Raw genomic sequence first — 55,681 nt, 5'->3', positions numbered from 1 at the left:
ATCGAGATAATCGAGGTGGCCGTGCGCCATCCTCATCGCATCGCGAAGCCGTTTGCTGTCGGGCGGCTGTCGCAGGATCAGCCGCTTTTTCATCCGCTCAGAGAGCAGTGGCTCGGTAACGTCTGCGAAAAAGTTTTCATCGAACAACGCCGTCAATCGCCGGATTTCGGCGCGCTGGGCGGCGGTACCCATAATCATGGGCGCGCGCTCAACCGTCTCTTCAAAGTATTCGCCAATCGCGCGGCTATCCGCGATCACAATGCTCTTTTCTTCATTGGCGAGCACCGGCGTGCGCCCGGCCGGATTGAGATTGAAAAACATATCGGATGCTGCCCACGGATCCTCGCGCACAAGATCATAGGCGATGCCCTTTTCGCCCATTTGCAGCCTGATTTTGCGACTGAAAGGGCATAGGGGAAATTGATAGAGGAGCCACATTGCGCCTTCGCTTTTGCCTTATCAGATGGGCAAAATCCAGCGGTCAAATCGCTCTCATCGCCCGCTTTGTCGAATGCGGGGGATAAGCTTTATGTTATGGTCAAAACGCGTCGGTTTCGCGCGCCAAATCCGCCTCTTCAAACGCATCCTTCATCCTGTCGGCCATGGCTTGGAGCGCAGGCAGCATATCGGCCATCCCGCTGCTCATCGCGCTCATGGCGTTCATCGCTTTGGGAAGGTTGTCGGCGACCTTGTCTGGCAACTCTTCCGCCTCGGGCGCGATGTCGCGAATACGCGCATCGGGATCTATTTCAGGGCCTTCTCCGCCGGTCGCTTCATCAACAGCGGCGGCGAATTGGCCGATTTCCAGTTCGAGCAGGGACGATATGAAGATGCTGGCAACGGCTGACATCTGATCTTGAAAGACAGGATCGGAAAGCTGCTCTGACAATTCGGAAATTGCAGCCTCGCTGTCATCTACAGCGGCAGCTTGGGCAAAAGCGGCAGAAGGCGCTGCGAGCGCAAACGTGGCGGCAGCGGCGAGCAAAGAAGCGCGCATAGTGAGTCCCCTTTTCGTTAGAGTTGCCGCCGCTTTAGTTCAGGTTCAATTGCATGAAGCTGAATGCAGTTGTTAAATCTTGGATCCTTCGAGCATCAATAGACAGGACGGCATAATCGCCTCGACCTGCCCTTCATCCCACAAGGTTTGCGCTTCTGCGCTCACCAATTGCGAGATGCCATCCCGATCCAGCCCGGTATCATCCATCAATTGCGCCAGCGATCGGACGAAAAATTCGCGCCCTCGCGTTTTCAGATCAGGCCATTTGAGCGCCGCTTCATTACCGTTTTCCTGCCCGTGCGCGACCATTGCAAAGGCAGCGGAACACCGAAGCAGAGCCTTGCTCTCGGTTGAAAGTGGCTTGTCCAAAACGGGCGGAGGTGCCGCCGGTGATTGCAGCGACATCAAGACGGCAGCAAGAGAAAGTGTGATCATGGCAACGCGCATATAGCCGCGCGCATGAACCTCATGCTACCGCTTTTGCGCGAATCCAAACTTGAGAGGAGATTCCCCCAAAATGCTCAATCATGTGATGATCGGCTCAAACGATATCGAGCGGTCGAAATCATTCTATAACGCGGTGCTTGGCGTGCTGGGTGCGGGCGAGCCCATGGCGCATGTCAATGACACGGGTCAAACGCGCCTGTTCTACATCCACGATGGCAGCACGTTCTCCGTCAGCGAGCCGATCAACGGCAAACCTGCCGAACCATCCAACGGTTCAACCATTGGCCTTGTCTGCAATTCGCCTGAGCAAATTCAGGAACTCCACGATGTAGCTGTCGCCAATGGCGGCACGTCCATCGAAGACCCTCCAGGCCTTCGCGAAGGCACAATGGGGCCGATGTATCTGTGCTATTTCACCGATCCCGACGGCCACAAAATCTGCGGCATCCACCGGCCCGGCTAAATACTTTCATCAATACATTCTAGGTTTCACCCTTGGCGCGCGCTTTCGACGAAGGCGGGTGCCGAGTGGTGATGTTTTGGAGGACTGAATTCATGATGATCCAATCGAAAAGCAGATTTCTAATCGCGGCACCGCTTTGCGTCGCTCTCGCTGCATGTGGTGGCGAAGCTGACACAGGCGCAGAAGGCGCTGCTGCAAACATGCCCGGCGCGAATGGCAGTGCAGGTTCGTCTTTGACACTCGCAGACAATGGGCCCGATCTTTGTTTCAAAGCTGCAGCCGAAAAGCTCGGTGCAGATGCAAAAGTTTCCAAACTGTCCGCTTCATTCGGCGTCGGTGAAAACCTGGAACAATATGTCGTTGTCTCAACGCCGCCCGGCGAGCTGAAATCGTGCAGCGTTACGTATCAAGACCCTGAAGATCCGCGCAAATTGCGCGAAATGGGCATGGACGTCGCGACCGGTGAATTCAAAGAATCGCAGCCTGTTGAAATCTCGGTTTTCGGCGATGCCGCAAGCTTCAGTCTTGATGACTATTTGGTACCACTGTCTTCAATCAATACATCTGCGATCAATGATGCAGTGGTCGCACAGCAAGACAAGCTTGGCGCTGCATACAGTGAACATGCCTTGTCGAGAGTGACGCTCGATGATCCGGGCCCGGGAAGAGCCAAGCACATTGTGTCCTTGAGTTTCGCCGGACGAGTAAAATCGAATGATGTGCTCGATAACAGCGGTCTTGGTCTCAATCTGGATGGCAGCGAGGAATACAACAACATAGGCAAGTAAGGGCTTGCGTTTGTATTAGGTTCAGTCCTGCCGCTTGCTAAGCTCGAAAACCGCAAATTCAGCGCGCCAGTTTGCTCCCAAGGGGCTGATGGCGCGCTCGTTGGCGAAGAACCAGGCGCGGCTTATCTCCGCGCCTTTTTCTTTTGCCAACTGCTTGAAATCGGCAATCGTCACGTGGTGGATGTTTTCGGTCGCGTACCAGCTGATCGGCAGCGCGCGTGTGACGGGCATCCTCCCGCCGAACATCAAGGCGGTGCGAGTCTTCCAGTGCGCGAAATTGGGGAAGCTGACAAAAACCGTGGTCCCCACACGCAGCATCTCTTCGAGCAGCATATCGGGCCGCTGCGATGTTTGCAGCGTTAGGCTCATCACCGCGTAATCGAACGCCTTGTTGGGATAGTTGGCCAGATCGCGATCGGCATCGCCCTGGACCACCGAAAGCCCCCGCGCGACGCAGCGCTCCACTTTGGCAGGGTCCAGCTCCATCCCGCGCGCATCGACTTGCTTTGCCTGTTCCAGCTCCGCCATCAGAGCGCCATCCCCGCACCCGATATCGAGCAGACGGGTGCCGGCCCCAATCTGATCAGCGATCACGGCGAGATCAGGTCTTAGGGTTTGTGACGCGCTCATTCGATGAAGCCTTGCACCACGCGATCAAGCTGGTCGTGTTCAAGCAAGAAGCTGTCATGCCCTGCATTTGCGCTGAGTTCTACAAAGCTGACTTTGGCTCCTGCTGCATTGAGAGCATGAACGATGTGGCGGCTTTCAGCGGTGGGGTAGAGCCAGTCGGTGTCGAAACTGATGAGGCAAAATCGCGCTGATGTTCCAATGAAAGCATCGGCCAGCCGCCCGCCATGCTCCTCAGCCAAGTCGAAATAATCCATCGCCCGGGTGATGTAGAGGTAGCTGTTCGCATCAAAGCGCTGGGTGAAGCCGCTGCCCTGATATCGCAGATAGCTTTCGACCTGAAAATCAGCCTCAAAACCGAAGCTTTTCTCATCGCGATCCTGCAAGCGCCGGCCGAATTTCTCGGTCAGCCCTTCTTCGGAAAGGTAAGTGATGTGCGCGGCCATACGCGCCACGGCGAGGCCATTATCAGGTTTGGCATCCCCGCCATAATAATCGCCACCCGCCCACGCTGGATCGGCCATAATGGCCTGGCGGCCCAATTCGTGAAAAGCGATGTTCTGCGCTGAATGCCGCGCAGTAGAGGCAATAACGAGCACGCGTTCGGCCCGATCGGGCCAATTGGCAGCAAGGCTTAAAGCCTGCATCCCGCCCATCGATCCGCCAACCACGGCGTGCAGCCGCTCAATCCCAAGCCCATCGAGCAACGCGATAATCCCGCGCACCATATCGCGAATAGTGATGACCGGAAAACCCATCGCATACGGCTGGCCATCCGCTCCTGAAGATGCCGGGCCAGTTGAGCCCATGCAGCTGCCGATCACATTGGCGCAGATCACAAAATGGCGGCTCGTATCAATCGGCTTGCCCGGGCCGACCATTCTGTCCCACCATCCCGGCTTGCCTGTTACCGGATGCGTGCTTGCAACATATTGATCACCCGTCAGCGCATGGCAGATGAGGACCGCATTCGATTTGTCTGCGGCCAATTCGCCATAGGTCTCATAAGCGATTTCAGCGCCACTAAGCTCCTGCCCGCTGTCGAGCGGGAGGGTATCGGTGAGCGCATACACTTTCGAGGCGGTTGCATTGGGCATCGGCTGCGCGGATTGGGCGAGGTACGCGCCCAAGTCAATCAACGCGTCAATTACACTGTTCTTGCCCTCGCCAAACCGCTATCGACCCGCCCGCAATGACTGATCGCCCTTCACCCAAACAGTACATTCTCGGCATTCACGCGTATAAGCCCGGAAAATCATCCTCCGATGATGGCCGCGCCTTGGTGAAGTTATCAGCGAACGAGAACTCGCTAGGCACCAGTGCTGCCGCCCTGGAAGCACTCGAAAGCGCGCGGGTCGAAGCCGCGACTTATCCTGATCCGGGCTCTACCGCCCTGCGCGAAGCTATTGGCGAATTGCACGGGCTGGATCCTGAACGGATTGTCTGCGGCACGGGCTCGGATGAATTGCTCAATCTTGCTGCTCAAGGGTATGCTGGGGCAGGGGACGAGGTCCTGTTCAGCCAATTTTCCTTTGCCGTTTATGATATCGCCGCGCGCCGGTGCGGGGCGAATCCGGTTGAAGCGCCAGCCACCGATTACACCGCTGATGTCGATGCACTGCTTGCGGCAGTAAACGAACGAACTCGCGTCGTATTTCTAGCTAATCCAAACAACCCCACCGGCACTGCGATCCCGGCGGATGAGGTTGTGCGCCTCCATGCCGGATTGCCTTCCAGCGTGCTCCTGGTGCTCGATGAAGCCTATGGCGAATATGTCGATCCAGCCTTGCAGCGCGTCGGCTTTGATCTCGCCGCTGCGCATTCAAACGTGCTGGTAACGCGCACCTTCTCGAAGATTTACGGTCTTGCCGCAGAACGCATTGGCTGGGCGACCGGTTCGCCAGAACTGATCGACACATTGAACCGCATTCGCGGGCCATTCAACGTGACCGTCTCGGGCCAAAGAGCAGCTGAAGCGGCATTGAAAGATCAGGATTTCGTGAAACTCAGCCGGGATCACAACACGAAAGAGCGCACCCGGTTCGAAGCGGAAATGGCGCAGCTCGGCAATCATGGCCTTACCGCCGTTCCTTCAGCGGCAAATTTCTCCCTCGTCCTGTTCGAAGGCGACCTAACCGCTGAAACCGCTTTGGGCGCGCTTGCTGAGGTGGGGTACGCCGTGAGGCATCTTCCCGGTCAAGGTCTCCCGAATGCCTTGCGCATTACCATCGGCAAGACAGAGGATATGGATCAGGTCATCGCCGCTCTGCGCGGGCTGTGCGGAGAGGCGGCATGAGAATTGAGAAAGTCGCTATTGTCGGGCTTGGTCTGCTCGGCGGCTCAATCGGCCTCGCGGTCAAGGAACGCGCGCCGGGGACGACGACAACAGGCTTCGATACGGATGCGGATGTGCGCGCCAAAGCGGCAGAGCGCGGTCTTGTTGGCACGGTTTGCAGCAGCATTGGCGAGGCGGTTTCAGACGCTGATCTCGTCATTCTTTGCGTGCCGATGGGAGCGATGGAAGAAGCAGCCCGCGCAATGGCATCCTCCCTGCCGCTCAACGCAATCGTCAGCGATGTAGGATCTTCCAAATCAGGGCTAGAGAAAACCTTGTCCTCAGCTTTGCCGGGGCGACACATTATCCCGGCACACCCCGTTGCAGGGACCGAACAAAGCGGGCCAGAAGCAGGGTTCGCCTCGCTCTTCACCAACAGGTGGTGCATCCTCACTCCGCCAGAAAACGCTGATAGCCGAGCGGTCGATGCGCTGAGCGAATTCTGGAAGGATCTTGGCGCGCGTATCGAGATTATGGATGCTGAGCATCATGATCTCGTTCTCGCCGTGACCAGCCATATCCCGCACCTCATCGCCTTCACGATCGTCGGCACGGCAAGCGATCTGGAGGATGTCACGCAATCGGAAGTCATCAAATATTCCGCGGGCGGTTTTCGCGACTTCACCCGGATTGCAGCCTCCGATCCGGTGATGTGGCGCGATGTGTTTTTGTCGAACAAGTCAGCCGTTCTCGAAATGCTCGGCCGATTTACCGAGGATCTGACGGCCCTCCAGCGAGCGATCCGATCAGGCGATGGCGAGACATTGCATGATCTGTTCAGCCGCACCCGTGCAATTCGCAAACAGGTTATCGAGCAGGGTCAAGACGATGATCGCCCCGACTTTGGTCGCGAGGATCACGTGTGATATTGGGTTGCTCTGGCTCGCGCGTGACCCATCACTTTCTATAGACTAGTTCAACGCATTGATTGCGGCGTGCACCCGGGTTTCCAGTTCTCCACGCGGCAGGCCAGCGGGGATAGTTTCGCCGACGCGGTATGTGATTGTTCCCGGACGCTTCACCCAGCCGTGATAAAGCGGCCCGCTGTTCACTGCGACCGGCACGACTGGCAGAGCAAGAAGCTTGTATAGCCCGGCAAAGCCTGATTGCAGCGATGGGCCTTTGCCATGATCGACGCGGGTCCCCTCGGGGAAAATCACCAGCGGTCGACCCTCGGCGACACGCAGCTTGGCCGTTGCGATCATTTCGCGCAGGGCTTTGGCCCCCTTGTCTCGTGCAACCGGGATCAGGCCATAAATCTTTGCCGAATACCCCCAGCCGGGGATGAGAAAGAGCTCCCGCTTTGCAAACACTGCAGGGAAGGAAAACAGGATCGGCATGTCGATCGCTTCGAAAAAGCTCTCATGCTTGACGGCAATCAGGTACGCACCTTCGGGCACTTCGCCATCGACAATGATCTCGATGCCAAGCAGGCTGGTCACACACCAGCGATGCCAGCGCCCCCACAGATTTACGACACTCGCAATCGCATCGCGGCCACTTATGCTGGCTAAGACCGAAGCGATCACCAGCATCGCGCTGAACCCATAAAACAGCGGGTAGAAAAGCAAGCTTCGAAGTGCGGCCACTAGCGTGCTCAAAGGTTGACGATGCCGGCTGCAGAGCTGGCGATCAGTTTGTTATATTCGAGAAACAGCGTCCAGACGCTCGGCTCTGATATCACCGCATCGCGCACCACTGTGACATCGTCAGGCAGCATCCGATCGAGCTCTCCTGCTGCGCGGCGCATATGCCAATCGCTCGTCACGAGGCGCAGTGACGATATGTCGTTCGCCGAAACCCAGTTCGCGCTTTCGGTGGCATTGGTGCGTGTGTCTGTCGCCGAGAATCCCAGCGTAACGCAGCATTCCATGCGCGCTTCATCGACGTCGAATTCAGCTGCGAACTCGCCCACTCTCACGTCACGATCAACCCCGCTTACCAGCATTTTTTCTGCCAGCCCTTCATCGAGCACCGATAGGCCCTGCGCGATCCTGCCAGCCGCGCCCGTGGGGACAATCACCGCATCGGTTGCCTTGTCACCTGCAGGCCCAGGCAAGCTTACAGAAAACCACAGGAAACCAAGAGCCCAGATCAGGAAAAGGCCGGAGAGGATGCGACGTAACATAAGGGGAAATTGTCAAAACATGGATCGCAGCGCGAATGCAATGGTCATCCGACCAGTGACAAACGCCAGTAGGACACCAACAACGGGAATGAACAACAAAATGGCCCAGTCAACCCAGCCGAAACCACCGCCACTAACCAGTCCGCTGTCCAGAGCGGCAAACTGCTGGCCGAGCAACCACACGGCCAGGGAGCCGAGCGATAACCCGACAATCCCGCCGAACGCAGCATCGCGCACCGCCGCGCGTTGGAAAACTCGCAATATCTGCGCGTCCGTCCCGCCCAGAAGATGCACAATCTCGACCGTTTCGCGGTGCGTTGCAAAAGCGCTGCGAGCCGCAAGCCACACAGCCGCAGCAGTGGCAAGTGCCAAAAGCGCAATCAATCCCAGCGCGAGGTATTGAAGAGCTGCGAGCGCCCCATAGACAGGCGCGAGCCAGGCAGATTGGGCATCGACGCGCGCATTGGGCACAGCTGCGCTCAACGCATCCTGCAATCGCGCGATCTCTTCCGGCGAAGCGGGCCGCGAAAGTTCGACGTCGATCAGTGCGGGGATGGGGATATCCTCGCTAGCAGCGCCTGCGCCGAGCCACGGTTCGAGCAATTGCGAAAGCTCATCTTCGGGCACCACGCGAAGGGTTCTCACAAGCTCATCTCGTTCGAGGACTGCAACAATGCTCTCTACACGCTCACCGCGCAGTTCGGGATTGGGCTCAAGCACCTGAATGGCCACTGCATTCGAGATATCTGCCCGCGCCGTCTCAGCCAAATTGCGCAGCGCCAAACCGCCTGCAGCAGCAATCACGACTAGCGCGATTAGGATGGCGATCACCCACGGGATCGGCCCGCCAAACCGCGCCTTGGGCAGCAGATCAGCCGCCGCAACCTTACGCGGTTTGGGAAGGGGCGACCCCTTCATCGCAGGCGGTGCATCAGGAATTGGAACCTCGTTCATGCAGGAGACCGCTCGCTGCCAGCCGATGACGAACCACCCGGCCGCGGCGGAAAGCGCAAGGCACCTGTAGGATCAGACAAACGCCCCTTGTTGAGGCGCATGATGAGCGAATCCGGTACTTTCTTGAGCAGGTGCACATCGTGCGTCGCCACCACGACGGTTGTGCCAACGCGGTTGTTCAACGCTTCGAACAAGCGCAGCAATTTGAGTGCCATTTCGGGATCAACGTTACCTGTCGGCTCATCCGCAATGAGCATGCGCGGGCGAGCGATGACAGCACGCGCAATCGCGACCCGCTGCTGCTCTCCGCCTGACATAGTGGCTGGCTTTGCCTCCGCACGGTGCGACAGGCCCACCCATTCGAGCATGTCGGATACCGCTTTAACCACCTTGCCCTCATCCGTTCCCGACAAACGCAGGGGCAGCGCGACGTTATCAAATGCCGACAGATGATCGACGAGGCGGAAATCCTGAAAGACAACGCCCAGTCTGCGCCTGTAATCGGGCAGTCGTTCGCGCGGGAGTGTGATCATATCCTTGCCGAACAAGCGGATCGCGCCGCGCGATGGTTTTTGCGCCAGATAAAGCAGCTTCAAGAGGCTCGTTTTGCCCGCGCCGCTTGCCCCTGTCAGAAAGTAAAAGCTGCCTGGAAAAAGGGTAAAGCTCAAATCGCGCAGGATTTCAGGATCGGTGCCGTAACGCAGCCCGACATTGTCAAACTTCACAATCTCGTCAGCGCGGTTGGTCATATGCGCGGCCCTTATCAGGGGGTGAGAAACGGGGAAAGCCCCCTGATAAACGACGCTCTGAGATAGCGTCGATTACCGAAGTGTAACGCGCTCGATGTGGAAAAAAGGCCGGATTCGGCCATCCTCGAACGTTAACCACTTGTGCCTGCGACATGGCGGCGTATTGCAAAAGAGACCATGATTTTGACCTGCCCTGCCTGCGCCACACGCTATGTCGTGCCGGATTCTGCAATCGGCGGCGAAGGGCGGACTGTGCGCTGTGCCAAGTGCAAGCATAGCTGGTTTCAGGAACCCAACCTGCCTGAACTCAGTAAGGAAGACGCAGCTGCAGCAGAGGCACGAGCTAAAGCAGCGGCAGAAAGCGAAGCGGCAAAACCAGCGCCGCCACCAGAAACTGAGCCGGAACCCGAAGCACCTTCCGAGCAAGTCGCGGAAGCCAACCCTGAAACCAGCCCCGAACCAAGCAATCCTGACGCTGCTCCGTCGGTCAATCATTGGCGCACGTCTGATGCCCCTGCCGAAACAAATGACGCAGCACCCGATGATCGCGGAGCAGCAGCCTTTGCCGAACAGCCTTCGGATGAAAGTGCAGCGGCGAGCTCCTCAATTGCCGCACGCGCGCTGCGCAACAGCATGGCTCGCCGCGATGAGGCGGCCGAAGCGGATCAAGAATCCGCCGAGATTAAGTCCTCCTCGATTTTTGACCGCTCTTTCATGCGCAAACGCGAGGAAGAGACCGACGATACCGCTGTAGAGGAAGCGGTGGAGGACGAGGGTACGGCCTCACCTGAAGCGTTTGACGACGATGCAGATGCCGTATTCGATCCGGATAGCGACCCTCTGGCCGGGCACAGCTATGATGACGACGCGTATCCGGATGACAGCGAAGACGATTACGACAGCGGCGTATCGCAATTCGAATACAGCCCGCCTTTCACCGCGCGGCGCAATCCCCTCAAGATGTGGACGGCGGCAGCCGTGGCGTTTGCCGTACTGGCGAGCGCAACCGTTTTTGCAGTCAGCTATTACGGTCTTCCGGACTGGTTCCCCATCAATCAACCGACATTCGGCGTAGAAAAGCCTGAGCTTGAGCTTGATTTCCCGCGCGCGGAGCAGCGCACCGAAACCCTGCCCACAGGCGAGGAGATTTTCCGGGTGCGCGGAACGATTTCGAACACGGGCGCAGGAACTGTTGCCGTGCCCAGCATGCTCGTGGTGTTCCTCGATGAAAGAGGCCGCGAAGTGGGCAAATGGCCTGTCACGCCATCCAAAAACGAGCTCGCGCCCGGTGAAACACTCAATGTGACAGAGGCGATTTCGGATATTCCGGCGGCAGCGACCGAGGCGGAATTGGGCTGGGCTCCGAACTGAGCGGCTAATCGCATTTCAAAGTTTGTCTCGCGGGCAGTGCAAAGCTCTTGCGCCTGATCATGCAGGTTGCTAGTGGCGCGCTCCTACCACGGAGCAAGCCTTGCGCTGCTCCGGTCTATGAGTGCGGTCGTGGCGGAACTGGTAGACGCGCAACGTTGAGGTCGTTGTGGGCTAACGCCCGTGGAAGTTCGAGTCTTCTCGACCGCACCATTTCCTCCGTTTCTTCGATCCCGATCGCTAAGCCACAGGCGCTTGAGCGCGATTGCGCATTTAGACTCGGGGCGCGTTTCTGGGAAAGGTGATCAGCCTACCCAGACGTCGAGCATGTAGCGTTCCTGTTCGATCATCTCGTCCATCCACGCCGCTGCATCGTTTTCACTCAGGCCGCGCTTTTCTGCGCACATCGAAACGAGAGCCGCGCGCACATCTGGCTCCATCTTAGCGCCATCGCCGCAGACATAGATCCTCGCGCCTTGCTCGATCAGCGCCCAGACCCTTTCAGCTTCGCGATTGATGAGGTGCTGGACATAGGCTTTGCCGGGTTCAACGCGCGAATAGGCGGAATGCAGGTCGACGATTCCAGCCGCGTGATAGCTTTCCAGTTCATCGCGATAAAGATAATCGGCTTCATCGCGGCAGCCGAAAAAGAGCATCGCATCGCCCAACTCCTTACCCTGCTCCTTCAGCGCAGCACGACGTTGCAGGAAACCTCTGAATGGCGCGACGCCCGTGCCTGGGCCCACCATGATGATAGGCATTTTGGGATCATCGGGCAGTCTGAAATTTGCGCTCGGTTCGCGCACGACTGCCTTGAACCGATCACCGGGCTGCAATTCAGCAAGATAGTTGGAGCATGTCCCTTTGAATTCGCCTTTACCCGACAGCGCCGGACCTTTGACCACGCCCACCGTGATTGAACACTTTTCTGGGGCCGCATCGGGCGATGACGAGATCGAATAATAACGCGGCGAAAGAAACGGGATCAGCTCCAGAAACACCGCAAGCGGCAAATCGCAGGCCGGATAATTCTCCAGAATGTCGAGCACCGATTTACGCTTTGCCAGCACCTCTTCTGCGTACTTATCGACGCCATCATCTTGCCGAGGCGCAGCCAGCGCTTCGAGTTTGCCCCGCGTGTCCGGGCATTCTGCATAATGCGCCATCATCGCGATATCCTTGCGCGTGGCGACGGCCTGCAATTCGCCCGCAGTCTTCGCAAGGTTGAGAACCGAAAACGTGCTGCCGCTTGGAAACGGGCCGCGCATATCGCTGCGCGATTCAATCTGGATGTGGGTGTTGCGATCAAGCCCGAAGCGCTTGAGCAGCCGATCAACCACTGCATCATCATTGACCGGCACCACGCACAAATGATCGCCGGGCTCGTAAGAGACGCCCTCTCCCAATTCGACTTCGATGTGGCGAGTGGATCGTCCGCCTGACTTTGCGCTTTCTTTGAGTTCACGATTGACCAGCAGCGTCACATCATCGGCACCAACGCGGTTGGCGACAGTGTTGGCGGTGACGCTCTCGGTGATCTCGACCGTGTAGAGCGGCGGGGTGATGGCGTCCTTGTCGCCTGACAGGTCAATGCCGAATTCCTCACCCAATTGCGGGATCAGCGCATCAAGCCAATCGTGGAATTGCGTGTCCACATCGCCGCGCGCATCAAGCTCTTCGGTGTCAACGATCCGCTTTGCCCCCAGCGCGGCCAAGCGCGCGTCGATCAGACGGGGCACTTCCTGAAAAGTGGCTGCCCAATCGCTGTTCCCGCACCCTAACATGAGATAGGAAACATCGCTCAAATCAGCGGATGTCTGGTCGAGCCATTCGACGAATTTTGCCGCGTTATCAGGCGGCTTCCCGTTGTAAGACGCACAGGCGATCGCGACCGCGCCGTTGCTTGGCAGATCATCGACATGCGCATCGAGCGGCGCCAGCGTCACGTCAAACCCGTTGAATTCGCCCCTCTGCGCAACTTCATGAGCAAACCCTTCGCTTGATCCAAGGTTCGACCCGTAGAGCACCAAAAGCGGCGTCCCGTGTTTTGGCACTTTGCTCGCGACGGGCTCTTGCGGTCCTCCTTGTTCGTCTTCTGCCGCCTTTCCGCCGCGCTCCACATCATCGCGCAACCGCGCCTTGATCGTGAATTCGTCAGGCTTGATCGAAAGCGTTTCCTTGATGTCGAGTGTGTAGTCCGAGTGATCGAACAGATCGAAGCGCTGGAGCAGCATGGACAGCACCAGGATCGATTCCTGGATTGCAAACTGGCGGCCAATGCACGCGCGCTTGCCATTACCGAATGGCTTGTAGGCGGCAGGGCTTCGCGCGGCTTCCGCTTCGGGAGTGAAGTGATCGGGATTGAACTTCTCAGGCTCATCGCCCCAGATCGCCGGATCGCGGTGAAGCGAGGGGATCAAAACCGTGGTGAAGGTGCCTTTGGGTATCGCATACCTGCCGCCAAGAACTTCATCCTTGTATGGCGCAAGGCCCAATGCGGGCGCGGTCGGCCACAGGCGCAATGCTTCAAACAGAATGGCGCGGATATAGGGCATTTGCCCCAGCTGTTTTAACGTTGGTGGCTGGTCGATATTGCGGCCGAGCACAGCATCCACCTCGGCATAGGCGCGCTTCAAAAGGTCACGGTTCTTCAGCAGGTAATAGAGCGAGAACGACAAAAGCCCCGACGTTGTCTCATGCCCTGCAATCAGGAACGTGTTGATCTGATAGCGGATGTTTTCATCCGACAATCGCTCACCTGTTACCGCATCGCGGCCCGACAGCATGAAATCGAGCAGGTCCTCGCTGCCCGTATTGCCGCTTCTTTGGCGCTCGCGGATGATCTCATCGACGAGGTTGTTCATGTATTTCGCGTCGCGATGAAGCTGTTCGACAGCCTTTCGCTTCATCAGTTTTTCACCCGGAAGCCCGCGCATTTTCTGCGTGGTGTCGAGGGTGCGATTAAGCGCCTGAATGAAGGGATGAAAGTCCTCACGATAGAAAGAATTAAAGCGGTAGCCAAATCCGCACACGCCAATCGTATCGAGCGTCAGACGGATCATATCCTTGGGCACATCGATCACGTCATCAGAATTCATCCGCTCCCATTTCAGCATCAATTGCTGAGCGATGTCGATCATCATCGGGAGATAGCTGCCCATGCTTTTCTGGCTGAAAGACGGCAGCAGGATATTGTGCGCCTTTGACCAGTTGGGATCATCGCTATCGCCAGTAAAAAGGCCATCGCCAGCAATCAGGCGCAGGCGCTTGAGCGGGCCACGCACCGTCTTGTCGAACCGCTTTTCGTCGCAAACCTGCGCCACCAGCTCTTCACTCGAGACGAAAACAAGGGGCGTGCCCATGATTTCGAGCTGGAAAATGGGGCCGTATTCCTCGGCCAATTCCATCAGCGACTGGATCATCCGGGATGCATCGACAGTCAGAGCATTGCCAACGAGCGGAGAGCCGGGTGGCTGCGGGATCGGAGCGAACGCGGTTTTGGATGCCATGGGGACACCAATGCCAGAGGATGCCGTGCAAGAAAAGGGAGAGGCAATGCCGATCCGACCTGGCTTGCGGATGGCGACTAAAACCGTTTTGGAGCCAACTTGTATGCGCAATTCCAGAAAACATGGGATTACACATGCACTGCTGCTAAGAGTGGGCGCTTGGGGGGCACTCAGCGCTGATGCTCTTGAGAGATTAGCGTTTTTTAAGCGCAGGCCGCTTGGGAAAAGGGTGTACCCGGCAAGGAGGAAAAGGACGCTCAATCACGCTGGTCGTGCCCGTAACAACGGCGCACAAGAATTGATCGGACAGATTTTGGGTCCAGGAAAAGGCTATCTTGGTGACACCAACGCAAACCATTGAAACAGACGCCGCTTCAAATGAAGCGATCCACGAGCCGGAATCGCACGCCCAGCTAGATTTTCCGGTGGTTGGCATAGGCGCATCGGCCGGCGGGCTTGAGGCGGTCACCGCGATGTTCAAGGACATTGAAAGCGGAACCGGGATGGCTTTCGTCCTTGTGATGCACCTTGATCCCGATCACGAAAGCCTGATGGCAGAATTGCTATCGAGCAAGACACAGATTTCAGTTCGCCAGATTGCCGATAACGATCACCTCGAAGTGGATTGCCTGCATGTCATTCCGCCGGGCTCCAGCCTAAGTATCGAGAATGGAAAATTCCGGCTCGACAAATTCAGCGAACCGCGCGGGCTGAGGCGCCCGATCGATAGCTTCTTCACCTCGCTTGCCCACGTACAGAGCGAAAAGGCTGCCTGTGTGGTGCTTTCAGGCACGGGCGGCGATGGCACAGCTGGACTTCGCGTCATCAAGGAAGCCGGCGGCATTAGCGCAGTCCAATCCCCTGAAGAGGCGCGCTATGACGGCATGCCGTTTTCGGCAATTGGCACCAAATTGGTAGATTTCACGCTGAACGCGGCGGACATCATCCCGCGCATCAAGGCGTTCTTCGAGGGGGCTGACAAATCCCCCTTCCCTCTGAACGATTATGCGACCGGCAAGGTGATGCGTGAGATTTTCACCATCATCAACCACCAGCTCGGCATGGATTTTTCGGGTTACAAGCGCTCGACATTACTGAGGCGGTTGAACCGCCGCCTCCAAGTGCTCGAAATCGACAACGGTGAAGAATACATCGCAGAATTGTCGCGGAGCGAAACTGAGCAACTCGCCCTGGCGCGCGATTTTCTGATCAATGTCACATCGTTCTTTCGCGACCGTGAGAACTTCGAATTGCTGCGGCAAACGGTTATCGTCCCACTGATCGAGGAGGCGGAGGCCTCGGACGAGGTGCGCATCTGGGTTCCTGGATGTTCCAGCGGGCAGGAGGCCTATTCGATCGCGATGATGGTCGATCAGACCTGCGTCGAATTGCAGCGCCGTCCGCTGATCCAGATTTTCGCGACCGACATTGACGAGGCGATGATCGAACAGGCTCGCCGTGCGAGCTATCCTGTGTCGACGCTAACCGATCTGCCTGAAAAGTATCAGGAGCTCTACACGGTTGGATCGGAGGAACGGTTTGAGATCGTATCGCGCATTCGCGAAATGGTGCGGTTTTCGGTTCACAATATCATTCAGGATCCGCCTTTTTCCAAAATCGACCTGATCTCGTGCCGCAATATGCTGATCTATCTCGGTGAGGAACTGCAAGAAGGTGTCTTGCCGCTGATGCATTTCAGCCTGCGTCAGGGTGGCCATCTATTCCTTGGCACTTCGGAGAGTGTGACCAAACGCAGCGATTTGTTCACCGCTGTCGATCAACGTGCCCGCATCTTCCGGCGCAACGAAGTCGCGCGGCGCTCTGCGATCAATCTGCCGCTGACCATTGGCAACAAAGAGCTACGCCCGCGGCGCGAAATGCAGAAAATGTCGGAGGAACGGGACTTTCCGAGGCATTCCAGCCTCAACACCTCCAATGCGACGATTTACGAAAACTATGCTCCGCCATTTGTGCGGGTGGCAAAGGATGGCCGCATCATCGACAGTTCGGGCGATCTCAGCCTGTTCCTGATGTCGCGCCCTGGTGATGAGCGCAGCCTTGATACACTCGCGCGTGAAGGCGTGCATGAAGTCGTCACGCCCATGGTTCGCGACGCGATGGAAAGCGGTGAGCGTCAGGCGATGAAGGATGTGCAAGTATCCTCACCCTTTGGCCTTCAAAAGACGGACATCGTCGCGCACCCGATGCGCGATGACACGGTCGCTGTTATCTTTCTGGTCAAGGATCAGCTTGAACCGATCGTCGATCGCTTCGCTGTAAGGCCGGTCACACGCGATCGCCAAATCGCCATCCTTCAGGACGAATTGCAGAAAACGCGGCTGCAATTGAAAGCAAAGGTCGAGGAAGTCGAAACCGCTAACGAGGAGCTCAAAAGCTCCAATGAAGAAATGATGTCGATGAACGAAGAGCTTCAGTCGGCAAACGAAGAGCTGACGACAGCCAATGAGGAACTCAAGAACAAGATTGATGAGCTGACACTGGCCAATGCCGATTTGGACAATTTCCTGCAATCGGCAGATCTTGGCATGATTGTCTTGGATCGCAGTCTGAAAATCCGCCACGTCACAGATGCCGCGCGCCGCATGGTGCCGATCCTTCGCTCCGACGAGGGGCGCTCGCTCAACGAATTCAATATTCCGCTCGGCACTCTCGATGTCGCGGCCGAGATTCGCAAAGTCATTGAGACCGGCCAGTCCTTCTCAGTGACGACCGCGCCTAATGATCACAACCAGTCCTTCTTCCTACGCATCACTCCCTATTTCTTTAATGATGGAGCTGTGGAAGGTGCATCACTCACCCTCGTGAACATCACGCAAGAGGTGCTGCTGCGACAGGATCTTACTCTGCAAAGCGAAAAGCTGCACCTCGCGATGCAGGCGGCGAAGATGGGATCGTGGGACACTGATCTGGAGACAGATGAGATGGAAGTGGATGCCATTGCTGCGGAGATTGGCGGGCTGGACGGGCCCGGCAAATATTCGCGCGACGAATTCTACAAAAATGTCTGCCCCGAGGACCTGAAGGCCATGGACGCGGCCCGCAAAAAGGCGATCAAAGCAGGGCAAAGCTTCTCTCACACAGTGCGAATTGATCTCCCCGATGACGAAACGCGTTGGGCACAGGTCCACGCTCAATCGTACATGACAGCTTCGGGCAAGAAGCGGAAAGCGGGCCTCTGGATTGATGTCACCGAAACATATCAATTGCAGCGCAACATCGAAATTGAATCGACCAGGCGCGAACTTGCAATGCGGGCAGGCCGCATGGGCCTTGCAGAACTCGATGTTGAGGCAAGCGAGGTTATTGCCGATAAGATGTTGGCCGAACAATTGGGCCTAGCGGGCGAGGGGGCGGTGCCGCTCGAAGAGCTGACGGCCAATTTCGTCAAGGAAGACGTACCTTTGATGGAGGAAAACCTTAATCGCGCGATCGAGAAAGGCGAAGAATACGAGTTTGATTTCCGCATCGACGTTCCCGGCCAGGATCTGCGCTGGGTGCGGACCAGAGGCATGCCATACACTGCCATTGATGGCCGCAAAAAGGTGGTCGGCCCAACACTCGATGTGACCGCGCAGCATAAACAGGAATTGCTGCTCGACGAGATGAGCCACCGGATCAAGAACCTGTTTGCTGTTATCAGCGGGCTCATTCAGGCATCGCCGATGGAGCATCCTGAAACCAAGCAAATGGCAGGCGATCTGGTTGAGCGGATCATTTCGCTCGGCAAGGTGTACGACCTCACGCGCAAGGATTTGGCAAGCCAGGGCGTTGGTCTTGATGAATTGCTGACCTCGGTCGTTAGCTTGCACAAAACCAATCAGAAACTCACCGTCAAAGGGCCAGATGTGTTCGTGGGCGCCGAAGTGGTGAACACCCTCACTCTGATCGTTCACGAACTGACAACGAACAGCGCCAAATATGGCGCTCTCAATCAGCCCGAGGGCGAACTCTCGATCAATTGGGACTGCGACGCCGATGGCATGGTTCATGTCAGCTGGATTGAGCAGGTGCCCGGTTTTGAAGAGCCGGAACCGCATGATGGGTTCGGCAGTTTTCTAATTCAGTCTGGGATCCGACAGTTACAGGGCGAGTTTGATCGCTCTTTTACCGACAAGGGGGCTGAAATTCGTTTCACCGCGAAGATCACGCATAATCCAGACAACGAATGAGGAACTCTATGACGCCGTCCCTAAAGGACCTTGCTATTCTGATTGTTGAGAATGAATTTTTGCTCGCCATCAATCTTGAAACGACCATGCGTGATGCTGGCGCTGCAAAGGTCGAAATGGCTGCATCGCTCGCCGATGCGCAAAAACTGGTCGATCAGAAGAGCTTTGATGCCGCCATTCTCGATATTCGGCTGATGGACGGGGATTCGCTCCCCCTCGCTCAGCAATTGATCAGACAGGGCGTGCCAGTGGTGATCCATTCAGGCCATGCCAATCAGGCGCATACCTCTCTTGTTCCCGAAGCGGTCTTCCTGCCAAAACCTTCAACGCCAACCGAGATCGTGCGATCAGTGCTGAAGGCGCGCGGTGTTGCAGGTGCTTTTGATTTACCTGAAGTGGAAATCAAAACCGGAGAGACTGCGGGCGTTTCAGACTGAGACCAGATAAGGCCAGAGACGAAGAAGCCATCTTGACCCCACCAGTTATGCCATCAAACCAGGGCTGCCGGGAATGATAGCGGTGGCGAGAAAAACAGCCGAAACGCTGAGTGAAAAGACTGCTGCGAAAACGTTCTTTGCGGTGTCGTTGTTAAACATGATTTCTGCTCCATTGTTCGTTTAGTGCATCCTAAGGAACGGGTCCCTTAGGGATGCTAAGAACAATGCAGAAGCCGTGCCAAAATCCCATAATATTGAAATTGTAGGATTTTTTATGAGGGCTTGATCGCCTTCTCATTCATCATTGCGCAAGATTGGTAAAATATCCCAAACTTTGGGAACAGGCCTAAACGTCGCCAATCTCGCGAAAAGCACTGCCGAAAAATAGCAAGGGTCGTCCTGCCACTCCGCCGGGAAATTCGTGACGATAAAGGCCCGTCACTTCGCCAAGGATCATTGTGTGATCGCCCGCTTCAACCAGTTTCCACGGGCGGCATTCCAGATAGCCTAGTGCATCCGCGATATGCGGCATTCCACTTTCGCCCAGCGCAAAGTCTCCGTCGCTCTCACCCTTTATCTCGCGCGTCGCATAGCGGGCCGCGATGGCCTGCTGATCTTCGGCAAGAATGCTGATCGAATAAGATCGCGCTTTGCTCCAAACATCAAACAGGCTGGCCGAATTGTGGAGGCTCCAGCACACAAGCATCGGCTCCAAAGAAACAGACACGAACGAATTGATCGTGATGCCCATCGGCTTTCCACCATCCCCCTCAGTCGCAACCACGCACACGCCGGTTGCGAACTGCCCCATCAGCGAACGGAACGCGCCCTGTTCAACCGGCAAGGCCAGGTCGTGTGAGGCAGCATCAGGCAAAAGGATCTCCGACAAAATGGGGTGATGAGAGGAATTGAAAAACGACTGGACAACGCGTTTCCCGATGCGCGGCTGAATGTCAATCAAACCATCCAGCCCCGACAAACCTGCCAAATGGGGGCATACTCGCCACAATTCCAGCGCTTAGGTACGATTCTCGGGCACTCTTGCACTCTTTGCACGTTCCATCACTGCAACTATCGACGGTAGGGTAAAGGATATCACCATCATGATTGATCGCGTAACGGCCGCGCTCAAGGATTTTTTGAAGCAGGAAAGCGCCGGCGGCATCATGCTGATCGTTGCCGCAGCGCTCGCGCTGGTTATCGCGAACAGCCCGCTTGCACCCTACTATTTCGGCACTCTGGAGACGAAACTGAATGTCTCCTTCGGCGATTTTGAAATTAATAAGGGCCTGATCCTCTGGATCAACGATGGCCTGATGGCGATCTTCTTCTTCCTTATTGGCCTGGAAGTGAAGCGCGAGATAATCGAGGGGCAATTGTCCAGCATGGACAAAGCCTCGCTTCCGCTTGCCGCAGCAGTCGGCGGCATGGCCATCCCAGCGCTCATTTTCGTCGGCTTCAACATAAACTCACCCGAAACGATCAGCGGATGGGCCATTCCAGCGGCAACCGACATCGCTTTTGCGCTTGGTATTCTGTCGCTTTTGGGTCCGCGCGTTCCGGTCGCATTGAAAGCCCTGTTGCTCGCGATTGCCGTGATTGACGACATCGGCGCCATCACGGTGATCGCGCTCTTTTATTCGGGCGAGATCAAGACCGATATGCTGATCGGTGGCGCCGTCATGCTGGCGTTGCTGTTCGCAATTGGCCGGGCCAAGGTAGCATCCTCCATTCCCTATGTCCTGCTGACAGTGATCATGTGGGTGTTCGTCCTCAAATCAGGCGTACACGCGACGCTTGCAGGTGTGACGGCGGCGATGATGGTGCCGATGACGGCGAAGGGTGATGTGCGCCTGCTCGAGCACATGGAGCACGGCCTGCACAAATGGGTCGCCTTCGTGATCATCCCGATTTTCGGATTTGCCAATGCTGGCGTTACATTGATCGGATTGTCGCCTGCTGACCTCCTGCAACCGCTGCCCTTGGGCATTGCGCTTGGCTTGCTGATCGGCAAGCAAATCGGCATTGTCGGTTTTGCATTCGTCGCGGTGAAGCTCGGCCTTGCGAAATTGCCGGAAACTGTCGGTTGGCGTAAAATTCACGGTTTGTCGCTACTGGCCGCGATTGGCTTCACGATGAGCCTGTTTATCGGCAATCTCGCGTTCACCGATCCGGCGCTCGTAGACGCGGTCAAAGTCGGCGTTCTCGCCGGATCACTGGTCGCAGCCTTTGCCGGGTTCTTCCTGCTGAAGGCTGCTTTGCCAGGAGACGAAGCAGAACCGGCAGCCGAAGGGGCGACCGCCAATGCCGGATAGGCCCGCGCCGCATGCGCGCGTTTTGCCTGCTAACGGGATTGAGCTTTCCTATTTCGATTGGGAGCCTGCCAGCCCCTCGGCCGGTAAGCCCGTCCTCCTGTTCGCGCATGCGACGGGATTTCACGCACGCGCCTACGACGCGATTATCGAGCATTTCCCGCAGCATCGCGTGATCTCGGTCGATCAGCGCGGGCATGGTCGCAGCACGGGGGAGCCGATCACCCATTGGCGAGTGTTGATCGATGACATGTTGGCCTTGGCAGAGCATCTGCAGCTCAAAGATGCAGTCGGCATAGGCCATTCAATGGGCGCGCATGTGCTGCTGCATACGGCAAGCGAGATGCCGCAGGCTTTCCGCCAGCTTGTGCTGTTCGATCCGGTTATCCTCGAACCTGAATACTACGCGTCTGAGGAAACCATCTTCACGCCAGATAACCCGCATCCCACGGCAAAGCGTAAGCGCGATTTCGCATCACCCGAAGCGATGATTGAGCGGTTCAAGGATCGCGACCCGTACAACATCTTCGCGCCGCGGGTGTTCGAAGATTATTGCCGCCACGGTCTTTTGCCAGCAGAAAACGGAGACGGGTTCGAGCTTGCATGCGCTCCGGAAATGGAGGCCAGCGTTTACGAAAGCAGCCGCACGAACAGGGGCATCCTTGATGCCGCGAAAACGCTGCAAACTCCAACACTCGTGGTGCGCGCAAAGCGGCTCAATATGATGGATTTCAAGGGCTCACCCACTTGGCCCGGCCTTGCCGCCTCAATGCCCAATGCGACCGATCTTGACCGGTCCGATCGCACCCATTTCCACCCTTTTGAAGACCCGGCAGATGCAGCGAACATCATCGCCAAGGCTATCGCCTAATCCGCTGCAAGCGCTGCGGTAAGCAAGTCCTGATAGTCCGTTTGCACCTGCCTCAGTTCATCCAGGCGAGGTTGGACAAGATTGCTGCGAAGGGTCTTTTCCAGCCCGCCATAGAACTGAGTTAGCTCGCCGCGAAGCGGATTGTCTGGCGCGATGGTACGCATGAGCCACAAGGCAATGCCATGCGCGCGGGACAATGCATCGCGCGGGATGGCTGCGGGTTCTTGTTCCATCCGCACGATGGCCTGACCCAGCGCGACGATGGCTTCTTCAAGGCATATCCGCGTCAGATCGCTCGCCTGCGAGGCCTCAATCCGGGCATCAAGATCGATCTTGCGGTAAACCGCAGCGGGGCTTTGCGCGAGCGCTTGCATGGATCATCTCTGCGAGTTGCTCAGCAGATCAAACTGCTGCTGAAGGAAGCTCAAGGTGGATTGCGAGCTGGAAATTCGCGTTTCAGCAGCCACCAGATCGCGCACAAGCCTTTCGCGCAGGTTCTCCTGCTGCTGGGCGATGCGCTCCAGCCGATCTTCATTGTTTTCAATGAGGTCCTCATACCGTTCTAGCGACCCGCCGAGTGAACCCGGATTGTTGCGCGCGGTGTTATCGCGGGCGAGATTGTCGATCGTTGCGAACACGCCGAATACGCCTGATGTGAACATGGCGGCGGTGGCGGCTGGATTGTCAGTCAATGTTTGGTTGAGGCGTTCAGTATCGAGTTCAAAAGTGCCCTCTGCCGTGATCTCAACGCCGAGGTCCGCCAGAGTTCGCGGTTCGCCGGGATCGGCATTCGGCATAACGATCTCACGCGTCAGATTGGCGAGATCACGCTTTAGCGCCCGCGCACCCGGGTCATTGCCCAACGTCCCGCCCAAAGCTGCGCCATCCTGCGCAACAATCGCCGCCACGTCATTCAGCGCGGCGACCAGATCGGTCACGACATTGGAGATGGCGGAGTTATCCGTGTCGAAGCTGATCGTCGTCGGCGCGCCGATATTGGTGCCTGTGAGCTCCAGTGTGATCCCTTCGGGCAGACCCGTCACAGTGTTGCTGGTGCTGCGATATTCGACCGTGTCGAATTCATAGATCGCATCTTGCGCCGTCGCGCGCAGCTCACCCGCATCGGTTGAAGGATCCCAATTGAGGTAAGTCAGATCGCCCTGCCCCCCGCCGCCAATTGGCAGGATTGCGTTGTTGGTGCCCTCCAACGTGAAGCCGTTGACCGCCCCGTCCTGCCCCTTGATCACCAATTGAGCGCCATCGGTCCCCTGCGCGACATAGGCGGTGAGAGCGTCATTGCTCTGGCTGGTGATCTTCGCAGCAAGCGTTTCCAGCGTGTCGGATGCCTCGACCGAGATTTCGAGCGGGGTTTGGTTTGTATCCTCGGTGAAGTTTGCACCCGCGACCGTGCCAAACCGGATCGTCAGCGTCCCTTCGCCAACCGGGTCGCTTGGATCGGTGTAGCTTTGCGAGACCAAGGTCTGGCTGTCGGCCAATTGGCTCACCTCAAGCGAATAGGTGCCCGTTGGCGTAGAGCCTTGCGGGAACGATACGCTCGCGACGCTAGGGTCAGCCACATTGCCCTGCCGCGACAGATCGCCATTGCGAATGCGATCGCCCAGAGCAGAGGAAAGTTCGGTCAGCACGTTGCGTAGATTGGCTGCTGCGGAAATGCGCGCTTCGAGTGTCTCGGTGCGATTGGAAATGTTGAGCCGCTGCGATGCGTAGGTCGCCTCGGCGATATCATTCGCCAATTGCACAAAGTTGATGCCGCTGCCTGCACCAAGGGCTGAGATGATTGATGAGCCGGGGTTTTCCATAGCCTATAAGAACGGCCTTTCAGGGCGGCGTTTAAGCCTGTTTGGGCGAGACATTTTCGGGCCGCCCATCGCCATCGAAACGCAATTCTTGCGGTACTTCGATATCGGGCAGCTTGGGCCGCGCTCCCCGCTTTAACGACAGGACAAAAGCAACCAGAGAAGCGATGGCTATGTACAATTCCTCACGCACCATCTGATTGGCCTGCGTTGTGAAATAAAGGGCGCGGGCAAGACCGGGATATTCGAGCACGGGAAGGCCTTCTTCTGCGGCAATTTCACGCATCGCGAGCGCGGTTTCGCCCCTTCCCTTGGCGAGCACGACGGGCGCTGGTGCAAGCTGAGGATCATAGGTGAGCGCCACTGCGAAATGCAGCGGGTTTACCACCACGAACTGCGCATCCTTCATCGCCGATGCCACCCCGCCCCTTGCGAGATCGCGCTGACGCTGACGGCGGGCAGATTTCATTTCGCCAGACCCTTCGGCCTGCTTTGTCTCATCCTTCATATCCTGATGGCTCATTTTGAGCTTCTTGTTGCGCTGGAATTGCTGAAGTGGGAAATCGACCATCGCGATGATGATGAGGCCAATCACAAGAAGCCCGATAAGCGTTACCAATGCTTGCAGGGCAAAGGCGATCTGTACCTCCAGCGATCCGCGCCCGAGGCCTAGAATAACCGGCAGATTGTGATAGGCCCAATAGGCCGCAAGCAAGCCCATCAGCACCAGCTTCAGGATGCTTTTGCCAAGCTCGATAAGCCCCTGAATGCCAAGAATGCGCTTCATGCCCGATAGCGGATTGATGCGTGTTCCTTTGGGCTCAAGGTTTTTAATGACAAAGCGCCCCTCGCCGCCAAGCAGCAATTGCGCCGCCAATGTCATCACCATCACGCACGCGCCTATTACGAGCAATGGTGGGAGTAACAGTGATCCGGCGAGCTTGAACAGGCGCCCCGGCTCCAATGCTTCAAGCGACGCGCGGTCAAAGCGAAAACTCGCCTTTGCGACCTGATCCATTCCGTCAAATACCCAGCCCGACACTTGGCCCAGAACGAATATGCCGGTTCCGACCGCCGCCGCGCTAGCGACTTCGCGCGATCGCAGCACATTGCCTTTTTCCGCCGCCTCTCGTTTCTTCTTCTCGGTAGGCTCTAACGTCTTTTCGCCGGCGCTTTCCTCGCTCATACCGGTGCGCCTCCGGGCAGGATGAGCAGCTCTGTTTGCCGCACTGCAACTTCAAGCAGGCGAACAAACTGCTCAATCAATATCGGCATGGCGATGATCAGCGCTGCAATCCCGGCAAGAACGCCTGCGGGAAGACCGAGCGCGAAGAGATTGAGCGCGGGGGCTGATCGCGAAATCATGCCGGTCACAAGCTGTGTGACCATCAAGACGAGCACCACGGGAAAGCCAATCGCTGCCGCGAGAGCAAAGCCGTATCCCATGAAATCAACAATGCCGCGCGCGCGAACTTCGCCAAAGGCAAACGAGCCAACGGGCAGGATCCGATAACTTTCGATCAGAAGCTCAAACCACAGCAAATGCCCGCCAATCGCGAAAAACAGCAATGTGAGTACAAGACCGAAATACGTCCCCAAAGCTCCTGATTGCGCGCCGCTCGATGGATCGATTGAGGTTGCAATCGCAAGCCCCATTGACCCCGAAATCTGCTCTGCAGCAATCAGCGGAACGGCAAAGGCGACTTGCAAGACAAATCCCATCGCAGCCCCGATTATGACTTCCTGAAGCACCGCGAGGATGGCCGCAAAGCTCATCATGTCGGGCAGCGGGGGAAGCGGCATCCACACCGCGACAAATACACCGAACGCAAAGCCCAAGAACGCGCGCGCCTGTACGGGCACAGTTAGTCCGCCAATCATGGGGGCAGCCAAAATCGCAACGCCGCAGCGGACCGATAGCAGCAGCAATTCCCAAAGCTGGCGATCGAGCGCTCCAAAACCGAATTCGAGCGTGTTCATGGCCGTTGGAGCCTCACACCCGTCAGGCCGTCAATTGCGCGATCTGCGCGAAAATCTCGATCAAGAAATCGCCGAGAAGGGCGATCATCGTCCCGCCAAGGACGACAAAGACGAGCGCGACAATCATGAGTTTCGGCACAAATGTCAGCGTCTGCTCGTTCACCGATGTCGCGGCCTGAATAATGCCAACGAGCAGACCAACCGTAAGCGCCGCGATGAGCACCGGGCCTGCAATCATTGCCGTCACCCAAAGCGTTTGATCGGCAAGGGCCAGAAGCTGAGCGTCTTCCTGCATAGCGTTATCCTCCTTCAGGCAAAGCTCATCGCGAGGCTGCCCATCAGGAGCGCCCAGCCATCAACAAGGACGAACAAAAGCAGCTTGAACGGGAGCGAAACGATGGTCGGTGAGAGCATCATCATGCCCAGGCTCATCAGGACACTTGCAACGACCAGATCAACCACAAGGAAAGGCAGGAACAGCATGAAACCGATTTGGAATGCTGTTTCCAATTCGGATGTGACAAATGCGGGCAGCAGGATCGAGAACGGAATGTCTTCCGGGTTCTCAAACAGGCCCGCGCCCGCAAGGTCGGTGAACATGACAAGGTTCGCCTCACGCGTTTGCGCCAGCATGAACGCGTGGAACGCTTCGCCGGCGCTCGCGATCGCAGCATCAGCGTCAAGTGCGCCCGAAGCGTAGGGCTCAATCGCGTTAGCATTCACCACGTCGAGTGTCGGTGCCATCACGAATAGCGAGAGAAACAGCGATAACCCGACGAGAACTTGGGTGGGAGGCGACCCTTGCAATCCCAATGCCTGGCGCAGGATCGACAGGACGATAAGGATGCGCAGGAAGCTCGTCATCATTAGCACGATCGCGGGCAGGATCGTGAGCAGGCTCATCACGAGAAGAACCTGCAAGGAAAGGCTCAGCGGCGCGTCTTCTTCGCCCTCGTCGCTGTCACCGCCCAGTGCGCGTTCAAGCGCTTCGCCGATCCCGGCGGCCTCCTCCGCTTCCGGTGCAGCGGGAGCAGCAGCGGCCATGCCGGACCCCAGAAACATGGTTAATCCGATCAGGCACACCGCGCCAAGGATGATGCGGAAATACCCGCTCATACAGGGTCTATTTCAGTTGGCTTTTGGGATGCGTTGTCGCCGCTCGCTACCGGATCGCTTTCCGCCAGCCTCACCAGTCCCTGCCGCGAAAGCCCGAGCAGGATTTCGCGATTATGGAAACGCACAACGGCGAGCTTCAATCCCGGCGCGACAAGGCTCGTCTCCACCAATTGCACCGAACGCGCTGCACCCTGCATCCCCACAAACCGGGTTTGCAGATATCGCGTCAGGCGAAGGCTACTCCAGATAAGGAGGCCCAGGATCGGCAAAAGGAGAGCCAACCGCGCAAGATATTCGACAATCATGCTGGCGGCGCCTGCTGATCAGCAGGCGGTGCATCGCTCGGCCCTTCGTCAGCCGACTGCGGCTTTGCCTCCGGCACGGATGAAACCGACGGATCTGAGACTTCTTCATCGCCCGCAAGGCTGACAATACGAAGCGCAAAGCGTCCATCATGCGCAACCACTTCGCCGCGCGCGATCACTTTGCCGTTGGCCGTCACGTCGAGCAGTTCATCGGTCAGTCGATTGAGCGGTACGACGCTGCCCTCACCCAGCGCCAGAACATCGCGCAGGGGCATATCGGTGCGGCCTAGTTCTACTGACAAGCGAACGGTGACATCGCCAAAACGCTGGAGGGCGGGGCTAACCATATTCATGCTCCCACCGCGGTATCGGCAAAGCGTGTGACGCGGATCGCCATGCGATCATTAAGAGTGCCAACGCTGCCATGCGCCCAGATGTTGTCGCCCATCCGCAAAGGCACTTCGCGCGGCATTGCAATCGGGATCTGATCGCCAGGCGACAGATTATCGAGCTTCAACAACGACATATCGAATTCAGCAAGAACCGCCTCAAACCTCAGTGGAATAGCGGCAAAGGCGCCCTCGGCGGCATTACTCCTCGCACCTTTTTCGCTTCCATTGGGCGGGCTTGCCGCTGCACCGGGAAGCAGCTTTTCAAGCCGCTCATCAGGGACAGCGAGTATAGCTTTCCAGGACAGCGGTCCTCCTAGTGCCTTTTCCTCGGTGCAGTCTAGCGTGAACACAGAGCACGGCGTTTCGGGTTCAAACGGTTTAAGGCGGCGGGAGCTTTCGCTGCGCACAATCACATCGGCTCTGAGAGATCGCACCGCACCATCGCCGCCGCTTTGACCGGCCATCAGGCTGACCCGCGCGATCACTTGCGCGATGATTTTTGCCGCTGAATCGGTCAGCATCGCAGCAGAGCGCGGCAATTGCTCCACCGCATCGCTCTCGCAAGTTTTGCCATCGCCACCGAAAGAACGATCCGTAAGCGCGATGGCGGTCGGAAAATCGAACGATAGGAGCAGCGTGTGATCATCCTTGCCGCACCGCAAAAGGCAATTGGCCGCCACCGCTCCAATACGAGAGAACACGTCGCTTCCAGCCATACTCTCCGGCTCTGATACAGTAACGGAAAGGCGTGCGCCTGACAGCAATTCGGACAGGTCCTGCGACAATTCGCGGCCAATATCGCGCCGCCACACGGCGAGGCTTTCCGCCTGTTCTTCAGGGCGCGGGCCAGTCTTGATGAGCTCGCTGCAATGCTGGGCCTGCGGGCGCGCATTGGCGAAGGCTTCTGCCATATCGGGTGAAAGGTTCATTGGACCAGCAGCCCCCGGAAATGCACCGCTTCAACGCCGCCAAATCCCTCATTTTCCTCAAGCACATCGTTGATCGCTGTGGTCAGGCGCTCGGCGAGTTTTTCCTTGCCTTCGACATTGTAAATCTCAGCCTCACTCGTAGAGGCAAGCTGGGCCAGAATGGCTGAACGGATCGCCAATTCGTGCGTCTTCACCCATTGCAGGACGCGGCCATCGCGCCGGGTAGAGACGGCGAGCTCTGTCTGAATGAGGGCGGGCGAATCTGCGAGATTTGAGGTGAAGCTGTCGGCAAAGCTATAATAGGCGGTACGATATTCGCTGCCGCCTTCGCCGTATACGACGCTGAATTCCTCCTTGTCGGCCAGGCTATAGGGATCATCGTCTCCCTTCTTCACAAATTTGGGTTCATCGGGGCCCTTGTCGCCGCCATCGCCGAGTAGGCCGGCAGCATAGGCGCCGTATGCACCGCCACCGGCGAGAACGAGCGTGAGGACAACCGCGATAATGATCTTCATCATCACCCCGCCGCCGGACTTTTCCTCATCCTTGTTTTCGTCTTTGGCCATTGGTGTTCAATTCCCCGAACGTGACGCATAAATCAGGCGAACAGCCCTCTCTCGCGCGGCTCTTGAGAACCCGGATTGCCGGACCCATCATCGCCGCGCGAAAGGCCGCTGTGCCTCTCGTCTTCCAATTGCTCCAAAGATGGTTGAGAGGCGCTTCGTTCGCCCCCCAGGAAAGACCCGTAAGATCGCTCAGAACCCGCGCCAGAGCCCCAATTGCCTCCATTTTGGCTTTGGGTTGAGGCCCCATTTTCAGACTGGCGCGATCCTGATTGGTTGTGTGATGAGTTCGAGGTTTCGCTTGCAGCTGCAACTGCGCGGTCGGCAAGTGCAGCCTGAACCGCGGGCAAAAATGCGGGATCACGATTTGCGAGGATAGCACGCAGATCACCGCCCGCAGCTTCCAAACGCATGTTGACCGCGCCAAATTCAGCGTGCCGAATGGTGAGTTCTGAACGGGCAGTGCGAGAAGCTTCCCGCACTTGGGTCAGCTGATCGATTGCCTGGTCAAGTTGTGGGGCGGCAATTCGATCTACCTGTGAAGGAGGCGTTTGGACACTCGGGCTGTTTGTGGCTGGCGAGGGTGTAATCGCTGCGGGACTGCTTACCTGCGGAAATGTGGAAGGGCCCTGTGGGCTCGCCGATGCGACTGGTTGGCCGGACGCTGTTCTCGAGTGCCCCTGTTCTTCTGCCGGGCCGTCACTCTCGATCTGTTCGGCAAGGTTTGCAGCTCGTTCAAGACTCTGTTTGGGAGGCGCTTCTTGCGTTTGCTGAACCAAAGGAGCAACCGAGGCTGCGGCACGAGCGGTCACTTGCTGAACTGCGTTTGCATCCTTGCGCGATACACCCCGCAGCGATGCCGGATCTGCCATGGAGGCGATCTGTTCAGCTCCTCGGGTGGAAGCCGGTTGATTGCTTAACAAAGGTTCGGCTTCACTTTCAGAGACCGCGCTCGAGACTGAGAACTTCGGTGCATTTTCACCAGCAATCTCGTCTGGAATTGGTGCGACTGTTTGGCTTCGCTGATCTGCTTTATCTGACCGAGAAATGTCGCGCTGAAAATCGTTGGTAGAACTCGATAGCCTGTCACGTCGCGTCTTTCGAAGATCAGGTTCCGTCCGTTCGGAACCGATCGTACCTGATGGCTGTGTAATTTGCTCACCAACCGGCAAAGGATTGCCGCTAGGCATGGCTTTGCCTGCTGGGTTGCCTTGTTCTGCAGCAGTTGAGCGAAATTGTGGGCCATCAGCATTGGCCGCTTTGAGCCTAGGATTGATCCCGCTGTCCGAGCCGACCTTGGCCACCGGATCGTTCTGATCGAGTGCATTCTGTGCCGATGGTTTGTCCGAGAGAGCCGTAGGAATAGACGCGACTTTTCCAACTTCGTTGCCCCGCTCGGGATAAGCTGCAAGCCTCTCGTCAGAGACGGCCTCCGGCGAAACCGCGATAGCATCACCTACTGCTATATCTGGTGAGGCGAACGCCGGGACATCAGATGACGAAGGGATCCCAATCGAAAGCGCCGCGCGCGTATCAGATGGTCTAAAATCAAAGCCTTGCAGCAGCGATGTTTCTTGCGGCAGATCAGCCACCTCGAGCAGGCCTGGCCTCGTGGCTGCACCCGGCTCAAGCTCTGCGCCGAGTAGATCTATCGCCGCAATCGCAAAAGCGCTCGCATCGGCATCTGACTTACGCAGAAGGCCGTCTTCGAGAGATGCTATCATAGTAGAAGCAGGTCGCGGCGACCCCGGCGCAAGGGATGCGGAAAGGGACGGACCTTGATTGTTGGAAGGCGAAAAGGGGGCAATCATCTCGGTTTCCTTGATCGATCCGGAGTGGACCGGCTTGCCAAATGGTTGTGCAACTTGTGTGCCATTGCCGCCTGTTCTTCGCGCTCTAGGCATTCTTGCGTATGTCGATGCTCCAATCGGGCAAGTTTCGCTCGCTCGCCCAGCCGCTCAATCCGCTGCTCGGCCTTAGCCAACACATCGACCTGCCATTCAGTCTGCCGCGAGGCATCGCTGCATGCTTGATCTGCCTGCCGGGCAAGACCCGCTAGCTCTCCTGCAAAGCGTTTGTGTTGTGTGAGCGCCTCGCCAGTAACCAGTCCTTCGCGGGTCGCATAACCCTTCGCAAGCATCCGGCTTCGATCAGCGAGAGACGCGCTTCGCTGTTCGTCGGCAAGCGATTGCGCAAGCGAACCCATCGCATCGCGGCGGGCAATGCGGGCAAGCATTAACTGGCGTTCGGCGCGCTGGAGAGGACGCCTATTCGCCATTTTTTGGTCCATCAAACCGCGCCTGAGCGAATTCTCCTAAAGCAGCGTGGCTGGCAAAGAGATCATGCGCTTCGCCGCGCCTTTGAGTTAGGAATGCGTCAATCTGCGGTGATAGCTCCAGCGCCTTATCCAGCATCGGATCAGACCCTGACCGATATGCTCCCATCAACACCAGATCACGATTTTCCTCTCGCGCAGAGATCAGCCCGCGCAACCATCGCGCAGCATCTGCATATTCTTCGCTGACGAGTTCATCCATCACGCGGCTGAGCGATGCTGGCACATCAATCGCCGGGTAATGCCCGCGCTGCGCCAGATCGCGCGACAAAACGATATGCCCATCAAGAATCGCGCGCGCCGTATCAACGACGGGATCGGCCGTGTCATCGCCATCAGCGAGAACGGTGTAGAGGCCGGTAAGGGCGCCGCCTGTTCTTTGGGAGTTGCCCGCGCGCTCGACCAGTTTCGTGACCGATGCGAGCGCCGATGGAGGATAACCCCGCGCCGCCCCTGGCTCGCCCAACACCAACGCCAGTTCGCGCGCAGCATGGGCAACGCGGGTAAGGCTGTCGAGTATGAGCAAAACCCGCTTTCCCTGAGAGCGGAAATACTCGCCGAGCGCAGTCGCATATTGCGCAGCGCGCAGCCTTAAGTTGGGAGCATGGTCTGCCGGAACAGCGACAACGACGATCCGCCCACGCTCAACCCCGCTCATATGGCGCGCAACGAAATCGGACACTTCTCGCGCGCGCTCTCCAATTAAAGCGACAATGGTGACGTCGGCCACAGCGTGCCCGGCCATCGTATCGATCAGCACTGACTTGCCGACCCCGGACCCGGCAATCACGCCCAGTCTCTGCCCAATACCCATCGTGGTGAGCGCGTTTATCGCTCGGACGCCGCAGTCGAACGGTTCGCACACTCGCGCGCGTTCCAAGGCACCTTCGCGGTGGCCGGAAAGTGGCCAGAATTGCTCAAAATCTATCGGCGGGCCGCCATCAATTGGCTCGCCAAGTCCATCGAGAGCGCGGCCAAGGACGGCATGACCCACTGGCACTTCGCCAGGCCTGCCGCAGGCCCGCACGCTTGCATCCGGTCGGAGCAACACCGCATCGCCCAGCAGCATCATCAGCGAATGCCCGCTGCGAAACCCAATGACTTCGGCTAGGCTTTCAGCTCCTGCCTCGTTCTCAATCGCGGCGAGCGATCCGATAGGGAGCGAGAGGCCGGACACTTCGACCAGCCCGCCATCGCAAGCTGCCACACGGCCAGTGAGCACGGGTCCGCGCTCAATCGGGGCGCGCCGCATTCGCGCGAGTTCCAGCTGCAATTCGGCAAGCATACTTGGCTATCCGCGCAAAGCAGCGGCAATCGCGCGCCGCCATTCGGCAGGGCCATCACGCACGCCGCCCTCTTCGCCCACCAGCGCAATCGACCCGCGCTGAAGGGTGGGATCCGCTTCGATTTGCCATCCAGATAAGGCGCCCTTGTCCAACGTCTCGATATCGTCTGGATGCAAATGCAGGGTGCAAGATGCCGCAGCCAAACCTAGCCTTCGAGCAGCCTCTCGAGCGCGTTCTATAAGCGCTTCGGGATCGGCAGCATGCTTTTCTAGTGCCGCATCGCACAGCGCCATCACAGTGTCGGCGAGCTCGCTTGCAAGCGTGTCCATCGCCGCCTGATCGAGCTCTCGAAAGGCGAGGCGTAGTGCGGTTCTTTGGTCCTTCTCTGCCGCCATCTCCGCATGCGCTGCTGCTCGCCCCGCCGCGTCCCCCGCAACAAATCCGCGATCGTATTCGGTCTGCTGCTGGGCCGGTTCAGGCTCGGACAGCGGAGAAGCCTTTTCGGCAGGAGATGCGCCGTCCCTCTTGCGCGAGAATGGCGACATATCGCTAAACTCGCCCGTCGTTTGCATGGCGGCCAGCCAATCCGGCAAATGCTGCTCGCCATCCCCTGCAGTCGCTGCAGCGATCCAATCAGACGAATTCACTGTCGTCATTCCCCATGATTATTTCGCCCTGTTCGGCAAGCGATCGAGCAAGGTCCACGATCTTGCGCTGGGCGGCCTTCACATCCGCTTTGCTCAATCGCCCGCGCAGTTCGATCTCGTCCTTGACGCCATCGGCAGCGCGGCTCGACATGGCGGAAAAGAATGGATCGCGCTCTTCTTCGGAAAGGCCTTTGAGTGCATCAATCAGCGCCTCGTTATCGACGTCGCGAAGCAGGCGGCCCATTTGCTGCGGATCAAGATCGAGCAGCATTTCGAATGTGAAGAGCTCGTCTTCTATGCGGGCTGCCAATTCTTCATCCCGCTGAGCGATCGCCGGAAGCACAACGTTACGCAGCTCGCCTTCGGACAGGTTGATAAGGTTGGCAGCATCGCGCGGTCCGCCCATGATTAGTGCGCTCGCGCCAAAGCTCGAACCGATGCGCTGCGATAGCAATTGATCGATCATTGTGATGGCCTGTTGCGAGACAGGCCCCATCCTAGCGATCCGTTCGACAACGGCAGATTGCTTGGCCTCGGAAAGCGCGGAGAGAACTTCAGCGGCAGGCTCGGGCTCCAGCATGAGCAGCAGAGCCGCGATCACTTGCGGGTGTTCATCCTCCACCAGCTTCAGCACCACACTGGATGCAAGCCAACGTGCCATCTCGATGCTGCGGGGCCGCGGTTCTGGCTCAATCCGCAGCATCATGCTTTCCGCTTTTGTCGGACCAAGCGAGCGTTCGAAGAGCTGGCGCACTTGCTCGCTGCGATTGCCTCCGGGCAAGACTTCGCGCGCAGCCTCTGCGACGAAATCTTCCAACGCTTCGGCAATCCGTGCCTGATCGATTTCTCCCAAGGCGCACATTGCCGTGCCCAAGGCCTGCAATTCGACAGGTTCCAGCCGCCCGAGCAATCCGGCGGCCTCGTCTTCGCCAAGCAGCATGAGAAATACAGCCGCGCGGTCGACCCGGCCGAGCAAGGGTTCGGGCAGCTTTGGCGTTTCCCCAGCATCCGGAACGCCATCTTGCACATCTACATCGCTCATCGGGCAGGCACTTTCTCATCGCCATCTGGCGAGGGCTCGAGCATTCGCTGGAGCGCTTCGACAGCGCGCTCGGGCTGTTGAGCGGCAAGTTGTCGGGCAAGATCTACCTGCCGTGAGAGCTCGTTGGATGAGCCGGGAGTCTGACCGGCCAAGCTCGCGACTGGCGCGCCCGCAGGCTGATCGCCATCAATCAAGACTGGCACCTCACCTTCTTTGCCGTCTTCACCCTTCTTGGATTTCTTGCCTCCTTTGACGCCGCCAATCATCGGACGAACGGCGAGGAATAGAACAAGCAGCACTGCAATGAGCGCGGTCGCATAGCGCACCACCATCGCAAACCAGGGCTGCTCATAGAAAGCGGGTGCGTCCATTTCGGTGGTCTCAAACGCGCTTGGGATCACCTCGACATTGTCGCCGCGTGCCTCATCAGCGCCAACGGCTGCAATGACGAGCGATTGCAATTGCTCTGAAGTCAGCGGCGCTGCTGCTTTCAAAGCTTCATCGCTGACGGCCACAGCAACTGAGAGTTTGACCAATCCTCCAGGCCGCGTGTTCGTAACGGCCACTTCGCGGCCCACCTCGTAATTGCGTGATGTCGCGCTCTCTGTGTCGGTTGGAGGGGAAGCCGCCGCATCGTCCTCGCCCGCGCCCTCAGAATTGGGCGCTTCGTCCACCAATTCCGCATCCGGCGGGGGAGTATTGGCAGTCACTCCCGGCACTCCGCCAATCCCGCTTCCCGCAGAGCGTGTCGAAAGGCGTTCGCTTTCGGAACGCACGACACCCGGATCATCGTATTTCTCGGTGGCCGATGTGACCTCCTTCGCATCAAGCTCCACCTGAACCTGGCTCGAAAAATTCCCTTCACCGAGCAGTGGGGTAAGCAGCGATGCGATCTGATCGCGCAATTTGGTCTCGAACTCGCGTTGGAGCATCAGGCCGTCCATCGCGCTGTCGCGCTCTGCAGACAAGAGCCGTCCGTTTTGATCAACAACGCGCACCGCATCGGATGTCATCCCGGGGACAGAAGCGGAGACGAGATTCACAATCGCTTCGACCTGATCCTGGCTGAGTGAACGACCACCAACCAGGCGCACCATGACAGATGCGCTGGGCGGCTGAGCATTGCGCACGAACACTGATCGTTCCGGCGTTGCCAGATGCACGCGGACGGCTTCGATCCCGTCAATCTCGCGGATGGTGAGCATCAATTCACGCTCACGCGCCAGACGCAATCGCTCGCCTTCCAATGTGCGGCTTGAACCCAGTGGGATCGCATCAAGCATCTCGCTCGCGCCCTCAGGAGCGGCAAGGCCAGCATCGCTCGCCACCAGCATGCGGGCGCGATACACATCGTCTTCCGACACGCTGATCGCGCCTGTCCCATTATCGATTGTATAACTGATCCCGCCGCGCTCCAGCGTATCGACAACCTTGGCGCGTTCGCCGTCTGAAAGGCTAGAATAGAGGATGCGCTGCGGGCCTGATGCGATCATCACATAGACTGCCGCAATCGCCGCCAATGCGCCAATCCCGATGATGGCGGGCAAAGCTCGGCTAAACGCGGGCTGCTGCACAAAATCCGATAAGGGTGCAGGCAATTTCGAGCGCCAGCCACCAGCACCGGAACCGCTGGCCTGAACGGCTGGCACCGCCGCATCACTGACGGTTGCAGGGACATTGGCTTCGGCCACCTATCAGGCCCCCATCCGCATGATTTCTTGATAGGCCGACAACAGCTTGTTGCGCACTTGCAGCGTTGCTTCAAATGCGATGCCGGCTTCCTGCCGCGCGATCATGACCTGGGCGATATCGGTGACTTCGCCGCGCTCATATCCAGCCTGCATCTCGCCCGAATGCTTTTGAACAGCGCTCACATCCTGGATCGCATCTTTGAGCGTGTCGGCAAAACCTGTTGCCGGCATGGACGAGTCGCCACCAATACCGCTTGCTGCGCGAACGTCCTGTAGAGCTTGCGAGCGCGACAGGATCTGTTTGCGCAGCGCCATGACATCGGCGACACCCCAGTTGGAGGGAATGGAGTTCATAATTTGCCTCCTGCTTTCAAAAGCCCGGATTCGCGCATCGAAGCCAGTCGGTAGCGCAAGGTTCGCTCCGATATGCCGAGGCTTTGCGCAGTGCGGGCGCGATGGCCGTTATGGCTGTCGAGCGCTTCGAGGATGGCGGCGGCTTCGGATCGAAACGCAACATCGGAAAGAGAGGCGGCACCTGTATCCAATGCGCCCTGGACACTGGATGCGCTGCCAGATTGGTCGCTCATCGACCTGACCGGTTGGTCAAATACAATATGCTCAGCCTCGATCATCGGCGCATCGCCTGCAAGCAGGATCGCGCGGCGGATTACATTCTCGAGCTCACGCACATTGCCTGGCCAGGCATGAGCTTCGAGCAAGCCAATCGCATGACCGGTGATCCAGTTGGGCAGGCTCTCTGCATCGGCCCGCTCGCATGCGTGTCGCAGCAGCATACCGAATGCGAGCGGCGCAATATCGCCCTGCCGATCCCTCAGCGCCGGGATTTCGAGCGGGAAGACATTGAGCCTGTAAAGCAAGTCTTCGCGAAAATTTCCGAGCGCCACTTCATCTGCGAGGGTGCGGTTGGTGCAGGCGACAATGCGCACGTCAATCTTGATGGGCGTGGTCGCGCCGAGCGGTAGGACTTCCCCCTCCTGTAAGGCTCTCAGCAATTTGGCCTGCAAAGCGAGCGGCAATTCGCCAATCTCATCGAGCAGCAAAGTCCCGCCATCTGCCGCGCGGAACAGTCCCTCGCGCGCTTCGCCTGCGCCAGTGAACGCTCCCTTGCGATGGCCGAACAGCAGCCCTTCCAGCATCGCTTCGGGCATGGCAGCGCAATTGACCGCGACAAATGGACCATCGCGTCTGGGTGACAAGCGATGGACAAAGCGCGCGAGCACTTCTTTGCCGGTTCCTGTCGGCCCTTCGAGGAGAACAGGAATTTCGCTACCAGCAATGCGTTCTGCCAATGTCAAAAGCGCAAGGCTCTTGTCGTCGCGCGCAATCGGCCAGCCGCCTTGGGCTGCGCAAGCGATGAAAGCTGCGCGTGCAAGGTCCCGGCTGTTTTCACCATATCTGAGCGCGAGGCGCGATCCGGAATGGCGGGCAACGCTTGGAGCCGCGTCAAATCCCAGATCAAGTTCGATAGCATCTTTCGGGCGGCCACCGCGAGGGATATCAAAGCGCCCCTCTTCCCCAAGCATAAGGCGCGCTCGCTGCCACTGCCTGCCCAGTAAAGGCAAAACTGTGTCGAGCAGGGCCGCATGACGGGCCTCAATCCCTTCGGACCCATGAATAGCTGCCGTGATGCATTGCGTGACATCCCCATCCAATCTTGAATGCGGCAATGCATCGCCTTCACGCGCACGAAACGCTGGTTTAGGTTGCGAGGGATTAGGCATATTGCGGCACCGATGGGTTATCCTTTTGCCGCATTGCGCGGCTTCGGCATGGATTTGCCGCACGGCCATCCAAAATAGCGGAAATTTAAGCCCCCGTAGGAGCCCTTAGCCTCGAGATTTCTCGGAATTTTGTCAGCGTCGTACGTGCGCTCGCGGGCGCATTCCCGGCAAAAGACAGCGTTTTTGGCCTGCCAATCGAGGATACCCCTTAAACATCCCGGCCAATGGTCGCTCTTAGTCACAGCAGCGGCGGGAATTGTCGTCCTGCTGGATCAAGTTTTTGCAAGACCACTAGGAGAAATGACCAATGTCAGTAATTAACACCAATATCTCGGCCCTGCGCGCCCAGAACGCGAGCATGTATGCCAACAAGCAATTGGGCGATGCGATGGAACGCCTGTCGACCGGCAGCCGCATCAACAGTGCAGCTGACGATGCTGCAGGCCTTTCGATCGCGACCGGCTTTACCTCACAAATTCGCGCGCTCAACCAAGGTATCCGCAACGCGAATGATGGTATCGCACTTGCTCAGACTGCAGAAGGTGCGCTGGATGAAGTGTCGAACATGCTTCAGCGCGTTCGTGAACTTGCTGTGCAATCTCAGAACGGCACGCTCGATGATACCGATCGCGGCTTTCTGGACACCGAAGTTGAGGAACTTGCTGCTCAGATCGACGATATTCTGAGCAACACCGAATTTAACGGCGTCTCGCTGTTCAGCACCACCAGCGGCACCGATGTAAGCGTCAACATTCAGATTGATGCGGGTCGTTCGATCACTGTGACGAGTACGGCAATCGATAACACCAACCTTGACGCTGCCGGTCTTGATGTCAGCACCTCGGGCAACGCAGCGACGGCAATCACGAACGTCGATGCTGGCCTGCAGGCGGTGAACACCGCGCGTTCGTCGCTCGGTGCTGGTCAGAACCGTCTGGAATCGGCTATTAATAATCTGACGACAACCACGACCAACCTGACCGACGCACGTTCGCGGATTGAAGATGCTGACTTCTCAGCTGAATCGACCGCGCTTGCGAAGGCTCAGATCCTTGGTCAGGCTTCGACTGCCATGTTGGCCCAAGCCAACCAGTCGCAACAGAACGTGTTGTCGCTGCTGCGGTAAGCGATACATCACTATTCGTTCGGTTTTATCGGACGGTGGGGAGCCCGGGAGCTTGGAAAGCTTCCGGGTTTCTTTTTGGGGTTGGGTGCGGGTTTCAGCGGACAACTGGAGCTCGGCTAGCTAGGACGCCATTCGGTCCTGCCACTCAATCACTTCGAGGTAATTGCGCAGCCGGTTTTCCTCGATCCGCGCAATCAGGGGATTGGCGTGATAGGGCAGGAGAAATTGCGCCAGCGCCTCCGACCATTCGGCACTCGCATCAAATATGATGCCAAGGCCCAGCACGGCCGGCACGTGAACATAATAGAGCGGGCGCTCCTCGCAGTCAGCTTCCTTCAAGAAGTCTTCTACTGCTGTCAGAACGCCATTGCGATCACCGCCTGCTTCAAGCGCGACGGCAAAATTTCCCATCCCGCGAAGACCGCGCCCGCGCAGGGCCACCTCTTCACCCAGCTTCACTCCATGGTCGAAGCTGTGCGGATGAAGCCAGCCACGGGGAATACGCGAGGGATAGTAATAGAAATCGCGCCGCGCGCACGGCCATGAGACGTCGTGCAGAAAGGCAAGTAGCGGCCTTCCCGCTTTGCGCTGAGCCGCATCGATCAGCTTCAGTTCGTGATAAACGGTGTAGTAATTGTGATCGCCATCGACGAACCAGGCATCGGCAGCGTCGCAGTCTTCCAGCGCTTGAAGGCTGGGTTCAGCGATGTGAGCAACGTGGGCTTGGCTTCTAGCCCAATCGGCAAAGCCTGCTTCGGGTTCGGGGTCGATACAGGTAAGCCTCCCACCCTTTTCAGTGCAGCGTTCGGCCAACACCTTTGACATGCCGCCTGTTTCGCTCCCGATCTCGGCAATGTTGATGGCATGGGCAAGATCGAGTGAGGGCAAGATCAGCGGAGCAAATTCCGACATCGAATGGATGAGGAGCTGGCTCATGCCGCAACGCCTTCAACCCTGCGCGATTGTTGTGTGAGTGCAGATGATTGCGCACGCTCGCGAATAGGGCGTAGCACGATTTCCACCATGTCATCGCTATCGCGCGGCACCAGCTGATCGGCGGAAATGAACAGCAATCCTGCGGCATTTGCGCATTCATAGATGCCTGGAGCATGCTCATTCATACCATCGGCAATCGGCTTGAGGCGCTCCGGCGTGTCATCATTTTCAAGCCCGCCGCGCAGACTTTCGACACTCGCGCGGGTGACACTGACAATTTCGACCCATTCGAACGCCGAGCCAAGGCCAATCGCTATACCGCTTTGATTGTCGCCAACCGGCAAGCGCGCGGCGAAACACCCATCATGGGTCGCGCGCGCCTCGATCTGGCTCACCGTCTGGTTGGACGCGCCCACATAATAGGCCGGCAACGAGATCGCGCGCGGTGCATGGTCAGTGAAGGTCAGACCAAGGCCGTATCGCTTCTGCAAAAACAGCGACAATCGTGTCGCCATGTCCTCGCTGGCCATCTCCGCGGGCAAAAACATGCGCGCAGAACCCTTCATGTAAAACAGCCCGCGTCGCCGCATTCCTTCAGCTGCAAATTCGGGCTTGAAGAGCGGGACTACGCGCTCACTTCCCATGTTGATGTCGTGCTCAAAATCCTTGAGCACTTCGAGTTCGCCGGGCTGCGGGAGAAAAAGAAACCGGGTGAGAACGTTCGCCGCTGTTTCGCGCCATCCTTCTTCCTCGTGCGAGTTATGCTGACGAATGATTGGAGGGTTCATGGCAGCTTTGGCAAAGGCGACCACCCCTTTTTGGACTGCGTCTCGGACATTGCTTTGCCTGCCTTTGACGCCGCTGCCCTTGCGGATCGGATCGCCCGATTTGGTGTAATCAATGACGGAGCCGAGTTCGTACGTCGCAAGCTGTTCAATCACAGCGACATTGCCGCACAGGGCTTCGAGCAGGCCGGGATCAAAATGGCGCACATCAAGCATGCCCTTTTTGTCTAGCCCGGTCGCGCTCATTTCACGCAGCAACAAGTAACGCCCGGCAACATGGCATTCAAAAGCCTCGCTCAAAATGCCGTCGATCTGGTTTTGCGCCGAACCATTGTAGCCGAGATCGACCAGCATCAGCGTGTCGCCGGGCTTTGGATCAGCGGCTGCGCGGACATGTTCGATCAGCCGATCCGCATACTCGCGGGCGCGTCGGCGGGTGAGCTTTTGCCGTTTGCCGCTGCGCAATTCCGCGTGAAGACGCTGAGCGGCGGCAAGCATCTCGTCATCGGTTTGGGGATTGCCGACATGCTGCGCGATTTCAGCTTGGGTAAAGAGCATCTGCCGCGCAAGAGTGCTGGGATTGAGCCCGAACTCGAGCGCGACGTGGCGCTCATACACTGCGCGATCGGATAGCGCCGCTGCCGTTGCTGCATAACGGCTAATTTCAACCCGTGCCGTGCTCGCAGCCTCCCCGCACGCCGAATGCACCAGATGCGGCAAGTGTCCATCCCGCAGCATGAAGAGCCAATGAACCCTGCCGCCGCGCCTTTTCTCCAGAGCCTCTGCCTCGGCCCGCAACCAGTTTTCATAAGCATGGAACACCGGGCCGAGCACAGTATAGCCCAGCCGTTCAGCCGGATCATCAATCGTCCATTCGTCGCGCGCTATCAGAGCGCGTTGCATTTGCAGCCCAGCAATCCCTGTCTTGCAATCGCTTCCGATTGACTGACAGGCACGCTCAAAACGCAGGCGTTGCCGCGCATCTTCGGTGAATTGGAGCAGCAGCAATGCCAAGACGCCAAGGCTGCGAGAAGCGTCGTAGTCTGCAGTCGCATTATCGCCGATATGCAAGGCCTCGGTGTGCTTGCATTTCATTGCCTTCAATGCCTTGGCGAGTAGCCCTTCGGATTTGGAGATTCCCATTTCACTGGACGCGAAAACGCGGTCGATCAGGCCAGCCACGTCTTCCCCGGCTGACGATCGAATTAGCTCGATTAGTTCGCGCGCATCCAGATAAGTATCCGATACGATGATGACTTTAAGCCCGCGCGACTTTGCCTCGCGCATTAAGGCGACAGTCGGTTCAAACGCAAAACAGGTGCGCGCTTCCAACGCTCTTTCCTCGGCAATGGCGTTCGCAATCGCATGGGCATCGCCATTGGGCATTGCGTGGCCATAAATGGCCTCCAGACCCACTTCATTGCGCTGGTGGCGGGCGAATTCAGCCTTGCGCGCAAAGGCTTCTGCGGCAGATCGCTGCATCGGCAAGACGCTTTCAAGCCCGGCAAACAGATCGCGCGGGGAATGGCAATCGCGCCAAAGCAGCGTATCGAAACAGTCCAGCGAAAGCACTTTCACATCCGCTGGCGCTCTATCGAGCGCGCGCGGCATTTCATGCGGCAGGATTGTTTCGGTCATTGATCACTCCTTAAGCCGCGGTTTGCGGGCAGGCTGAGAGTGATAAACGAACGCAGTTTATGAGCCTGAGGTGCCCGCCTCCGAGCTTGTCCTTAGGGACGTTTCCGAGGGCCGAGTAGATGACGCCTGGGCCTCTGGTCTGCGACGGCGCTGAATACGTCCCGGAGTCTGGTTCTCAAGCAACAGAAGCGAGATGCGGCGATTGCGCGGGTCGGCGGGATTATCTTCCACCAAAGGCTCTCGGTCCGCAACGCCTTCAATCCTGGCAAAGCGTTCCGCCTCCAGCCCATTGCGCATCAGCGATTGCCGGGTCGCTTCGGCTCGACCGGCGGAAAGCGACCAATTGTTCGCGACAATTCCATCGCGCCAAGGAAGGGAATCCGTGTGGCCGCGCAAGATCAAGGGCACGCCCGGTTCTGACAGGACATCCCCCATCACTTCCATCAGCCCGCGCGCTTCTTGCGTAAGGACGGTGGTGCCGAGCGCGAACATCGAGAAATCGGCGTCATCAACCAGATCAATGCGAATGCCGTCGGGCGCGCGCTTCACGCGCACCTGCTTTACAAGATGCGAGATATCTCGGCGCTGTTTCAACTTCTCGGTGATCGCCTTTTCCAGATCCTTTACTCGCTGTTCGGCGTTTTCATCGCCAGCACCACCCTCCACGGGGCCACCTTTTGCACCTTTTGGAATGGTGATCGTCCGCGTACCGGTCTGCCCGCCCTTGTTGGGATAATTGTCTACGTCGGTGATGGAGGACCCACCCAGCATGCCGTCAGAGCCCGCGCTTTGTTGCCGGGTTTTGACGAGCGTGGGGGTGAAATAGTCGGCGATGCCTTTGCGCTGGTTCTCCTCTGTCGCGCCGAGCAGCCATAGCAACAGGAAAAAGGCCATCATTGCGGTGACAAAATCGGCATAGGCGACTTTCCACGCGCCGCCGTGATGCCCGGCCTCTTCAATCGCGATCTTCTTTACGATGATCGGCGCGACCGGCCCTGATGCAGCTTCGGCTTCAGACATCGTTACTTGCCACGCAGCATATCCATGAGCTCGGTAAGCTTTGGACGATGAGCCGGGGGAAGTCCGGACCGTGCTGCTTCGAGCACCATCGGCTGAGGATAGCCATGAAGGCTGGCGACAATGACCTGCTTGATCGAATGATAGATCTGCGCGTCATGCGCGTTGATCTGCTTCAAACGGCTCGCCATCGGACCGGCAAAACCGTAGGCCAGAAGTACGCCGAGAAATGTCCCGACCAATGCCCCGCCAATCATCTTGCCGAGGATTTCAGGCGGCTGATCAATCGACGCCATCGTTTTGATAACACCCAGCACGGCCGCGACGATGCCGAGTGCAGGGAAAGCGTCAGCCATCGACTGAATCGCATGCTCCGGTTCGTGCATTTCGTGGAGTTGGCTCTTGATCGCCTGGTCAATGATCTCTTCGACCGCATGCGTCTCCAGCGTCCCGCTCGATACCACCATCAAGGTTAGCGGATCACATATCATATCACGTATGACGGGATCGTTTTGAAGCGTGGGATATTCGCTGAAAATGGTTGAGTTTTCAGGTTCGGTTACGTGACTTTCCAGGGCCACCGCGCCTTCTGATCGCAGCAATTTCATCAAATTGCTGGTCAGCGCGATCACATTGAGATGATCTTGATCCGAGTACTTCTGCCCCTTGAAAACCTTGGCAAACCCGCCGCCAAGCAGCTTTATCTCGTGCATCGAATTGCCGATGAAAACTGCGCCCAGTGCGGCACCGCCGATCATCATGAATTCGAGCGGAAGCGCAGCGAGAATCGGCCCCATAGAGCCGCCCGCCAGCGTAAATCCGCCAAAAACCATGACGATGAGAACAACGATGCCGATCGCGGCAAACACTCAAAAGGCCTCCTTAGTTCTTAGCAGCAGCGGCGCTGGGTTAGATCGCGTTGAAAAGGGTCAGCGTGCTGACCCGAGCGAAGGATGCCTGGCTGGCTTCGAGTGCAGTCAGTGTCTGTTGAAGGCGCGCAACCGCATCGGCGATATTCGTGTCACCCACTTGGCTACGCTGCTCGGCCGTCGCGATATCGCGTTCGGCCTGATTATCCTGCACCACCTCAACCCATGCAGCGCGCGTGCCGAGGACAGCCTGATTGCGAGTGATCGTGTCGAGCGCGGCATCTAGTCCGTCGACTTGAGCAAGGGCTGCGGCCGCAACACCCGGTCCGCCTGCGCGGAAAGCATCCACCAAATTGCCGAACACGGCGAAAGTATCCGTAGTCGTCCCGCCAACATCGAATTCGAACACCTGCCGGCCCGTCACACCCCGTTCAATCTCGGTTCCCGGCGCGACAGGTACCGCGCCCACATCATCATTGCCGTTGTAAATCACAGTGCCGCTCGCATCGCGGATAAAGGCAGGGCCTGCCGCAGTTCCGGCAAACAAAGGCTCACCCGTCAGCGTCAGGCCGTTGGCGCGGGTGAATAGCTCTTCACCCAATTGCTCCAACTCCTCCGCAATCGCAGCGCGCGCGGTGTCATCTAGCGTGTCGGTCGATCCTCTAACGGTGAGTTCCTTCGCGCGGATCAGGATATCAGCAACACCTCCCACTTGATCGGCTGCAAAGTTGAGATCCTGCTCAAGCTTATCGGCATTGTCCTGCTGAATATCGCCAAGCACCTCGACGCGCGATAAAGTGCGCAGGCGTGCTGCTGCTGCTGGATCCTGCGATCCGCGGTAAATTCGCTGGCCCGTGGCGATCTGCGTTTGCAGATCTTCAAGAGAATCGCGCAACGTGTTCATCTGCGCGACCGAGCGCGTGTAGTAAGCGCCTGTTGATGTGCTGACTGTGGACATGGGGGCAATTCCTCTCGGCTATTTCGACGCTATCTGAGGCCCAGGATCGTATCGAAGACTTCGACCGCGACCTGAATAACGCGGCCATTCGCTTCAAAACTCTGCTGAAGACGCACGAGATCGGTTGCTTCGGTGTCTAGATTGACCCCGGTTTCCTCAAGCAATTGCGCTTCGGCCGCTTGCGATACGATCCGCAGACCATCGCGCCTGGTTTCAGCGCCTGCTGTTCGGCTCGAGAGTCCCAAAAGCAGCGTGTCTGTTCCTTGGATCGGTCCGGCATCATCGCCGATTGCAGTGATAAGATTGCCGAGCACGGTCGTATCGCGGCTACCCGCTGGCGATCCTGCAGGCGCGGTTACCAATTGCGATCCGGATGTGAGCGCCAGCGCAATATCGCTCGCCTGACTGCCTGAGAAAAGCGGCTGACCGGCAGCGCCGTCTACATCAACACCACTGGCTTGTGCGGCATTGGATCGGCTGATGACTTCGCCTGCGATCGCATCGAGTTCTGTTTGAAGGCTAGCCTGCTCTTGCAGCGCTTCAGCCCGGCCCGCCATCGCGCCGCTGGCGGGATCGACCGCAGTGCCATCAATGGCGAAACTGGCCGTTCCATCGGGCGCGATCGTCGCAGTGAATGTGCTCGCGACCGGGCCAGAAACAAGCAATTCAGTAGGAGTTCCGGCAAGGCGCACTTCGGCAACGCCTTTTCCGGAAAAACTAACGGAGACACCAAGCTCTTCCGAAATGCCGCGCAAAGCCTTGTCGCGCGCATCCAGAAGCGATGCCAGTCCGGCAGACCCATCGCGTGCAGCAACGATGTCTGCGTTGATCCGCGCCAGTTCATCCAAATCACTTTGCAGCCCACCCACCTCGGCAGTGAGATCAGACTGCATCAACTGCCGTGCATCGGACAAAGACTGATTGGCGAGCTGAAACGTGTTGGCCAGTTGGCGCGCGCTTTCGATTGTGGTGGTGCGCAGGTTTGCATCGGTGGGATCGCTTTCGAGCCGCACCAATGCAGCCTCAAAATCGACCAGACTTCCAAACAACCGTGATTTCTCAAGCGCGGCTTCACTCGTTTGAAGTCCAGTGAACAATGCCTCGGTTCGTTCCAGATCAGAGCTCGCATTGCGCGCCTGCAGCTGGACAAGTTCGCTTCCGCTCCGACTGATGCCTCCGATGCGAACACCTCCCAAGGAGTCGGCTGAGTTGAGGCCAATCGTCGCGGTCATCACCAACTCGCTCTGACCCAGAGTGCGGCGCGCATAATTGGGGTTGGACGCATTGGCGATGTTCTGCGCGGTCAGCTCCAAAGCCGCGCGGGACGCCTTTGCGCCCGATGCACCGATATTGAGAAGAGCCAGAGGCATGGGTCGTTCCTATCGCTTAAGGTTTTGTGTCGGATGGTGTGGCAGGAAGATATTGCGCAAGCTGTTCTTCAATGCTCCGTGCAAACCCGAAGGAACCTGAATTTGCCGCAATTTCAGCAAATTGTTCATCGCGCATCTGGGCCCAGGTTTCGCGTCCGCCGCCGTTCAGGGGGGTGTCGTCCTTGGCAAAGCTGGTTGCACGGGCTGCTTCCAAAAGGCGGCGCACCATTATGGCTTCAAAGCCTTCGGCAACCTTGCGCAACTGCTCCTGCTCGCGAGAAAGCGCTGGCGGTTTGGCGACAGGTGACGTGCTCTCGATTTTCATCACAGCACCACCATTTCAGCCTGCAAAGCGCCTGCTTGCTTGAGGCTTTCGAGGATAACGACAAGGTCTGCCGCGCCCACACCCAGCAGATTGAGGGCATCCACAATCTCGCTGAGCGAGGCGGCACCGGGCACAAGTGCCAAACGGCTGTCCTCTTGTTCAACGGCGATATCGCTCTGCTCTTCAACGGCAGTGACGCCATTGCCGAACGGTGCCGGTTGAACGACACGAGGGGCCTCATCAATGCGGATGACGAGCTTGCCATGGCTGACGGCAGCGGGGGACAATCGCACCGCCTCATTGATGACGACAGTGCCTGTGCGGCTGTTCACGATCACCTTTGCTGCGACAGGCGCAGGCGTAACATTCAGCATTTCGATTTGCGCCAGCTTCGCCGCTCGTTCATCATTTCCAAATGGCAAAGCAAGCTCGATGCTGACACCATCGGCAATGCTCGCTGTGCCGGGAAATCGATCGTTGATCGCATCGCGCACGCGGCTCGCCGTAAGAAAATCAGCTTCGTGAAGATTGAATTTGAGTGTCCCTTGCCGGTCGAACCCTGTCGCCACCGAGCGCTCAACCGTCGCGCCATCGGCAATCCGACCAACCGTTGGGACATTGACCGTCAATTGCGACCCATCGCGGCCCGACACGCCCAATCCGCCGACAGCAACGCTGCCTTGCGCCATCGCGTAAATCTGTCCGTCCGCACCATAAAGCGGCGTAAGGACCAAGGCCCCGCCGCGAATGCTGCGCGCCTGGCCCAAAGTGGAAACGGTAATGTCGATCGTCTGGCCTGGCTTTGAAAAGGCGGGGAGATCAGCTGTCACAATAACAGCGGCGGCGTTCCGCAGATTTGGGTTGACCCCTTGCGGCAGCTGCAGCCCTAAGCGGCCTGAAACACCGCGCATCGCCTCGGTTACATAGGCAAGGTTATCATCCCCTGTCCCTTCAAGCCCAACGACAACGCCGTATCCGGTCAACTGGTTCGATCGCAGTCCCTCGAACTGGCCGAGATCGCGAATACGCTCTGCCGATGCAGGCGTCGGAAAGAACGCGCCAGCAAGAGCAGCAAGCGTCAAAATGAGGATGATCTTTACGTAAGCCATCATCAAAGCGGCGAAATCATGTTGAAGAACCGCGAAAGCCATCCGGGCTTTGATGCCTGTTGCACAGCGCCTTTGCCCGAATAGATGATCCGCGCATTGGCGACCTGTGACGAAGCCAGCCGGTTGTCCGCATCAATATCGACAAGGCGGATGCGGCCAGCAAACTGGACCCATTCATTGCCTTGGCTGAGCGACATCTGTTTTTCTCCGACCACTTCGGCTGTTCCGTTTGGATAAATCGCGGCGATGGTGACAGCGACTGTGCCACTAAGCTGGCTCTGCTGCGCGGCGCTTCCACTTCCTGAGAACGACCCTTGGCCCGAAGGATTAAGGGCATTGGGATTGATAAAGCTCAGTGGACCCGAAGTGGGCGGAGTGAGGGAGAATGATCCATCGCGCTGGGTGTCACCACTCGCGCTTTTGGAAGAATTCGTGTTCTCCACCAAAACGATGGTCACCATGTCACCTAGCCGCCTCGCGCGAGTACCCGTGACAAGGTTCGCATAACCGTCAGTCGATTGATAAATCGCGCCGCGATTGTCGCTTATAGCGGGGTTCGCTGGGATAGGCGCGTTTAACGCTGTCAGTGGCGGCTCTGGAGGAGGCGGCGCGGTAAAGCCAGGTGCCATCTTTCCTTCGAGGCCAAAACAGCCCGACAAAACCAAAGATGCACTGAGTAACAGCGATGCGCGGGCAACACGAGAAATGCTCATCACCCGCCTCACAGCGTCTGGTTCGCGTTGCGGAGCATTTCGTCTACCGCGCTCACCATCCGCGAATTGATTTCATACGCTCGTTGCGCCTCGATAATCTCAACGAGTGCTTCAACCACGTTAACGTTGGAGGCTTCCAGCATACCCTGACGCACATTCCCGCGCCCAAATTCACCAGCTATCCCGAGTTCGACCGGGCCACTTGCTCCAGTTTCGACGAGGAAGTTGTCTCCGATCGAGCGAAGCCCGCGCGGATTGGCGAAATTGGCTATCTGGAGCTGGCCCAATTGCACGGGTTGAGCCTGGCCCGGTTGGACTGCGCTGATCGTACCATCGGGAGAGATCGAGATACTCTCGGTCCCCTGCGGTATCTGCACTGGCGGCGAGACGGCATAGCCTTCCGACGTCACCAACTGCCCCTGCGGCGAAAGAGTGAAATTACCTGCGCGCGTGAACGCGATCTGCCCGCCCGGCGGCAGCTCGACCTGAAAGTAGCCGGGCCCATCAAGCGCCAGATCAAGGCTGTTGCCCGTGGTATTGAGTGTGCCTTGTGCTTCGATCCGCGACGTGCCTTGCACTTGCACGCCCGTCCCAAGATTCAGTCCGACCGCATAGGTCGTCTGGTTGGTCGAGTTTGCACCAGCGACACGCAAGTCTTGATAAGCGAGCGTTGAAAAATCAGCCCGGTTGCGCTTGAAGCCTGTCGTGCTGACATTGGCGAGATTGTTCGCGATCACGCGGATTCGCATATCCTGCGCTTCAAGCCCAGTTCGAGCGACATGCAGAGCGGAAGTTGGCATGGGAAATTCCTTCTAAGATTCAAAACGTCAGCGCAGCGACATCAATCGCGCGCCGGCCTCGTCAATTTCAGTGGCGGTGCTCATCACTTTGAAGCGCTGTTCAAAGCTGCGCTGCGCCTCGATCATGGCCACAAGCGTTTCGGCGGTCTCGACATTGGACTGTTCGAGCGATCCTGTGGTCACCAGCGCAGTCGGATCTGCGGGGAGAACCCCGCCGCCGGGAACTTTCAGAAACGTGTCAGTGCCTTTGATTACAGTGCTGCCTTCGGGCGAGACCAGTTTGATCCGGCCCACCTGCTGTGGCTGCGCGCCCGGCGCGTCAGGATCAGCTGCGAGCACGGTACCATCACCGCTGATTGAGACAGGAAAGCCCTGTGGCACCGTGATTGGCCCGCCGCCTATCCCCAAGACGGCAAGTCCCTCGCCATTTTCCAGAAGACCCGTTGCAGAAATCCTCAAATCGCCGCGACGGGAATAAACTTCTCCGCCATTGCCGCCAGGCGTTTGAAACGCGATCAGCCCATCGCCCTGTACCGCAATATCGAGCGGGTTGCCCGTCGGGGCGACGCGCGCTGGCGCCAGATCGGCCCCGCGGACATTGCCTCTCGCAGGCGCGCGCGCTTCCAGGGAACCATCGCGAAGGACCGAAGGCTTCACCGCAAACACTTCCTGGCGAAAGCCGGGCGTCGATGCATTGGCGAGATTGTTCGCCACCATGCGCTGGCGGTTCATCGCCGCATTCGCGCCTGTCAAAGCGGTGTAGATCATCCGGTCCATAGCGTTGGCCTCACTTCAATTACCGCTGAAGGTTGAGGACGGTCTGCGAGATGGCTGTGGCAGTATCCAAAGCCCGTGCATTGGCCTGGAAATTCCGCTGAGCGCCAAGCAGTGCGACAAGCTCACCGGCCAGATCGACATTGGACCGTTCCAATGCGCCGCTGAACAGATCACCGAAATTGCCGCTTGCGGGCGCGCCATAATCTGCTGCGCCGGATTCGCCGGTGGCCTCATACTGCGTCAAACCTAGCGGCCTAAGGCCAGTGGTCGCTGCAAAGCTGGCGAGAGCGACCATCAAAACAGGCTCGGCCGTGCCATCGCCGTAAACTGCAGTCAGGACACCGTCGCCCTCGATTGAGACGCTTGAGAGCGGTGAACCTGCACCGTTCGTAGTGGGAATGGCGATGGTTCCAGGAGTTGTGGTGGTTGGAGCGCCGGTGGCATCGACAGCGAATGCCTGGACGAAATTGCCGTTGGAATCGAGCAAGGCTCCACTTGCATCAATGCGAAAGTTTCCGTTGCGCGAATATGTCTCCGCCGCATTGTTCGGATTGACGCTCACGAAGAAACCGTCGCCGTTGATTGCGATATCAAGTCCGCGCCCGGTCTGCTCAATCGCGCCAAGCGAGAAGTCCTGGGTGATCACTTGCACCGTAGCGCCGATGCCGGGCGTCCGCCGAGGATCGTTACTGGAGCCGCGAGCGATCAAATCGGCGAACGAAGCGTTGCTCTTTTTGAAAGCGACCGTTTCAGCGTTGGCGATGTTGTTCGCGATTACACGAAGATCGGTTTCGGCATTGCGCATACCGGATAGCGAAGTTGCAAAGGACATGGGTTCAGTCTCCTGTGAGGGATGGAATGGAAGTTAAGAAAGGACGGAAATGCGGGGCGCGCTTGGGGCCGTACCACCAGCATTCGCTGATCCTTGGCCAGCATTTCCAGCGGCCGCCTCAGCAGCGGCCTGCGCGGCTTCGGCAGCAGCTCTTTGCGCCTCGATCAGCGCATCGAGCTTTGCCGAGATATCCTGAAGCGTCGCGCTGCTTTCTTCATTGGAGGCTAGCGAGGTGAACTGCGCCATTTGCGCCAGCATCTCTTCATTGCTCGCAGGTTCCAGCGGATCCTGAAACTGCAATTGCGTCGTCATCAGGGTCAGGAAATCGCCAGCATCAAGCGATGCCAGACCGCCGGTATTCGGAAGCACGGATGGCGTGTTGAGCCGATCCAACGTCGCTTCGAGCGTCGCGTTCTGCGTGCCCGATAAAGGGGTAGTGGCCATAATCAATTGCTCCTTAGAGTTTCCAGCATCAGCTGTTTGGCGGTTTGCAGCGCCTGGACGAGGTTCTGGTATTGGCGCGCGGATTCCATGATCTCGACCATCTCGGCGGTTTCATCGATCGGTGCTTCGAACACATTGCCGTCCGCATCAGCGAGCGGGTGGAAGGGATCGTATCGTTTTGTTGGTGCCGTATCAGCGCGCACCAATTGATCGGCGCGCACGCTTGTGAGGCCGGTAGCCCGGTCGAGCTCGGCCTCGAACACGGCGCGGATCGGACGGTAGGCTTCTGCCTCGCTCGTCGTCACCGATCCAGCATTGGCAAGATTGGAAGCAGCTGTGTTCATCCGAACCATCTGCGCAGACATGGCGCGTTCGGTAAGGCCAAACAGGGTCATGCGCGTTTCATTGGGCATGGCCTATTCCCCTTTCAGCGCGCGCGTCATCACGCTCGCTTTGCCTTTCACGAAAGCAAGTGTGGCGCTGTAAGCGACGGCGTTTTCGGCAAAGGCGATCTGTTCGCGGGACAGCTCGACCGTGTTGCCATCCATCGAAGGCATGGTGGGCACTTTATAAACCATGTGCGCATCTGCACTGGCTTCGCGCTGGCCTGACAGGCGTGCATCAAGCGCTTTGCCAAAATCGATATCGCGCGCTTTGTATCCGGGCGTTGCCGCGTTTGCGATGTTGGAGGCGAGCACGCCCATCCGCTGCGATCGCAGCATCAGTGCATCGGCATGAATTCCAAAAACATCCGTACTCATAAGGCCCAAAGCTTCCTTCAATCGGTGCGTGTTCGGTGCGACTTCAAGCCGCGCACTCGATTGTGCAGAAAGCGTGCCAAACCGCTCAATCGGCGGCGGCTCTTGGCAATTTTGCGCGTGGTTCCGAAAAGAGCGGCAATGCTCTGCCGGGTTTGGCAAATTGTTGCATCTCTTGGCCGACCCACTGCGACCGTCAGCGCTGCGCCCCTCCCTTAAATCCCAACTGTTCCTGCCGTTCTCACACACGAGCGGATGATTTGGAGTGGCGACAAACCGATGGGATATGAGTTTTCCGCCCTGTTTGATCTCGGCGCGCTCGTCATTGTGCTGTGTGGGACTTTGCTTGCAACACTTGCACGTTGCGGATGGAGCGATCTGAAAATCGCCTTGCATGCCGCTCTTCGCATGGGTTCGCAGGAATTTGATGTCGCCGAAAACCGCATGGCGCTCGCCCCTTCGGTCAGCGAGATCAATCGCCGAGGGCTCTTGTGCACCGACATACCCATGCCGCCTGACAAATCGCTGGCGAAGGTCGTCATCGCCTACGTGCGGTCTGGTTCGGTGGAAATGCTGGATGCAGCGCGACAATCTGAGCAAAGCAAACGGGAGACGAAAACAGCGCGCGCCGTTCAGACGTTTGATTATGCAGGCGAGCTTGCGCCTGTTTTCGGCCTCGTCGGAACCTTGTTTGCCATCACTCAACTGACCCCGATGGCAGGTGAAGGTGTGGTTGATCTAACCATGGCATCCATTGCCACCGCTGTCTTGTCCTCACTCTACGGCGTCTTGTTCGCGCACCTCATCTGCATTCCAATTGCCCGTGCCATCCACCGCAAAGCGGCACGCGAAGAAGTAGCGCGCGAGGAAATTATTGAATGGCTATCGATCAGCCTTTCCGGCGGCATTCGAAAGGCAAACCGTCAAGGCGCCAGCTCTTGCGGTGAATGCTCGCGGAAGACTGCAGCATGATAACCCGCATCACTGCCAGTTGGCAGCTTATCCTCGCTGACCTTGCGCTTATCCTGTTCCTTGTAACGCTAGCTGCTTTGGCCAGCGCTAATGAGAAGGAGAAGAACGAGCGATCGGTAGCCTTAACTACCGAGACATCCGTGCCTGTTCAGGCGCTCTACCGACCGGTCAAGGGGATCATTCCATTTTCAGATTGGCTCGACGATCAGCCCAATGATCCGCGCGCGCAATTGACGATCTACGCGATTTACACCGCAGCGAACCAGGATGAAATCTGGCAGCAAGTCCGCGCAATGGCATCGGATGCGACGAAGAGAGATATGGCAACCAAAGTGGTGATGACGCGCGGTGAAAGTGGAGCGATCTATGCAAAGATTGCTTTCGATCGGTCTGCCCAGCCGGACAACAACCGCGAGCAGCAAATGGCGCCTACACCGCAGTAATGCGATTACGTCCGGCAGCTTTCGCATCGTAAAGCGCCCGATCCGCACGGGCGAGCGCTGCACGCGTGTCAGTCCCTTCTTCGACCTGTGCGATGCCTGCTGAAAACGTCACTTTGCCGAATGGCCGGCCGGTTTCCTGGTCCATCAAGAGCTTGGCAGCCTGCGCACGGCGAATACGATCGAGCTTTAGGTACGCTGCGTCTTTGTCGAGTCCATAGAACAGCACGACAAATTCCTCACCCCCATGGCGAGCGACAAAGCATTGGTCGTCAGCATTCGCGCTCAAGGTGTTGGCGATTGCGCACAATATGCGGTCGCCCGCATCGTGGCCGTGGCGGTCATTGATTTGCTTAAAATTATCAACATCGCAAAATCCGACGCACAAAGGTTCGTTCTGCGCTAGCGCGCGTTCGGTCGCGGTTACCAGACGTCTCTCGAATGCGCGGCGATTAGGCAGGCCGGTGAGGTGATCAATGTCGGCTTCCATCCGTGCCTTGGCGAGGTTTTCGCGCAACTGGTCGGCTTCGAACTGGCTCTTCTCCATCGCAGCTTCGACCTGTTCGATTCGTTCGATCACCGAACGCGACAGATCAACGACCCGAGAGATTTCGCCAGCGGCATCTTCGCCTCGTTGCACTTTTGCGATGGATTTCACGTTCGCATCAATCGCACCGCGATATTCGCCAGATTCGTCTTTTGCCGATTTTGCTGTCTGGCCAAAGCGGATGAGAGCGTATTCAAGCTGATCCATCAGCTTTTCAATTTCGCCGAGGCGGCTTGTGACTTCGGGATCTTGCCGGATCACTTCATCAAGCCAGCGCTGGTCTATCGGTTGCCCAGACATTTCGCGCTTGGCGAATATCTCGGCCAACTGAGCGTTAGAACCAGAAAGCGCTCCGCAAATTGCGGAGAGGTTCATCGCGTTGACTTCGAGATCATGCCGCGTGGTGAATTGGCTTATTCTGGCTAACAGGTCGAGCCGCGCCTCTAACACGCGCGGGCTAGTGCTCGGCTGTTTTATGCCGTCCGAAGACTGATCATCCTCACCATCGAGTTGAAGGTTTGAAAGTGTTGCCATCGCCAATGATCCCAGATCTGATTTATCCAGGATTGTGTCTAGGCATCCATGACTTAAGCCATTGCGCGACCGATCTACTGGTTTCCACTTAGGCTTTCGGACTGAGGCATCGGTACGAGCGATTTGGCACGGCCTTTGCTGCTTTGGCCGTGTCGATTGAGAATCGCTGTGGTCGTGAACCATGGTCGAATTTTAGAGGTAAGTTCACGCAAATGTTAGTTAATTCTTATTTCCGCCGTGCCTGTGCCGTAAGCTTGGCGTTTGGTGCACTTACTTCGCCATTCATCGCCCAGGCATCTGGGCCGGGCCGCACCGATCCGCGCGCGATTGATGCAGCGGTGGCAGCTTTTACTGGCGCGCAAATCGGCGAGATCGGCGGGGCACGACTTCCCGCCGATCATCGCCTCCAATTGGCCGCCTGTAACGTCCCACTACAGACCGCATGGCACGGCACGAACCGTAGTACCGTGCGAGTGGAGTGTGCTGGCCCTGAAAGCTGGCGCATCTTCATTGCCACGCGCCCTCTACCCAAGCCTGCAAAAGCGGCAAACGCGGTAAAACGCGGCGATCCCATTACGGTTGTAATCAGAGGCCGTGGTTTCTCGGTCCAGCAAACAGGCGAAGCCTTGGAGGCCGGTACGATAGGCGACTGGATCAGCATCAGCACTGCTCGCCAAGCCGATCCTGTTCATGCGCGCATCGAAAGGCCCG

General features: G+C 57.8%; 59 protein-coding genes and 1 tRNA gene (2 of these 60 running past the window's edge). 14 read left to right on the top strand and 46 right to left on the bottom strand.

Annotation, left to right across the window (positions count from 1 at the left end; genetic code table 11):
* The 3 genes from AUC45_RS10965 to AUC45_RS10955 form a co-directional block, all read right to left on the bottom strand.
* Positions 1–438, bottom strand: partial view of a glutathione S-transferase family protein gene (locus AUC45_RS10965; RefSeq protein ID WP_067602298.1) — the 5' portion only. The gene continues 234 nt to the left of window position 1, outside the view; only the first 438 of its 672 coding nucleotides appear in the window; the start codon lies at positions 436–438; its stop codon lies off the left edge, out of view.
* A 100-nt stretch (positions 439–538) separates the two neighbouring features.
* A complete protein-coding gene (locus AUC45_RS10960) occupies positions 539–997 on the bottom strand; it encodes a hypothetical protein (RefSeq protein ID WP_067602296.1) in 459 nt (152 codons plus the stop codon).
* A gap of 72 nt (positions 998–1,069) precedes the next feature.
* The gene (locus tag AUC45_RS10955) at positions 1,070–1,432 is read right to left on the bottom strand and encodes a hypothetical protein (RefSeq protein WP_156423826.1); all 363 of its coding nucleotides are present in this window, start codon (positions 1,430–1,432) and stop codon (positions 1,070–1,072) included.
* 82 nt (positions 1,433–1,514) lie between these two features.
* On the opposite strand from AUC45_RS10955, the gene AUC45_RS10950 reads away from it, so the two are divergent.
* Complete coding sequence (locus AUC45_RS10950; RefSeq protein ID WP_067602290.1) at positions 1,515–1,907, top strand: VOC family protein; 393 nt, start codon at positions 1,515–1,517, stop codon at positions 1,905–1,907.
* 71 nt (positions 1,908–1,978) lie between these two features.
* Entirely contained in the window at positions 1,979–2,695 is a 717-nt protein-coding gene (locus AUC45_RS10945) for a hypothetical protein (RefSeq protein WP_233998706.1), read from the top strand.
* 21 nt (positions 2,696–2,716) lie between these two features.
* Here AUC45_RS10945 and metW read toward each other — a convergent pair whose 3' ends face one another.
* Positions 2,717–3,325, bottom strand: coding sequence for a methionine biosynthesis protein MetW (gene metW / locus AUC45_RS10940; RefSeq protein ID WP_067602285.1), 609 nt, complete (start codon positions 3,323–3,325; stop codon positions 2,717–2,719).
* Positions 3,322–4,419: a homoserine O-acetyltransferase gene (locus tag AUC45_RS10935; protein WP_067602282.1), complete on the bottom strand. Its 1,098-nt coding sequence runs from the start codon at positions 4,417–4,419 to the stop codon at positions 3,322–3,324. Before AUC45_RS10935 ends, metW begins: the two co-directional genes overlap by 4 nt.
* A gap of 95 nt (positions 4,420–4,514) precedes the next feature.
* Between AUC45_RS10935 and hisC the strand changes: the two genes are divergently transcribed.
* Together hisC and AUC45_RS10925 are read left to right on the top strand one after the other, a co-directional pair.
* Positions 4,515–5,618 carry a histidinol-phosphate transaminase gene (hisC, locus tag AUC45_RS10930; protein WP_067602279.1) on the top strand — a complete coding sequence of 368 codons (1,104 nt, stop codon included), beginning with the start codon at positions 4,515–4,517 and terminating at the stop codon, positions 5,616–5,618.
* The gene (locus AUC45_RS10925; RefSeq protein ID WP_067602276.1) at positions 5,615–6,523 is read left to right on the top strand and encodes a prephenate/arogenate dehydrogenase family protein; all 909 of its coding nucleotides are present in this window, start codon (positions 5,615–5,617) and stop codon (positions 6,521–6,523) included. The genes hisC and AUC45_RS10925 overlap by 4 nt, the downstream gene beginning before the upstream one ends.
* Positions 6,524–6,568: 45 nt before the next feature.
* On the opposite strand, the gene AUC45_RS10920 is transcribed toward AUC45_RS10925, so the two are convergent.
* The 4 genes from AUC45_RS10920 to ftsE are packed head-to-tail and all read right to left on the bottom strand — an operon-like array spanning position 6,569 to position 9,488.
* Positions 6,569–7,246, bottom strand: coding sequence for a 1-acyl-sn-glycerol-3-phosphate acyltransferase (locus tag AUC45_RS10920; protein ID WP_233998704.1), 678 nt, complete (start codon positions 7,244–7,246; stop codon positions 6,569–6,571).
* An 8-nt stretch (positions 7,247–7,254) separates the two neighbouring features.
* Positions 7,255–7,785 (bottom strand): YdcF family protein, encoded by a 531-nt coding sequence (locus AUC45_RS10915; RefSeq protein WP_067602272.1) that lies wholly within the window; start codon positions 7,783–7,785, stop codon positions 7,255–7,257.
* A gap of 12 nt (positions 7,786–7,797) precedes the next feature.
* Entirely contained in the window at positions 7,798–8,739 is a 942-nt protein-coding gene (locus tag AUC45_RS10910; RefSeq protein WP_233998702.1) for an ABC transporter permease, read from the bottom strand.
* Positions 8,736–9,488 carry a cell division ATP-binding protein FtsE gene (gene ftsE, locus AUC45_RS10905; RefSeq protein ID WP_067602270.1) on the bottom strand — a complete coding sequence of 251 codons (753 nt, stop codon included), beginning with the start codon at positions 9,486–9,488 and terminating at the stop codon, positions 8,736–8,738. Before ftsE ends, AUC45_RS10910 begins: the two co-directional genes overlap by 4 nt.
* 177 nt (positions 9,489–9,665) lie before the next feature.
* Between ftsE and AUC45_RS16180 the strand changes: the two genes are divergently transcribed.
* Both AUC45_RS16180 and AUC45_RS10895 read left to right on the top strand, forming a co-directional pair.
* A complete protein-coding gene (locus AUC45_RS16180) occupies positions 9,666–10,859 on the top strand; it encodes an MJ0042-type zinc finger domain-containing protein (protein WP_067602268.1) in 1,194 nt (397 codons plus the stop codon).
* A gap of 123 nt (positions 10,860–10,982) precedes the next feature.
* Positions 10,983–11,069, top strand: a tRNA-Leu gene (locus AUC45_RS10895).
* 92 nt (positions 11,070–11,161) lie between these two features.
* Here AUC45_RS10895 and AUC45_RS10890 read toward each other — a convergent pair.
* Positions 11,162–14,365 carry a bifunctional cytochrome P450/NADPH--P450 reductase gene (locus tag AUC45_RS10890; RefSeq protein WP_067602267.1) on the bottom strand — a complete coding sequence of 1,068 codons (3,204 nt, stop codon included), beginning with the start codon at positions 14,363–14,365 and terminating at the stop codon, positions 11,162–11,164.
* A gap of 338 nt (positions 14,366–14,703) precedes the next feature.
* Here AUC45_RS10890 and AUC45_RS10880 point away from each other — a divergent pair, with 338 nt between their 5' ends.
* Positions 14,704–18,555 (top strand): CheR family methyltransferase, encoded by a 3,852-nt coding sequence (locus tag AUC45_RS10880; protein WP_067602262.1) that lies wholly within the window; start codon positions 14,704–14,706, stop codon positions 18,553–18,555.
* 8 nt (positions 18,556–18,563) lie between these two features.
* Positions 18,564–18,992 carry a response regulator gene (locus tag AUC45_RS10875; protein ID WP_067602259.1) on the top strand — a complete coding sequence of 143 codons (429 nt, stop codon included), beginning with the start codon at positions 18,564–18,566 and terminating at the stop codon, positions 18,990–18,992.
* A 45-nt stretch (positions 18,993–19,037) separates the two neighbouring features.
* On the opposite strand, the gene AUC45_RS15885 is transcribed toward AUC45_RS10875, so the two are convergent.
* Together AUC45_RS15885 and AUC45_RS10870 are read right to left on the bottom strand one after the other, a co-directional pair.
* The gene (locus tag AUC45_RS15885) at positions 19,038–19,151 is read right to left on the bottom strand and encodes an enoyl-CoA hydratase (protein ID WP_197409550.1); all 114 of its coding nucleotides are present in this window, start codon (positions 19,149–19,151) and stop codon (positions 19,038–19,040) included.
* Between the two features lie 187 nt (positions 19,152–19,338).
* Complete coding sequence (locus AUC45_RS10870; RefSeq protein WP_156423824.1) at positions 19,339–19,953, bottom strand: flavin reductase family protein; 615 nt, start codon at positions 19,951–19,953, stop codon at positions 19,339–19,341.
* Between the two features lie 142 nt (positions 19,954–20,095).
* Here AUC45_RS10870 and nhaA point away from each other — a divergent pair, with 142 nt between their 5' ends.
* Positions 20,096–21,307: a Na+/H+ antiporter NhaA gene (gene nhaA, locus AUC45_RS10865; RefSeq protein WP_067602253.1), complete on the top strand. Its 1,212-nt coding sequence runs from the start codon at positions 20,096–20,098 to the stop codon at positions 21,305–21,307.
* The gene (locus AUC45_RS10860) at positions 21,297–22,175 is read left to right on the top strand and encodes an alpha/beta fold hydrolase (RefSeq protein ID WP_067602249.1); all 879 of its coding nucleotides are present in this window, start codon (positions 21,297–21,299) and stop codon (positions 22,173–22,175) included. Before nhaA ends, AUC45_RS10860 begins: the two co-directional genes overlap by 11 nt.
* Here AUC45_RS10860 and AUC45_RS10855 read toward each other — a convergent pair.
* The 18 genes from AUC45_RS10855 to AUC45_RS10770 all read right to left on the bottom strand — a co-directional run bounded on the left by AUC45_RS10855 (position 22,172) and on the right by AUC45_RS10770 (position 37,966).
* On the bottom strand, positions 22,172–22,549 hold the full coding sequence (locus AUC45_RS10855; RefSeq protein ID WP_067602246.1) for a hypothetical protein: 378 nt from the start codon (positions 22,547–22,549) through the stop codon (positions 22,172–22,174). The two genes, AUC45_RS10860 and AUC45_RS10855, sit on opposite strands and share 4 nt — an antisense overlap.
* 3 nt (positions 22,550–22,552) lie before the next feature.
* The gene (fliD, locus tag AUC45_RS10850) at positions 22,553–23,995 is read right to left on the bottom strand and encodes a flagellar filament capping protein FliD (protein ID WP_067602243.1); all 1,443 of its coding nucleotides are present in this window, start codon (positions 23,993–23,995) and stop codon (positions 22,553–22,555) included.
* Between the two features lie 31 nt (positions 23,996–24,026).
* The gene (locus tag AUC45_RS10845) at positions 24,027–25,178 is read right to left on the bottom strand and encodes a flagellar biosynthesis protein FlhB (protein WP_067602240.1); all 1,152 of its coding nucleotides are present in this window, start codon (positions 25,176–25,178) and stop codon (positions 24,027–24,029) included.
* Positions 25,175–25,972: a flagellar biosynthetic protein FliR gene (locus tag AUC45_RS10840; RefSeq protein ID WP_067602237.1), complete on the bottom strand. Its 798-nt coding sequence runs from the start codon at positions 25,970–25,972 to the stop codon at positions 25,175–25,177. Before AUC45_RS10840 ends, AUC45_RS10845 begins: the two co-directional genes overlap by 4 nt.
* 22 nt (positions 25,973–25,994) lie before the next feature.
* A complete protein-coding gene (locus AUC45_RS10835) occupies positions 25,995–26,267 on the bottom strand; it encodes a flagellar biosynthetic protein FliQ (protein WP_067602234.1) in 273 nt (90 codons plus the stop codon).
* A 14-nt stretch (positions 26,268–26,281) separates the two neighbouring features.
* Complete coding sequence (gene fliP, locus AUC45_RS10830; protein ID WP_067603824.1) at positions 26,282–27,034, bottom strand: flagellar type III secretion system pore protein FliP; 753 nt, start codon at positions 27,032–27,034, stop codon at positions 26,282–26,284.
* 50 nt (positions 27,035–27,084) lie between these two features.
* The gene (locus tag AUC45_RS10825; RefSeq protein WP_067602232.1) at positions 27,085–27,393 is read right to left on the bottom strand and encodes a flagellar biosynthetic protein FliO; all 309 of its coding nucleotides are present in this window, start codon (positions 27,391–27,393) and stop codon (positions 27,085–27,087) included.
* Positions 27,390–27,740 carry a flagellar motor switch protein FliN gene (fliN, locus tag AUC45_RS10820; protein ID WP_233998700.1) on the bottom strand — a complete coding sequence of 117 codons (351 nt, stop codon included), beginning with the start codon at positions 27,738–27,740 and terminating at the stop codon, positions 27,390–27,392. The genes AUC45_RS10825 and fliN overlap by 4 nt, the downstream gene beginning before the upstream one ends.
* A 2-nt stretch (positions 27,741–27,742) precedes the next feature.
* Positions 27,743–28,714 (bottom strand): FliM/FliN family flagellar motor C-terminal domain-containing protein, encoded by a 972-nt coding sequence (locus AUC45_RS10815; protein WP_067602228.1) that lies wholly within the window; start codon positions 28,712–28,714, stop codon positions 27,743–27,745.
* Positions 28,711–29,280 carry a flagellar basal body-associated protein FliL gene (gene fliL, locus AUC45_RS10810; protein WP_067602226.1) on the bottom strand — a complete coding sequence of 190 codons (570 nt, stop codon included), beginning with the start codon at positions 29,278–29,280 and terminating at the stop codon, positions 28,711–28,713. Before fliL ends, AUC45_RS10815 begins: the two co-directional genes overlap by 4 nt.
* Before the next feature lie 32 nt (positions 29,281–29,312).
* Positions 29,313–31,001, bottom strand: a complete 1,689-nt coding sequence (locus AUC45_RS10805; RefSeq protein ID WP_067602223.1) for a hypothetical protein — start codon at positions 30,999–31,001, stop codon at positions 29,313–29,315.
* Positions 31,002–31,084: 83 nt separating this feature from the next.
* The gene (locus tag AUC45_RS10800) at positions 31,085–31,555 is read right to left on the bottom strand and encodes a hypothetical protein (protein WP_067602220.1); all 471 of its coding nucleotides are present in this window, start codon (positions 31,553–31,555) and stop codon (positions 31,085–31,087) included.
* Complete coding sequence (locus tag AUC45_RS10795; protein WP_067602217.1) at positions 31,545–32,897, bottom strand: FliI/YscN family ATPase; 1,353 nt, start codon at positions 32,895–32,897, stop codon at positions 31,545–31,547. The genes AUC45_RS10800 and AUC45_RS10795 overlap by 11 nt, the downstream gene beginning before the upstream one ends.
* A 6-nt stretch (positions 32,898–32,903) precedes the next feature.
* Positions 32,904–33,545, bottom strand: coding sequence for a FliH/SctL family protein (locus AUC45_RS10790; protein WP_197409549.1), 642 nt, complete (start codon positions 33,543–33,545; stop codon positions 32,904–32,906).
* The gene (gene fliG, locus AUC45_RS10785) at positions 33,532–34,587 is read right to left on the bottom strand and encodes a flagellar motor switch protein FliG (protein ID WP_156423823.1); all 1,056 of its coding nucleotides are present in this window, start codon (positions 34,585–34,587) and stop codon (positions 33,532–33,534) included. Before fliG ends, AUC45_RS10790 begins: the two co-directional genes overlap by 14 nt.
* Positions 34,584–36,278, bottom strand: coding sequence for a flagellar basal-body MS-ring/collar protein FliF (fliF, locus tag AUC45_RS10780; protein ID WP_067602211.1), 1,695 nt, complete (start codon positions 36,276–36,278; stop codon positions 34,584–34,586). Before fliF ends, fliG begins: the two co-directional genes overlap by 4 nt.
* A 3-nt stretch (positions 36,279–36,281) precedes the next feature.
* Entirely contained in the window at positions 36,282–36,632 is a 351-nt protein-coding gene (gene fliE / locus AUC45_RS10775) for a flagellar hook-basal body complex protein FliE (protein WP_067602207.1), read from the bottom strand.
* The gene (locus AUC45_RS10770; RefSeq protein WP_233998698.1) at positions 36,629–37,966 is read right to left on the bottom strand and encodes a sigma-54-dependent Fis family transcriptional regulator; all 1,338 of its coding nucleotides are present in this window, start codon (positions 37,964–37,966) and stop codon (positions 36,629–36,631) included. The genes fliE and AUC45_RS10770 overlap by 4 nt, the downstream gene beginning before the upstream one ends.
* A gap of 361 nt (positions 37,967–38,327) precedes the next feature.
* On the opposite strand from AUC45_RS10770, the gene AUC45_RS10765 reads away from it, so the two are divergent.
* Entirely contained in the window at positions 38,328–39,146 is an 819-nt protein-coding gene (locus AUC45_RS10765; RefSeq protein WP_067602201.1) for a flagellin, read from the top strand.
* A gap of 120 nt (positions 39,147–39,266) precedes the next feature.
* On the opposite strand, the gene AUC45_RS10760 is transcribed toward AUC45_RS10765, so the two are convergent.
* From AUC45_RS10760 to flgB, 15 genes are read right to left on the bottom strand one after another with little or no spacing between them, the layout of a single operon-like run.
* Complete coding sequence (locus AUC45_RS10760) at positions 39,267–40,082, bottom strand: class I SAM-dependent methyltransferase (protein WP_067602198.1); 816 nt, start codon at positions 40,080–40,082, stop codon at positions 39,267–39,269.
* Positions 40,079–42,505 carry an HAD family hydrolase gene (locus AUC45_RS10755; RefSeq protein ID WP_067602195.1) on the bottom strand — a complete coding sequence of 809 codons (2,427 nt, stop codon included), beginning with the start codon at positions 42,503–42,505 and terminating at the stop codon, positions 40,079–40,081. Before AUC45_RS10755 ends, AUC45_RS10760 begins: the two co-directional genes overlap by 4 nt.
* A gap of 57 nt (positions 42,506–42,562) precedes the next feature.
* Entirely contained in the window at positions 42,563–43,525 is a 963-nt protein-coding gene (locus AUC45_RS10750; RefSeq protein WP_067602192.1) for a flagellar motor protein MotB, read from the bottom strand.
* A gap of 2 nt (positions 43,526–43,527) precedes the next feature.
* Positions 43,528–44,391, bottom strand: a complete 864-nt coding sequence (motA, locus tag AUC45_RS10745) for a flagellar motor stator protein MotA (protein ID WP_067602189.1) — start codon at positions 44,389–44,391, stop codon at positions 43,528–43,530.
* Between the two features lie 40 nt (positions 44,392–44,431).
* Positions 44,432–45,349 carry a hypothetical protein gene (locus AUC45_RS10740; RefSeq protein ID WP_067602185.1) on the bottom strand — a complete coding sequence of 306 codons (918 nt, stop codon included), beginning with the start codon at positions 45,347–45,349 and terminating at the stop codon, positions 44,432–44,434.
* A gap of 29 nt (positions 45,350–45,378) precedes the next feature.
* The gene (gene flgK, locus AUC45_RS10735; protein WP_067602181.1) at positions 45,379–46,719 is read right to left on the bottom strand and encodes a flagellar hook-associated protein FlgK; all 1,341 of its coding nucleotides are present in this window, start codon (positions 46,717–46,719) and stop codon (positions 45,379–45,381) included.
* Between the two features lie 16 nt (positions 46,720–46,735).
* Positions 46,736–47,044: a rod-binding protein gene (locus AUC45_RS10730; protein ID WP_067602178.1), complete on the bottom strand. Its 309-nt coding sequence runs from the start codon at positions 47,042–47,044 to the stop codon at positions 46,736–46,738.
* Complete coding sequence (locus AUC45_RS10725) at positions 47,044–48,156, bottom strand: flagellar basal body P-ring protein FlgI (protein ID WP_369815248.1); 1,113 nt, start codon at positions 48,154–48,156, stop codon at positions 47,044–47,046. The genes AUC45_RS10730 and AUC45_RS10725 overlap by 1 nt, the downstream gene beginning before the upstream one ends.
* Positions 48,156–48,866 (bottom strand): flagellar basal body L-ring protein FlgH, encoded by a 711-nt coding sequence (locus AUC45_RS10720; protein ID WP_067602175.1) that lies wholly within the window; start codon positions 48,864–48,866, stop codon positions 48,156–48,158. Before AUC45_RS10720 ends, AUC45_RS10725 begins: the two co-directional genes overlap by 1 nt.
* 8 nt (positions 48,867–48,874) lie before the next feature.
* Positions 48,875–49,666: a flagellar basal-body rod protein FlgG gene (gene flgG, locus AUC45_RS10715; RefSeq protein ID WP_067602172.1), complete on the bottom strand. Its 792-nt coding sequence runs from the start codon at positions 49,664–49,666 to the stop codon at positions 48,875–48,877.
* A 27-nt stretch (positions 49,667–49,693) separates the two neighbouring features.
* On the bottom strand, positions 49,694–50,443 hold the full coding sequence (locus AUC45_RS10710; RefSeq protein ID WP_067602169.1) for a flagellar basal body rod protein FlgF: 750 nt from the start codon (positions 50,441–50,443) through the stop codon (positions 49,694–49,696).
* Positions 50,444–50,462: 19 nt separating this feature from the next.
* Entirely contained in the window at positions 50,463–51,275 is an 813-nt protein-coding gene (locus AUC45_RS10705; RefSeq protein WP_067602167.1) for a flagellar hook basal-body protein, read from the bottom strand.
* A gap of 33 nt (positions 51,276–51,308) precedes the next feature.
* Positions 51,309–51,719, bottom strand: a complete 411-nt coding sequence (locus AUC45_RS10700; protein WP_067602164.1) for a flagellar hook assembly protein FlgD — start codon at positions 51,717–51,719, stop codon at positions 51,309–51,311.
* Positions 51,720–51,721: 2 nt separating this feature from the next.
* On the bottom strand, positions 51,722–52,132 hold the full coding sequence (gene flgC, locus AUC45_RS10695; RefSeq protein ID WP_067602161.1) for a flagellar basal body rod protein FlgC: 411 nt from the start codon (positions 52,130–52,132) through the stop codon (positions 51,722–51,724).
* A gap of 3 nt (positions 52,133–52,135) precedes the next feature.
* Positions 52,136–52,480, bottom strand: a complete 345-nt coding sequence (gene flgB, locus AUC45_RS10690; RefSeq protein ID WP_067602158.1) for a flagellar basal body rod protein FlgB — start codon at positions 52,478–52,480, stop codon at positions 52,136–52,138.
* 252 nt (positions 52,481–52,732) lie between these two features.
* Here flgB and AUC45_RS10685 point away from each other — a divergent pair, with 252 nt between their 5' ends.
* Both AUC45_RS10685 and AUC45_RS10680 read left to right on the top strand, forming a co-directional pair.
* Positions 52,733–53,449, top strand: a complete 717-nt coding sequence (locus tag AUC45_RS10685) for a MotA/TolQ/ExbB proton channel family protein (RefSeq protein WP_067602155.1) — start codon at positions 52,733–52,735, stop codon at positions 53,447–53,449.
* On the top strand, positions 53,446–53,892 hold the full coding sequence (locus tag AUC45_RS10680; protein ID WP_067602147.1) for a hypothetical protein: 447 nt from the start codon (positions 53,446–53,448) through the stop codon (positions 53,890–53,892). Before AUC45_RS10685 ends, AUC45_RS10680 begins: the two co-directional genes overlap by 4 nt.
* Here AUC45_RS10680 and AUC45_RS10675 read toward each other — a convergent pair.
* Entirely contained in the window at positions 53,879–54,970 is a 1,092-nt protein-coding gene (locus AUC45_RS10675; RefSeq protein ID WP_067602143.1) for a diguanylate cyclase, read from the bottom strand. The genes AUC45_RS10680 and AUC45_RS10675 overlap by 14 nt on opposite strands.
* Positions 54,971–55,182: 212 nt before the next feature.
* Between AUC45_RS10675 and AUC45_RS10670 the strand changes: the two genes are divergently transcribed.
* A protein-coding gene (locus tag AUC45_RS10670; protein WP_082701086.1) for a flagella basal body P-ring formation protein FlgA crosses the window boundary here: on the top strand, positions 55,183–55,681 show its 5' portion. Its footprint extends 26 nt past the window's final position; only the first 499 of its 525 coding nucleotides appear in the window; the start codon lies at positions 55,183–55,185; its stop codon lies beyond the right edge, outside the window.

This window comes from Erythrobacter sp. YT30 (assembly GCF_001542875.1).
Classification (GTDB): Bacteria; Pseudomonadota; Alphaproteobacteria; order Sphingomonadales; family Sphingomonadaceae; genus Erythrobacter.
This window is presented reverse-complemented; position numbering and strand designations above follow the sequence as displayed.

Coding starts and splice junctions, on each gene's coding strand:
- AUC45_RS10960 (WP_067602296.1), bottom strand. CDS start 997: ATGCGCGCTTCTTTGCTCGCCGCTGCCGCCACGTTTGCGCTCGCAGCG.
- AUC45_RS10955 (WP_156423826.1), bottom strand. CDS start 1,432: ATGATCACACTTTCTCTTGCTGCCGTCTTGATGTCGCTGCAATCACCG.
- AUC45_RS10950 (WP_067602290.1), top strand. CDS start 1,515: ATGCTCAATCATGTGATGATCGGCTCAAACGATATCGAGCGGTCGAAA.
- AUC45_RS10945 (WP_233998706.1), top strand. CDS start 1,979: ATGTTTTGGAGGACTGAATTCATGATGATCCAATCGAAAAGCAGATTT.
- metW (WP_067602285.1), bottom strand. CDS start 3,325: ATGAGCGCGTCACAAACCCTAAGACCTGATCTCGCCGTGATCGCTGAT.
- AUC45_RS10935 (WP_067602282.1), bottom strand. CDS start 4,419: ATGCCCAATGCAACCGCCTCGAAAGTGTATGCGCTCACCGATACCCTC.
- hisC (WP_067602279.1), top strand. CDS start 4,515: ATGACTGATCGCCCTTCACCCAAACAGTACATTCTCGGCATTCACGCG.
- AUC45_RS10925 (WP_067602276.1), top strand. CDS start 5,615: ATGAGAATTGAGAAAGTCGCTATTGTCGGGCTTGGTCTGCTCGGCGGC.
- AUC45_RS10915 (WP_067602272.1), bottom strand. CDS start 7,785: ATGTTACGTCGCATCCTCTCCGGCCTTTTCCTGATCTGGGCTCTTGGT.
- AUC45_RS10910 (WP_233998702.1), bottom strand. CDS start 8,739: ATGAACGAGGTTCCAATTCCTGATGCACCGCCTGCGATGAAGGGGTCG.
- ftsE (WP_067602270.1), bottom strand. CDS start 9,488: ATGACCAACCGCGCTGACGAGATTGTGAAGTTTGACAATGTCGGGCTG.
- AUC45_RS16180 (WP_067602268.1), top strand. CDS start 9,666: ATGATTTTGACCTGCCCTGCCTGCGCCACACGCTATGTCGTGCCGGAT.
- AUC45_RS10890 (WP_067602267.1), bottom strand. CDS start 14,365: ATGGCATCCAAAACCGCGTTCGCTCCGATCCCGCAGCCACCCGGCTCT.
- AUC45_RS10875 (WP_067602259.1), top strand. CDS start 18,564: ATGACGCCGTCCCTAAAGGACCTTGCTATTCTGATTGTTGAGAATGAA.
- AUC45_RS15885 (WP_197409550.1), bottom strand. CDS start 19,151: ATGTTTAACAACGACACCGCAAAGAACGTTTTCGCAGCAGTCTTTTCA.
- nhaA (WP_067602253.1), top strand. CDS start 20,096: ATGATTGATCGCGTAACGGCCGCGCTCAAGGATTTTTTGAAGCAGGAA.
- AUC45_RS10860 (WP_067602249.1), top strand. CDS start 21,297: ATGCCGGATAGGCCCGCGCCGCATGCGCGCGTTTTGCCTGCTAACGGG.
- AUC45_RS10855 (WP_067602246.1), bottom strand. CDS start 22,549: ATGCAAGCGCTCGCGCAAAGCCCCGCTGCGGTTTACCGCAAGATCGAT.
- fliD (WP_067602243.1), bottom strand. CDS start 23,995: ATGGAAAACCCCGGCTCATCAATCATCTCAGCCCTTGGTGCAGGCAGC.
- AUC45_RS10845 (WP_067602240.1), bottom strand. CDS start 25,178: ATGAGCGAGGAAAGCGCCGGCGAAAAGACGTTAGAGCCTACCGAGAAG.
- AUC45_RS10840 (WP_067602237.1), bottom strand. CDS start 25,972: ATGAACACGCTCGAATTCGGTTTTGGAGCGCTCGATCGCCAGCTTTGG.
- AUC45_RS10835 (WP_067602234.1), bottom strand. CDS start 26,267: ATGCAGGAAGACGCTCAGCTTCTGGCCCTTGCCGATCAAACGCTTTGG.
- fliP (WP_067603824.1), bottom strand. CDS start 27,034: ATGTTTCTGGGGTCCGGCATGGCCGCTGCTGCTCCCGCTGCACCGGAA.
- AUC45_RS10825 (WP_067602232.1), bottom strand. CDS start 27,393: ATGATTGTCGAATATCTTGCGCGGTTGGCTCTCCTTTTGCCGATCCTG.
- fliN (WP_233998700.1), bottom strand. CDS start 27,740: ATGGTTAGCCCCGCCCTCCAGCGTTTTGGCGATGTCACCGTTCGCTTG.
- AUC45_RS10815 (WP_067602228.1), bottom strand. CDS start 28,714: ATGAACCTTTCACCCGATATGGCAGAAGCCTTCGCCAATGCGCGCCCG.
- fliL (WP_067602226.1), bottom strand. CDS start 29,280: ATGGCCAAAGACGAAAACAAGGATGAGGAAAAGTCCGGCGGCGGGGTG.
- AUC45_RS10805 (WP_067602223.1), bottom strand. CDS start 31,001: ATGATAGCATCTCTCGAAGACGGCCTTCTGCGTAAGTCAGATGCCGAT.
- AUC45_RS10800 (WP_067602220.1), bottom strand. CDS start 31,555: ATGGCGAATAGGCGTCCTCTCCAGCGCGCCGAACGCCAGTTAATGCTT.
- AUC45_RS10795 (WP_067602217.1), bottom strand. CDS start 32,897: ATGCTTGCCGAATTGCAGCTGGAACTCGCGCGAATGCGGCGCGCCCCG.
- fliG (WP_156423823.1), bottom strand. CDS start 34,587: ATGAGCGATGTAGATGTGCAAGATGGCGTTCCGGATGCTGGGGAAACG.
- fliE (WP_067602207.1), bottom strand. CDS start 36,632: ATGAACTCCATTCCCTCCAACTGGGGTGTCGCCGATGTCATGGCGCTG.
- AUC45_RS10765 (WP_067602201.1), top strand. CDS start 38,328: ATGTCAGTAATTAACACCAATATCTCGGCCCTGCGCGCCCAGAACGCG.
- AUC45_RS10760 (WP_067602198.1), bottom strand. CDS start 40,082: ATGAGCCAGCTCCTCATCCATTCGATGTCGGAATTTGCTCCGCTGATC.
- AUC45_RS10755 (WP_067602195.1), bottom strand. CDS start 42,505: ATGACCGAAACAATCCTGCCGCATGAAATGCCGCGCGCGCTCGATAGA.
- AUC45_RS10750 (WP_067602192.1), bottom strand. CDS start 43,525: ATGTCTGAAGCCGAAGCTGCATCAGGGCCGGTCGCGCCGATCATCGTA.
- AUC45_RS10740 (WP_067602185.1), bottom strand. CDS start 45,349: ATGTCCACAGTCAGCACATCAACAGGCGCTTACTACACGCGCTCGGTC.
- flgK (WP_067602181.1), bottom strand. CDS start 46,719: ATGCCTCTGGCTCTTCTCAATATCGGTGCATCGGGCGCAAAGGCGTCC.
- AUC45_RS10730 (WP_067602178.1), bottom strand. CDS start 47,044: ATGAAAATCGAGAGCACGTCACCTGTCGCCAAACCGCCAGCGCTTTCT.
- AUC45_RS10725 (WP_369815248.1), bottom strand. CDS start 48,156: ATGATGGCTTACGTAAAGATCATCCTCATTTTGACGCTTGCTGCTCTT.
- AUC45_RS10720 (WP_067602175.1), bottom strand. CDS start 48,866: ATGAGCATTTCTCGTGTTGCCCGCGCATCGCTGTTACTCAGTGCATCT.
- flgG (WP_067602172.1), bottom strand. CDS start 49,666: ATGCCAACTTCCGCTCTGCATGTCGCTCGAACTGGGCTTGAAGCGCAG.
- AUC45_RS10710 (WP_067602169.1), bottom strand. CDS start 50,443: ATGGACCGGATGATCTACACCGCTTTGACAGGCGCGAATGCGGCGATG.
- AUC45_RS10705 (WP_067602167.1), bottom strand. CDS start 51,275: ATGTCCTTTGCAACTTCGCTATCCGGTATGCGCAATGCCGAAACCGAT.
- AUC45_RS10700 (WP_067602164.1), bottom strand. CDS start 51,719: ATGGCCACTACCCCTTTATCGGGCACGCAGAACGCGACGCTCGAAGCG.
- flgC (WP_067602161.1), bottom strand. CDS start 52,132: ATGCCCAATGAAACGCGCATGACCCTGTTTGGCCTTACCGAACGCGCC.
- flgB (WP_067602158.1), bottom strand. CDS start 52,480: ATGAGTACGGATGTTTTTGGAATTCATGCCGATGCACTGATGCTGCGA.
- AUC45_RS10685 (WP_067602155.1), top strand. CDS start 52,733: ATGATTTGGAGTGGCGACAAACCGATGGGATATGAGTTTTCCGCCCTG.
- AUC45_RS10680 (WP_067602147.1), top strand. CDS start 53,446: ATGATAACCCGCATCACTGCCAGTTGGCAGCTTATCCTCGCTGACCTT.
- AUC45_RS10675 (WP_067602143.1), bottom strand. CDS start 54,970: ATGGCAACACTTTCAAACCTTCAACTCGATGGTGAGGATGATCAGTCT.